This is a genomic window from Streptomyces venezuelae (assembly GCF_008642315.1).
GTDB lineage: Bacteria > Actinomycetota > Actinomycetes > Streptomycetales > Streptomycetaceae > Streptomyces > Streptomyces venezuelae_D.
This window is the reverse complement of record NZ_CP029192.1, coordinates 109,816-167,486: the sequence shown is the minus strand read 5'-3', so window position 1 is coordinate 167,486 and position 57,671 is coordinate 109,816. Positions and strand designations below refer to the sequence as shown.

38 protein-coding genes and 2 pseudogenes (1 of these 40 running past the window's edge) are annotated in these 57,671 nt (G+C 72.8%); 35 read left to right on the top strand and 5 right to left on the bottom strand.

Annotated features, from left to right (window positions below):
• Positions 1–79 precede the first annotated feature (79 nt).
• From DEJ48_RS00740 to DEJ48_RS00660, 17 genes and pseudogenes are all read left to right on the top strand, one after another.
• Positions 80–1,651 (top strand): acyl-CoA carboxylase subunit beta, encoded by a 1,572-nt coding sequence (locus tag DEJ48_RS00740; protein ID WP_411757409.1) that lies wholly within the window; start codon positions 80–82, stop codon positions 1,649–1,651.
• Between the two features lie 1,011 nt (positions 1,652–2,662).
• Positions 2,663–3,490: pseudogene (locus DEJ48_RS00735) on the top strand (AfsR/SARP family transcriptional regulator); the annotation flags it as partial.
• A gap of 1,371 nt (positions 3,491–4,861) precedes the next feature.
• Complete coding sequence (locus DEJ48_RS00730) at positions 4,862–5,683, top strand: AfsR/SARP family transcriptional regulator (protein WP_150213483.1); 822 nt, start codon at positions 4,862–4,864, stop codon at positions 5,681–5,683.
• A gap of 1,689 nt (positions 5,684–7,372) precedes the next feature.
• Entirely contained in the window at positions 7,373–8,329 is a 957-nt protein-coding gene (locus DEJ48_RS00725) for an aromatase/cyclase (RefSeq protein WP_150213481.1), read from the top strand.
• 2,367 nt (positions 8,330–10,696) lie between these two features.
• The gene (locus DEJ48_RS00715; protein ID WP_150213477.1) at positions 10,697–11,761 is read left to right on the top strand and encodes a type III polyketide synthase; all 1,065 of its coding nucleotides are present in this window, start codon (positions 10,697–10,699) and stop codon (positions 11,759–11,761) included.
• Between the two features lie 341 nt (positions 11,762–12,102).
• Positions 12,103–12,642: a cupin domain-containing protein gene (locus tag DEJ48_RS00710; RefSeq protein ID WP_150213475.1), complete on the top strand. Its 540-nt coding sequence runs from the start codon at positions 12,103–12,105 to the stop codon at positions 12,640–12,642.
• 4 nt (positions 12,643–12,646) lie between these two features.
• Positions 12,647–13,792: a DegT/DnrJ/EryC1/StrS family aminotransferase gene (locus tag DEJ48_RS00705; protein ID WP_150213473.1), complete on the top strand. Its 1,146-nt coding sequence runs from the start codon at positions 12,647–12,649 to the stop codon at positions 13,790–13,792.
• 143 nt (positions 13,793–13,935) lie between these two features.
• Positions 13,936–14,559 carry an NAD(P)H:quinone oxidoreductase gene (gene wrbA, locus DEJ48_RS00700; protein ID WP_150213471.1) on the top strand — a complete coding sequence of 208 codons (624 nt, stop codon included), beginning with the start codon at positions 13,936–13,938 and terminating at the stop codon, positions 14,557–14,559.
• A gap of 478 nt (positions 14,560–15,037) precedes the next feature.
• A complete protein-coding gene (gene metK, locus DEJ48_RS00695) occupies positions 15,038–16,252 on the top strand; it encodes a methionine adenosyltransferase (protein ID WP_150213470.1) in 1,215 nt (404 codons plus the stop codon).
• 247 nt (positions 16,253–16,499) lie between these two features.
• A complete protein-coding gene (locus DEJ48_RS00690) occupies positions 16,500–17,483 on the top strand; it encodes a carbohydrate kinase family protein (protein ID WP_150213468.1) in 984 nt (327 codons plus the stop codon).
• A 292-nt stretch (positions 17,484–17,775) separates the two neighbouring features.
• A complete protein-coding gene (gene metF / locus DEJ48_RS00685) occupies positions 17,776–18,714 on the top strand; it encodes a methylenetetrahydrofolate reductase [NAD(P)H] (RefSeq protein WP_150213466.1) in 939 nt (312 codons plus the stop codon).
• A gap of 29 nt (positions 18,715–18,743) precedes the next feature.
• Complete coding sequence (locus DEJ48_RS39550) at positions 18,744–18,884, top strand: hypothetical protein (protein ID WP_190537109.1); 141 nt, start codon at positions 18,744–18,746, stop codon at positions 18,882–18,884.
• Between the two features lie 1,079 nt (positions 18,885–19,963).
• Entirely contained in the window at positions 19,964–20,971 is a 1,008-nt protein-coding gene (gene mvk / locus DEJ48_RS00680) for a mevalonate kinase (RefSeq protein ID WP_223831818.1), read from the top strand.
• A gap of 150 nt (positions 20,972–21,121) precedes the next feature.
• The gene (locus tag DEJ48_RS00675) at positions 21,122–22,303 is read left to right on the top strand and encodes a hydroxymethylglutaryl-CoA synthase (RefSeq protein WP_150213463.1); all 1,182 of its coding nucleotides are present in this window, start codon (positions 21,122–21,124) and stop codon (positions 22,301–22,303) included.
• Between the two features lie 371 nt (positions 22,304–22,674).
• The gene (locus DEJ48_RS00670) at positions 22,675–23,652 is read left to right on the top strand and encodes a 3-oxoacyl-ACP synthase III family protein (protein WP_150213461.1); all 978 of its coding nucleotides are present in this window, start codon (positions 22,675–22,677) and stop codon (positions 23,650–23,652) included.
• Between the two features lie 340 nt (positions 23,653–23,992).
• Positions 23,993–25,951 (top strand): annotated as a pseudogene (locus DEJ48_RS00665) (FAD/NAD(P)-binding protein); the annotation flags it as partial.
• Positions 25,952–26,609: 658 nt separating this feature from the next.
• The gene (locus tag DEJ48_RS00660; RefSeq protein ID WP_150213459.1) at positions 26,610–28,043 is read left to right on the top strand and encodes a lyase family protein; all 1,434 of its coding nucleotides are present in this window, start codon (positions 26,610–26,612) and stop codon (positions 28,041–28,043) included.
• Between the two features lie 187 nt (positions 28,044–28,230).
• Here DEJ48_RS00660 and DEJ48_RS00655 read toward each other — a convergent pair whose 3' ends face one another.
• Positions 28,231–28,413 carry a hypothetical protein gene (locus tag DEJ48_RS00655; RefSeq protein WP_150213443.1) on the bottom strand — a complete coding sequence of 61 codons (183 nt, stop codon included), beginning with the start codon at positions 28,411–28,413 and terminating at the stop codon, positions 28,231–28,233.
• Positions 28,410–28,826: a hypothetical protein gene (locus DEJ48_RS00650; RefSeq protein WP_223831817.1), complete on the bottom strand. Its 417-nt coding sequence runs from the start codon at positions 28,824–28,826 to the stop codon at positions 28,410–28,412. Before DEJ48_RS00650 ends, DEJ48_RS00655 begins: the two co-directional genes overlap by 4 nt.
• Before the next feature lie 793 nt (positions 28,827–29,619).
• Between DEJ48_RS00650 and DEJ48_RS00645 the strand changes: the two genes are divergently transcribed.
• The 9 genes from DEJ48_RS00645 (at position 29,620) to DEJ48_RS00605 (ending at position 41,955) form a co-directional block, all read left to right on the top strand.
• Entirely contained in the window at positions 29,620–30,696 is a 1,077-nt protein-coding gene (locus DEJ48_RS00645) for a polyprenyl synthetase family protein (RefSeq protein WP_150213439.1), read from the top strand.
• A gap of 1,335 nt (positions 30,697–32,031) precedes the next feature.
• Positions 32,032–33,729, top strand: a complete 1,698-nt coding sequence (locus DEJ48_RS00640; protein ID WP_150213437.1) for a cytochrome b — start codon at positions 32,032–32,034, stop codon at positions 33,727–33,729.
• 817 nt (positions 33,730–34,546) lie between these two features.
• Positions 34,547–35,035: a PhzA/PhzB family protein gene (locus DEJ48_RS00635; RefSeq protein WP_150213435.1), complete on the top strand. Its 489-nt coding sequence runs from the start codon at positions 34,547–34,549 to the stop codon at positions 35,033–35,035.
• Positions 35,036–35,067: 32 nt separating this feature from the next.
• A complete protein-coding gene (locus DEJ48_RS00630; RefSeq protein ID WP_150213434.1) occupies positions 35,068–36,243 on the top strand; it encodes a 3-deoxy-7-phosphoheptulonate synthase in 1,176 nt (391 codons plus the stop codon).
• A 118-nt stretch (positions 36,244–36,361) separates the two neighbouring features.
• Entirely contained in the window at positions 36,362–36,985 is a 624-nt protein-coding gene (locus DEJ48_RS00625) for an isochorismatase family protein (RefSeq protein ID WP_150213431.1), read from the top strand.
• The gene (locus DEJ48_RS00620; protein ID WP_150213429.1) at positions 36,982–38,925 is read left to right on the top strand and encodes an anthranilate synthase family protein; all 1,944 of its coding nucleotides are present in this window, start codon (positions 36,982–36,984) and stop codon (positions 38,923–38,925) included. The genes DEJ48_RS00625 and DEJ48_RS00620 overlap by 4 nt, the downstream gene beginning before the upstream one ends.
• Before the next feature lie 108 nt (positions 38,926–39,033).
• Entirely contained in the window at positions 39,034–39,726 is a 693-nt protein-coding gene (phzG, locus tag DEJ48_RS00615) for a phenazine biosynthesis FMN-dependent oxidase PhzG (RefSeq protein ID WP_150213427.1), read from the top strand.
• A 106-nt stretch (positions 39,727–39,832) separates the two neighbouring features.
• The gene (locus DEJ48_RS00610; protein ID WP_150213425.1) at positions 39,833–40,339 is read left to right on the top strand and encodes a PhzA/PhzB family protein; all 507 of its coding nucleotides are present in this window, start codon (positions 39,833–39,835) and stop codon (positions 40,337–40,339) included.
• A 494-nt stretch (positions 40,340–40,833) separates the two neighbouring features.
• Complete coding sequence (locus tag DEJ48_RS00605) at positions 40,834–41,955, top strand: polyprenyl synthetase family protein (protein ID WP_150213424.1); 1,122 nt, start codon at positions 40,834–40,836, stop codon at positions 41,953–41,955.
• 126 nt (positions 41,956–42,081) lie between these two features.
• Here DEJ48_RS00605 and DEJ48_RS00600 read toward each other — a convergent pair whose 3' ends face one another.
• A complete protein-coding gene (locus DEJ48_RS00600) occupies positions 42,082–43,569 on the bottom strand; it encodes a multicopper oxidase family protein (protein ID WP_150213422.1) in 1,488 nt (495 codons plus the stop codon).
• A 359-nt stretch (positions 43,570–43,928) separates the two neighbouring features.
• Entirely contained in the window at positions 43,929–44,984 is a 1,056-nt protein-coding gene (locus tag DEJ48_RS00595) for a methyltransferase (protein WP_150213420.1), read from the bottom strand.
• Between the two features lie 262 nt (positions 44,985–45,246).
• On the opposite strand from DEJ48_RS00595, the gene DEJ48_RS00590 reads away from it, so the two are divergent.
• From DEJ48_RS00590 to DEJ48_RS00550, 9 genes are all read left to right on the top strand, one after another.
• Positions 45,247–46,128, top strand: a complete 882-nt coding sequence (locus DEJ48_RS00590; RefSeq protein ID WP_150213418.1) for an aromatic prenyltransferase — start codon at positions 45,247–45,249, stop codon at positions 46,126–46,128.
• A gap of 820 nt (positions 46,129–46,948) precedes the next feature.
• Positions 46,949–48,550 carry a prenyltransferase/squalene oxidase repeat-containing protein gene (locus tag DEJ48_RS00585; protein WP_150213416.1) on the top strand — a complete coding sequence of 534 codons (1,602 nt, stop codon included), beginning with the start codon at positions 46,949–46,951 and terminating at the stop codon, positions 48,548–48,550.
• A 96-nt stretch (positions 48,551–48,646) separates the two neighbouring features.
• On the top strand, positions 48,647–49,099 hold the full coding sequence (locus DEJ48_RS00580) for a hypothetical protein (protein ID WP_150213414.1): 453 nt from the start codon (positions 48,647–48,649) through the stop codon (positions 49,097–49,099).
• A 161-nt stretch (positions 49,100–49,260) separates the two neighbouring features.
• Positions 49,261–50,205, top strand: coding sequence for an RNA polymerase sigma factor SigJ (gene sigJ, locus DEJ48_RS00575; RefSeq protein ID WP_150213412.1), 945 nt, complete (start codon positions 49,261–49,263; stop codon positions 50,203–50,205).
• Positions 50,206–50,349: 144 nt separating this feature from the next.
• The gene (locus DEJ48_RS00570; RefSeq protein WP_150213410.1) at positions 50,350–51,267 is read left to right on the top strand and encodes an aromatic prenyltransferase; all 918 of its coding nucleotides are present in this window, start codon (positions 50,350–50,352) and stop codon (positions 51,265–51,267) included.
• Between the two features lie 100 nt (positions 51,268–51,367).
• The gene (locus DEJ48_RS00565) at positions 51,368–52,888 is read left to right on the top strand and encodes an MFS transporter (protein WP_150213408.1); all 1,521 of its coding nucleotides are present in this window, start codon (positions 51,368–51,370) and stop codon (positions 52,886–52,888) included.
• 167 nt (positions 52,889–53,055) lie between these two features.
• A complete protein-coding gene (locus tag DEJ48_RS00560) occupies positions 53,056–53,442 on the top strand; it encodes a nuclear transport factor 2 family protein (protein WP_150213406.1) in 387 nt (128 codons plus the stop codon).
• A gap of 558 nt (positions 53,443–54,000) precedes the next feature.
• The gene (locus tag DEJ48_RS00555; RefSeq protein WP_150213404.1) at positions 54,001–55,587 is read left to right on the top strand and encodes a class I adenylate-forming enzyme family protein; all 1,587 of its coding nucleotides are present in this window, start codon (positions 54,001–54,003) and stop codon (positions 55,585–55,587) included.
• 87 nt (positions 55,588–55,674) lie between these two features.
• Positions 55,675–56,745 carry an acetylserotonin O-methyltransferase gene (locus tag DEJ48_RS00550; protein ID WP_223831816.1) on the top strand — a complete coding sequence of 357 codons (1,071 nt, stop codon included), beginning with the start codon at positions 55,675–55,677 and terminating at the stop codon, positions 56,743–56,745.
• 63 nt (positions 56,746–56,808) lie between these two features.
• On the opposite strand, the gene sigJ (DEJ48_RS00545) is transcribed toward DEJ48_RS00550, so the two are convergent.
• A protein-coding gene (sigJ, locus tag DEJ48_RS00545; RefSeq protein ID WP_150213402.1) for an RNA polymerase sigma factor SigJ crosses the window boundary here: on the bottom strand, positions 56,809–57,671 show its 3' portion. It continues 67 nt past the right edge of the window; only the last 863 of its 930 coding nucleotides appear in the window; the start codon falls outside the window, past its right edge; the stop codon is at positions 56,809–56,811.

Genomic DNA, 57,671 nt, shown 5'->3' with positions numbered 1-57,671 from the left:
ATCTGGCAAAGGGCTAGGTCTGGTTGGTGGTTGGGTCCGTTGGTCGGTTGGTCGGTTGGTCGGAAAGGGGATGGTGGCGGTGGTGGAGTCTTCCGTGGTGGGTGAGGCGCAGGGTCGGGTGGCCGAGTTGGCTGCGATCCGAGTGCGAGCGTTGGCGGGGCCGGGGGAGCAGGCGACCGAGGCGCAGCATGCCCGAGGGAAGCTGACGGCACGTGAGCGGATCGGGCTGCTCCTGGACGACGGCTCGTTCCGGGAGGTTGAGCAGTTGCGGCGGCATCGAGCTGCCGGGTTTGGGCTGGAGGCCAAGCGCCCGTATACGGATGGGGTGGTCACCGGATGGGGGACGGTAGAGGGACGTACCGTCTTCGTTTATGCGCATGATTTCCGGATCTTCGGGGGTGCGCTGGGTGAGGCGCATGCCGCGAAGATCCATAAGGTGATGGACATGGCGCTGGCGGCGGGCGCTCCGTTGGTGTCGCTCAATGACGGGGCCGGTGCGCGGATCCAGGAGGGAGTGACGGCGCTTGCCGGTTACGGCGGCATCTTCCAGCGCAATACGCGGGCCTCGGGTGTGATCCCGCAGATCTCGGTGATGCTGGGCCCGTGTGCGGGCGGCGCGGCTTACAGTCCGGCGCTGACGGATTTCGTGTTCATGGTCCGGGACACCTCGCAGATGTTCATCACCGGCCCGGATGTGGTCAAGGCGGTGACGGGGGAGGAGGTCACCCACAACGGTCTGGGCGGTGCGGACGTGCACGCCGAGACGTCGGGGGTGTGCCACTTCGCGTACGACGACGAGGAGACCTGTCTGGCCGAGGTGCGCTACCTGCTGTCGATGCTGCCCTCCAACAACCGTCAGGGCCCGCCGTCCTTGCCGTGTGCGGATCCGGCCGGCCGGTCCACCGCGGGTCTGCTGGAGGTGGTGCCCGCTGACGGCAGCCGGCCCTATGACATGCGCCGGGTGGTGGAGGAACTCGTCGACGACGGTGAGTTCCTGGAGGTGCACGAGCACTGGGCGCGCAACATCATCTGCGCTCTGGCCCGGCTGGACGGCCAAGTGGTGGGTGTGGTCGCCAATCAGCCGCAGGTGCTGGCGGGGGTTCTGGACATCGAGGCCTCGGAGAAGGCCGCGCGCTTCGTGCAGATGTGCGACGCCTTCAACATCCCGATCCTCACCCTGCTCGACGTGCCCGGCTTCCTGCCGGGCGTCGACCAGGAGCACGGTGGCATCATCCGCCACGGCGCCAAGCTCCTGTACGCGTACTGCAACGCCACTGTGCCCCGCATCTCGCTGGTGCTGCGCAAGGCGTACGGCGGCGCGTACATCGTGATGGACAGCCAGTCGATCGGCGCCGACCTCACCTACGCCTGGCCCACCAATGAGATCGCCGTGATGGGCGCGGACGGCGCCGCCAACGTCATCTTCCGCAAGCAGATCGCCGCCGCCCAGGACCCCGAGGCGACACGGGCCCGCCTGGCCAAGGAGTACCAGGCCGAGCTGATGCACCCCTACTATGCCGCCGAGCGCGGTCTGGTCGACGACGTCATTGATCCGGCCGAGACCCGCGAGGTCCTCATCCGGTCGCTGGCCATGCTGCGCACCAAGCACGCGGACCTGCCCTCCCGCAAACACGGCAACCCTCCGCAGTAACCCGTACCTTGCCCTCGCGTCGCGTTCGTGGCCCCGGCGGCCGGACGTCACCGCTCGCGGGCCGTTCCGCCGCCCCGGGGTGAACGTACTCCTCCGGGGAGGGTGCGAGCGCCGAGCCATCCGCAGGTTGTTGTGCCCCCCCGGTTGGTCAAGCCGCGCGCCACTCTCAGACCGGTTGCGTCTCCTCGGGGAGAACGTCCCCTGGAGGGGGCGAGTGCCATGTTGCCCCGGGGGTGTTGCGCCCCCGGGGAGCACTCTCTTGGGGCCTGCCGGGTTGGTACACAGTCTGGGGCGAACGTCGTGCGGGGTACCGGTCGTTGCGCCGCTCTCCTGCGGCGAACGTCAACGCTGCCGACTTGTTGGGCCGTCCGCCCTCGGGTGAGCTTCCCCGCGGAGGGCGGGTGTCGCGCCGCTGCCAGTCGGGCGATCCTCTGGTCGAGCACCGCGCTATGTATGGGCTGTTGTGTCGCCCCCTCCGGACCGAACGCCACCATTCCCTGATCGTCCCTGATCGTTGTGCTGCCCCCGGTGAACGCCCTCCTGGGAGATGTCGCCGCTGTCCAGGGATCGTTGCGCTCCGCTGGGCTGGATGCGCGTCGTCCTCCGGCTGTTGAGTCGCCCGTGGGTCGAGCGCCGCCTCTTCACGGCCTTTGCGCTCTGGCCGGAGGAGGGGCGGATGCCGTACTCCCCCCCGAGGGCTGCAGGTCTCCCTCCTTGCGGCCCTGGGCTCCGCCCCCTCTGAGGTCCCGTTATTACACCGCCCCGTGACCACCCCCTGGGGCCTGGAGCCTGGCCTGTTTGGGTTCTTCCTGGCCTGTTTGGGTTCTTGAGGTGTGCTTGAGGGTGGGTGGGGGTGGGTGGGGGGTGTGGTTGAGGGTGGGTGGAAACCAGCTGCGCGGTTTTGTATTGACAGGGGTGGGGGGACCGGTTTGAATCTGGGTGCGGTTTCGGGGTTCGGCTGGGGGCGTGGTAGGTGCGTTCCGGGGGCCGGTGGTGGTGTGGGGGGGCGTTGTGGAGATTGAGGTGTTGGGCGCGCTGGCGGTGCGGGTGGGTGGGTGTTCGGTGGTGCCGTCGGCTCCTAAGCCGCGGCAGGTGTTGGCGTTGTTGGCGTTGCATGTGGACCGGATGGTGCCGGTGTCGGTGTTGGCGCGGGAGTTGTGGGGGGTGGCTCCGCCGCGGAGTGCGCGGACGACGTTGCAGACGTATGTGTTGCAGTTGCGGGAGTTGATCGGGGCGGCGTTGGAGCGGGGGGGTGTGGGGGGTGGGCGTCGGGGTGCCAAGGAGGTGTTGGTGACGATGCCGGGTGGGTATCGGTTGTGTGGTGGTGGGGGTGGTAGTGATGTGCGGGTTTTTGAGGAGTTGGCGGGGGCTGGTTATCGGGCGATGGATGTAGGGGATTGTGCGGGGGCGGCGGAGCGGCTGGGTCGGGCGCTGGCGTTGTGGTCGGGTACGGCTTTTGCGGATGTGCAGGCGGGTCCGCAGTTGCAGATGGAGATCAAGCGGCTGGATGAGAGCCGGTTGTGTGCGTTGGACCGGCGGATCGAGGCGGATCTGCGGCTGGGTCGTCATCGGGAGTTGCTGGCGGAGTTGACGGTGCTGGTCAATGGTTATCGTGCGCATGAGAGTCTGCATGCGCAGTACATGCTTGCGTTGCATCGTTCGGGCCGGCGGGGGGAGGCGTTGGATGCCTATCAGCGGTTGCGGGCCACGCTGGTGGGGGAGTTGGGTCTGGAGCCCTCGGCGCGGTTGCGGCGTCTGCAGCGTTTGATCCTGACCGCGGGCCACGACCTTGCCGCTCCCGTCCCCGTCCCGCCTGTTGCCGCTGCCGGCGGCCCTGCCCTGCCCCCGTTCCGCCCGCCGCCGCTCCGCCTGGTGTTCCCGCCGGCGCCCCTGCTTCTGTCCCGCCCGCTGCCTCCGTGCCGTCTGGTGTTCCCGTGGGTGCGGCCGCTTCCGGTGTGCGGGGGGTGTCTGCTGCTCCTTCCCCCTCTGCCGCTCCGGTGGCCCCGCGGCGCCCGCGGCTGAGGCGGCGTCTGCCGCTGCGGCGGTTCCCGCGGCGTCTGCTGCTGCGGGGGTTTCCGCGGTGTCTGCTGTCGCGGGGGTTTCTGTGGTGTCGGCTGCTGCGGCCGTTTCCGTGGTGGCTGCTGCTGAGGCTGTGTCTGCTGCCCCGTCGGGTCTCGTGGTGGCTGGCGCTCCTGCCGCGTCTGCTGCTCCGGCCGCTTCCGTGGTGGCTGCTGCTGAGGTTGCGTCTGCTGCTCCGGCCGCTTCCGCGGTGTCGGCCGCTGCGGGGGTTCCGGCGGTTTCCGCGGTGCCTGCGGCTGCGGTCGTGTCGGCTGTTCCGGCCGCCGTTTCGGCGGCTTGTGCTGCTTCGGCCGTTGCCGTTCCGGCGGTGTCTGCTGCTGCGGTGGCTCCGGTTGTGCCGGTGGCGTCGGCTGTTTGTGGTGTTCCTGGTGTTCCGGCTGTTCCGGCTGTTTGTGGTGTTCCGGTTGTTCCGGTGCGGTGGGTGTCCACCGGCTAGTGTCCCGCCCGGTGGGCGGGCTGGGCCTCCGGTGTGGCCCGGGGTGTTGTCCGGGCCGGGGTCCGGGGTGGGGTTTCGGTGTCTGTTTCTGTTTCTCCTTCCGTGTACTTGCCCGTCTGCTGTGAGTTCCGTGAAGGGGCGGGCGGGGTGTGCCGGTGGAGGCGTGTGCCGCCCCCGGGCCGGCCGCGCCGTGCTCGAGTGCACCACTTCGTATCACCGCGTCGTACGACCGCGTACTACTACGTACCACCGCTTCGTACTGCTACGTACCACTGCTTCGTACTTCTACGTACCACCGTGTACTGCTATGTACCACTGTGTGCTGCTAGGTGTCGTCTGTGTGTGAGTGTCGGCCGGTGTGTCCCACCGTCGTGGTCGTGTACCGCAGTTGGGCACTGTTTTGGACGTGTGGATCCAAGGGAGCGTGAGGGGGGGGCTGTGGGGGTGTGCGGCAACGTTTCCTTGCCGGCCGTGCGGATTTCATCCCGGGCCAGGTGTTCCTGGCCGGTGCCGCCTACCGTGCAACACGCCTCTGTGCAGTTGTCTTTGACGTCGTGTCAGCCCGGTGCGGGTGCGGGTTCGTGTGTGGGGGGTTTGTTGCGGCGAGAGGAGGGTGCGCTGGGTTGGTGAGGGAGGACGTCCGCGGCGACGGAATGCAGTCAAGACAAGAACTCGACGAAGTACGGAGATAACCCATGAAGATTCAGGTTCTGGGTCCGTTGAGCGCCGAGGTCAACGGGGGATCGATTGTTCCGACGGCACGCAAGCCGCGGCAGATCTTGTCCCTTTTTGCCCTCTATCCCGGGCAGGTCATGTCCGTGCCCACGCTCATGGAGGAGCTGTGGGGCACTGAACCGCCTCAGAGTGCGCTGACCACCCTGCAGACCTACATTCTCCAGTTGCGCCGGCATCTGGGTACTGCGCTGGGGCCGGACAGGCCCGGCACGGCTAAGGAGGTCCTGGCCACCCGGCACGGCGGGTATCTGATGCAGATACCGGCCGAGGGGGTGGACGTGCATGAGTACGACCGGCTGGCGGCCGAGGGCCGTGCGGCTTTCGAGGACGGTGATGACGGCCGGGCCGCTGATCACTTCCGCCGGGCGCTGGCGCTGTGGCGCGGGCCGGCGCTGGTGGATGTGCGGGTGGGTCCCATCCTGGAGATCGAGGTCATGCGTCTGGAGGAGTCGCGGCTGGGCACGGTGGAGCGGCGTATCGATGCCGACCTGCGGCTGGGCCGGCACTCCGGGCTGATTGCCGAGCTCACCGAGCTGACCGCCCGTTATCCCCAGCATGAGGGGCTGCACTCGCAGGCGATGGTGGCGCTCTACCGGTCCGGGCGGCAGGCCTCGGCGCTGGAGATCTACCGCAAGCTGCGGATCCGCATGATCGAGGGACTGGGGGTGGAGCCCTCTCCGCAGGTGCAGCGGCTGCATCAGGCGATGCTGGCCGTCGATCCGCAGCTGGATGTCACCGCCGGGCCCCGGCGCACCTCCACCTTCGATCTCTACGCCGCCTGACCCACCCCCTGCCCCGCCCCCGCACGGCAGTGTCGTGCGGGGGCGGGGCAGGGCAGGGGCGGTGCGGGGCGGGGGAGCGGCGGCAACCGCACTGCACCGCACTGGGCCGCACTGCACCGCACTGCACTGGGCCGCACTGCACTGGGCCGCTCTGCGCTGTGGTGCGAACGGGGCGGGGGCGGTGCACGTATCCGTCCCCGCCCCGGCCGGCTTGTGCCCCGGCTCGGTCTGCTCCGGAGCGGCCCGGCCCGCCCGGTGCGGCCTGTTCCGGGGCCGCCGGTCCTGCCCGGTGCGGGTCGCTCCGGTGTTGTGGGACCGGTCCTGCCTGGTGCGGCCTGCTCCGGTGTTGTGGGACCGGTCCTGCCTGGTGCGGCCTGCTCCGGTGTTGTGGGACCGGTCCTGCCTGGTGCGGTCTGCTTTGGTGCTGCCCATCCGACCCGGGCCCGGCCAGTTTTGGCGCGCCCTGTTCCGGGGCGGCCGGTCCTGCCCGGTGCGGGTTGCTCCGGCGTGGCTGGTCCTGCCCGGTGCGGGTTGCTCCGGCGTGGCTGGTCCTGCTTGGTGTGGCCTGCTCCCGTGTTGGCTGGTCCGGCTTGGTGCGGTCGGGCCGGGGTGGGCTCGGTCTCGTTCCTGGTGTGGGCGGTTCTGCCTGGGCGCGGCCGGTCGCTCTGGTGCGGTCTGCGTCGGGACGGCCAAACCTGCCTGATGGGGCCTGCTTCGGGGTGCCGGTGCGGCCGGTCGCTCCGGTGCGGGTTGCTCCGGTGTGGCTGGTCCTGCCTGGTGTGGTCTGCTCCCGTGTCGGCCGGTCCGGCTTGGTGCGGTCGGGCCGGGGTGGGCCCGGTCTCGTTCCTGGTGGTCAGTTCTGCGGGGGCACGGCCGGTCCTCCGGTGCGGTCTGTGTCGGGGCGGCCGCTCTTGCGTGATGCGTGCTGGTCCGGGGCTGCTCGGTGCGGTCTGTGTCGGGGCGGCCGGTCGTGTGTGATGCGTGCTGGTCCGGGGCGGCCGGCACCTGCGGTGTGGTCTGTGCCGGGAGGAGCGGGCCTGCCTGATGCGGGTTGTTCCGGTGCCCCATCCCATCCCATCCCGTCCCGTCCCGTCCCGTCCCGTTTCGGCGTGCCGGTCCGGCTCCGTCCCCGGCGTGTTTTGGTGTGGCCTGCGCCGGGGCGGCCGGCTTGTTTGGTGGTCTGCTCCGGTTGGGTCGGTGCTGCCCGGGGCGGGCCGGGCCGGGGCGGGTCCGGCCTGCTTCGGTGCGGTCAGTGCCCCTCTGCCCTGGCCGGTTCTGCTGCGCACGCCCGGTCCCGGCTGCTCTTGTCCCGGCGTGGCCCGGCCTGGTCCGGCTCGGCGCGGGCGCTCTGGTCCGGTCCGGTGCCGCGTGGTGCGTGATGGTCCCCGGGGGTGTGGTGCAGTGCGGGGCGGTTCCGGGTGGTGCGGTGCGGTGTCGGGTGGTGCGGGGCGGGGTGGTGCCGCGTGGTGCGGGGCGGTGGCGGGTGTCGGGTGGGTGGGGGGGTGTGGTTTCGCGGGGTGTGGGGTGGGGGTGGTGGGCCGAGGTGGACTCGAGCCGGGTGCGGGCGGGTGTCGAGCGGGCCGGGGCAGTGTGGAGTGGACCGCCACCGGCCGTATGCCGGGACCGCTGTCCCGCGCCGAACACGTGTGGGGCCGGGGGAGTCCGCGCGGGAGGAGACAGGGGACCGCGGTGACCGGGGAGCGCATCCAGCAGCTGGCGCACGCGGTCGAGGTGGCCGCGCCCGCGCACGTCGTCTACGCGTTGATCGCCGATCCGGAACGGTGGCCGCTGTTTTTGCCGCGGATCCTGCACGCCCAGCGTCTGGACTTCGACGGTGTCCGTGAACGGCTGCGGATGTGGGCGCTGGCCGAGGGGCAGGTCACCGCTTGGACCTGCGTACGGGTGCAGGACCTGTCCCGCCGGCGGATCGCCTTCCGTCAGGACCAGCCGATGGAGGCGGCCGCCTCGATGGCCGGGGTGTGGCAGGTGGAGGAACGGGCGCCGGGCCGCTGCCGGCTGACCCTCACCCACGAGTTCAGCGCCGCGCGCGGACGGCTCCAGGACGAGGCCTGGCTGGGCGAAGTCGTCACCGCCAACAGCCACTCCGCGCTGCGCAGCCTGCGGTTGCTGGCCGAACAGGGGCCCCGCCTGGACCGGCTGGCGCTCTCCTTCGCCGAGTCCATCCGCCTCAAAGGGCCCGCCGAACTCGTCTACCACTTCCTCTACGACGTCTGCGCCTGGCCCGGCCGGCTCGCCCATGTGCGCCGGGCCGTGCTGGAAGAGCCCCGCCCGGGCATCCAGAAGGTCGCCCTGGACCTGGCCGCGGCCGACGGCAGCACTCCCACCGTGGCCGGTTTCCGTATCTGTTTCCCGCACGCCGGACGCATCGTGCACAAGGCGACCGTGCCCCGCCCGTTGCTCGCCGCGCACTGCGGCGAGTGGTCGGTGCTGCCCGATGAGAGCGGCGTCACCGTGCTGTGCCAGCACCACGCCCTGTTGCGCGAGGACACCATCGAGCAGGTCCTGGGCCCCGGCGCGGACCTGGCCCGGGCCCACCGCGAGGTCCGCGCCGCCCTCACCCGCGAAACCCGCCAGATCCTGCGCCTGGCCCGCCACCACGCCGAATCCTCCATCCGCACCCTGTAACCCCCCGGCAGGCGGGACAGGCCCCCGACAGCTCACGCCACCCCCCCGGGGGGGGGCAGGCCCGCCCGGACCCGGCCCGCCCCCCACGCACGCCGCTGCGGCCCCCAGCCACCGCAAAGAACACACCCCCACCGCCTCCCCACCGGTACCCGGCCCGGGCGACAACCTCTCCCCGTTACGCCTGCGCCCGGGAGCGGGGGAGCCGCCCGCGGGCCAGGGGGCAGCCACCCGCCCGGAAACGGCACCACACCCCACGACGGCAGGGGCTGAGGCCCGGGCGGGCGGGTGAGGACGGCGACAGCCCGCCCCCCCCGGGACAAGACCGGTTGCCTCCCCGGCCGCCAGCCCCCCCCGGCCGGAGCGGGGGCGGGCGAGACCCACCGGGCCCGGGCGGAGTTCCTCTCCGAGGGCGACAGGACCGGGGCCGTCTCCCGGGGGGGCAGCCGCCCCTGCGGGGCAGGAGTGCCCGCACGGCGCGGGAGGAGGAAGGAGTGCGGGCGGGATGCTCCACTGCCGGGCAGGCCGAAGACCACTGTCTGCCTGCCGGGCAAGGACGCGGCGCCCGAACCGCATGGGTGCACCCGAACCCGGTCCCCGAACCGCACCCGGCCCCGAACCGCACGGGTGCACGCCAACGGCCCCCGGCCCGCAGCCAGGACCACGCCCCCCACACACACACACGCACCCGAAGGCCCCACGTGGGCAACGCCCCTTGCCCGTAACGCCGCCGGCTCCTTGCTGCCAACGCCTCATGCCGGGTGCGGACTTGTGCCGGCAACGCCCTGTTCCGGCACCGCCTGCTGCCCGTAACGCCTCGCATCGGCGCCCGCTCCACGCCGGGCCCCGTGTCGCCGACGCGCCATGCCGGGTACTGCCTCGCGTCGGCCCTACGGCGTGCCGGCGCTGCCCCACGCCGGTACGCCCCCTGCCCGTCGCACCTCCCGCCGGCAGTGCCCCGCCCTCGTGCCGGGGACTGCGCGGGCCGGCCGTCGCCTGCACCCGGGGCGGGTGGCCGTAGCGCGCGGCCGGGAGCAGGGGCCGCGCGATCCGGGTTGCGGACGCCGCCCGGGCGGGCCGGGCGCGGCCTTCGCCCGGAGCGGCCGGGGACGCGGCCGGGGACGCGGCCGGGGGCGCGGCCGGGGATGCGGCCGGGGGCGCGGCCGGGGATGCGGCCGGGGGAGGGGGTGGCGGGCCGCATGTCCCCTGCGGTGCGGGCCAGTTGGGCGGGCGTGGGTGTGCCGCCCCGCGCGGCCGCCCGGCCCCCTCGGGGCGCCTTCCGGTGCCCGCTCCGGGCCGGTGTATCCGGCCTGCGGATTCACATCCGGGCCCTGCGCGGCGTGCCCGCCGCCCGGGAGCCCCCGCCACCGGCGCCGTGACCTACGTCACTTTCAGGGGCTCTTGGTGCGGGGACGGAATCCGTGTCACTATTTCCGCACGACTTCCCTGCCCAAATCCGTTACCACGGCGGCAGGTTGAGCATCACATCCCGCCACCCCTCCAGGGCTAAGCCGATTTCACGTCTTTGCGGCTCGCCTTTTTCCCACGGTAATTTCCGCGCCCGCAGGCGGTGATGTCGGCGGCCCGGCAGGCCACGCCGGGGGCATTTTTCCCGGCGCCGGCGCTCGGTGCACCCCCTGTCCACGGCAACTGAGTGGACAAGGTGCCGTCGGCCCTGGCCCAGCGCACGCCAGGGGCGGGGTGCGCGGTCGGGTGCGGGAGCCGTCGGGGCCGGTCGGTTTGCGGGCGGGCGGCGTGCGCCGGCCGGGGGAGGGGGCCCAGGCGTGAGCGGCCCCACCGCGTCCACGCGCCCGGCGAGTTGCCCGCGACGCGCCCGCCCGCACGGCGGTGCGGCGCGGTGCGGCGTCGTGCGCCCGCACGGCCGCCACCCTGCTCTGATTCCTCCGGCGCGTCTGTGCCCGCCACTGTTTCCGCGTCCGCTTGCCCCCCCCTTGCGCCCGCCACTGTTTCCGCATCCGCTTGCCCCCCCCTTGCGCCCGCCACTGTTTCCGCGTCCGCTTGCCCTCCTTGCGCCCGTCCTCCGCCCTCGCCCATCCGCCCGGTCAGTCCGGGCCGGCCGCTTGCCGGCCGACCTCATCCGGGCCGGGCCGGGCCGGGCGTGCAGGCAGTTGGGCGGGAGGGCCAAGGAGGAGGCGGGGGGCCCGCCGTTCATTTCGTGCCGCCTTCCCCGGCGCCCGCACCCCCTGGTTCCGCGCCCCGGCGCGGACCCGGCGCGGGCCCGGCGAAGGCGGCACGGCAGGCGATGTCACCGCTGTTCTTGCCGCCGCCCGCCCGGGCGGCGCCGCCGGGAGTGCGCGAGCGCTTCAGTCACGTGCAGAAGGCAGACTCTAGAGAAAGTGGATTCCCGATATGCCCAGGCTATGCAAGCCGTCGGTGCGTGTGCCGGAGAACGTCATCACGGCCGAAGAGACGCTGGAATTCGCCGAGCGGGTCCACGCCGGGAAGCCGCAGCTTCCCCTGGCCCTGCGGCTGATCCGCAACACGGGGGTGCTGAAGCGGCATATCGTCCAGCCCATCGAGCAGACCCTCAAACACCCGGGCCTGACCGAACGCAACCGCATCTACGAGGCCGAGTCGAAAAAGCGCACCCCCGAGGTCGTCGAGGAAGCCCTGGCCAACGCCGAGGTCGACGCCCGCGACATCGACGCGATCATCTACGTGTCGTGCACCGGGTTCCTCATGCCCTCGCTGACGGCCTGGCTCATCAACAAGATGGGCTTTCGCTCCGACACCCGCCAGATCCCCATCGCCCAGCTGGGCTGCGCGGCCGGCGGCGCCGCCATCAACCGGGCCCACGACTTCTGCCTGGCCCACCCCGGCAGCAACGTCCTGATCGTCTCCTGCGAGCTGTGCTCGCTGTGCTACCAGCCCGACATGGACGACATCGGCTCCCTGCTGTCCGACGGACTGTTCGGCGACGCGGTCGCGGCCGCCGTGGTCCGCGGCCGCGGCGGCACCGGCATCGAACTGGAGAGCAACTCCTCCTACCTCATCCCCCACACCGAGGACTGGATCTCCTACTCGGTGCGCGACACCGGCTTCCACTTCCAGCTGGACCGCCGGGTGCCGGGCACCATGGAGCCGCTCGCCCCGGTGCTGCGCGAGTTCGCCGCCGGCCACCGGTGGGACGCCTCCAACCTCGACTTCTACATCATCCACGCCGGCGGCCCGCGCATCCTCAACGACCTGGCCAAGTTCCTGGACGTGGACCGCAAGGTCTTCCGCCACAGCTGGTCGACGCTGACCGAGTACGGCAACATCGCCAGCGCCGTCGTCCTGGACGCCGCCCTGCGCCTGTTCGAAGAGGACACCCCGATGCCGGACGCCACCGGCCTGATCGCCGGCTTCGGCCCCGGCATCACCGCCGAGATGGCCCTGGGCCGCTGGAACAGCGACAGCCCGCCCGCCGGCTGACCCGCCCGCCGCACCCGCCTGCCGGCCGATCCGTCACCGCCGGCCGGCTGCCCCAGGGGCCTGCCTTCCGGCCCGCCACCGCGCCTGACGGCCGGCCCGTCACCGCGCCCGGGCCGGGTCGCCTGACGGCCGACCGGTCACCACGTCCGGGCCGGGCACCACCACGCCCGGCGTGTCCGGGCCGGGCATCCCCGCGCCACCTTCCGGCACCACGCCCCCGGGCACCACCGCACCCCGGCACCACCGCACCCCGGCACCACCACACCCCCGCACCCCGCGCCCCCGCACCGTTCCGGGCCGCGCACGCGAGAGGTCCCGTCCGAAAGAAGGAAACCCGACACATGACTGCCCTGATCCTCCCGCCCGGTGGGGGACGCAAGCTGATCACACCGGCGCAGGAAGTGACCTTCAAGGCGACCCAGGCGCAGGGCTCGGCCATCTCCATCTTCGAGGTGGTCGTGCCGCCCGGCTTCGATGTCGGCGCCCACGTCCACCACGAGTCCCAGGAGTTCTTCTACGTCCTGGAGGGCGAGCTGGACCTGCTGTGCTTCGAGCCCACCGAACGCACCGGGGACACCTGGCACCACTGGCAGTCCGCCACCGGCGAACGCGTCATCCGCGCCGCCGAGGGCGGCTGCATGTTCGTGCCGCCCGGCACCCCGCACGCCTTCCGCAACGCCACCGACAAACCGGTGCGGATGCTCTTCCAGAGCTATCCCTCGCCCGACCACGAGCACTACTTCGAAGAGATCGCCGAGATCTGGGCACGCGGCACCACCGTCGATGCGGCCGCCGTCGAAGACATGCGCAAGCGCTACGACGTCCAGGAACTCACCCCCTTGCGCTACCAGCCGCCCGCCACCGCGGACAACGGGAAGTGAGCACATGACCCACCCCCACCCCATCCCCCTGGTCCACGCCAGCCTGGGCGAGCAGGAACTGGCCGCCGTCGCCGAGGTGTTCGCCTCCGGCTGGCCCGCCGGCCAGGGCCCCAAGGGCAAAGCCCTGGAAGCCCAGCTCTCCCGGCGCTACGACGCCCACGCCGTCGCGGTCAGCAACTGCGGCGCCGCCCTGCACCTGGCCCTGCTCGCCCTCGGCGTCCGGCCCGGCGACGAAGTCATCGTCGCCGACTACACCTTCCCCGCCCCCGCCCACGCGGTGCGCTACCTCGACGCGGTGCCCGTCTTCGCCGACGTACGCCCCGACACCCACACCATCGACCCCCAGGCGGCCGCCGACCTGATCGGCCCCAAGACCGTCGGCATCATCGCCGTGGACACCGTGGGCCTGCCCGCCGACTACCGCGAACTGCAGGCCCTGGCCGACCGGCACGGCCTCTTCCTCATCGAGGACGCCGCCTGCGCGGTCGGCGCCACCTACCAGGGCCGCCAGGCCGGCGCCCTGGCCGAGGTCGCCTGCCTGTCCTTCCACGGCCGCAAGGGCGCCACCAGCGGCGAGGGCGGCGCCCTGGTGGCCACCGATGCCGCCGTGGCCGCCGACGCCCGGCTGCGCTCCTCCTTCGGCATCGGCAGCATCTTCGACCAGTCCAAGGTCGTGGGCCTGCCCGTCCCCGAATTCACCGAGGTCGGCTACAACTTCAAACTCTCCGACATCGCCGCCGCGATCCTGCAGGTGCAGATCGGCCGGATCGAGGAACTCCTGGCCCGCCGCGCCGCGGTCGCCGCCCACTACCAGCGCCTCCTGGCCGACGAGGACCTGCTGACCCTGCCCCAGGTCCCCGACGACCGCACCCACGCCTGGCAGTCCTACCTGGTCCGCCTGGACGACCGCATCGACCGCGCCGCCCTCGCCGCCGACCTGCGCGGCCAGGGCATCGGCTGCGGCCACGGCACCTGGGCCACCCACCTGCAGCCGGTCTTCGAGACCAAGCAGACCTGCCCCGTCTCCGCCGACCTCTTCCACCGCCACCTGGCCATCCCCATGCACGCCGAACTCACCACCGGCCAGGTCGAACGCGTCGTGGCCGCCCTGCGCACCGCCCTGCGCACCCACCGCACCACCACCGCATGAACGCCCGGCCGCCCACCCCGCAGCCCTGAACCGCGCCCGCACCACGCCGCTGACCCCCGCCCCCCCGCCCCGGCCCCCGGGCCGTTCCGGGCGGGCCGCCGGGCCCGCCCCACCCACCCCCGCACACACGAAGGAACCCAGTCATGACAACCGTGAACGTGGCGATCGTTTATTACAGTGCGATGGGCAATGTGCATGCGTTGGCGCATGCGGCGGCGGAGGGGGCGGAGAAGGCGGGGGCGCGGGTGCGGGTGCGGCGGGTGGCCGAGACGGCGCCGGCGGCGGCGGTGGCGGCCAATGCGGCCTGGGAGCGCTACCGGGCCGAGCATGCGGAGGTTCCTGAGCCGGTGCATGAGGATCTGGTGTGGGCGGATGCGGTGTTGTGGGGGACGCCGACGCGGTTCGGTAATCCGTCCAGTCAGTTGCGGGCGTTCATCGAGACGACGGGTCCGTTGTGGGCGCAGGGGAAGTTGGCGGGGAAGGTGTATTCGGCGTTCACGTCGAGCAGTACGCTGCACGGGGGTCAGGAGTCGACGATTTTGGCGCTGGCCAACACGTTCTATCACTGGGGCGGGGTGATCGTGCCGCCCGGCTACACCGATCCGGTGCAGTTCCAGACCGGCAACCCGTATGGCACCTCGCATGTGGCGGGGGCGCCGGGCAATCAGGTGGCGCCCAGTGAGGTGACGTTGCAGGCCGCCGCCTACCAGGCCCGGCGCGTGACCGACGTCGCCGCCGCCCTCAAAGCGGGACGCGCCGCCGCCTGACCCCACCAGCCCGCCGGCCCCCGCCGCGCCCCGTCGCACCCTGACCGGGACGCCTCCGCCGTCCCGGCAAAACGCGCCGGCGAAAGCAGGACACACCGCCCGCGTCCACCCGCCCGCCGGGCCGGCCCCAACCGGCCCGGCACCAGCCGCGGTTGCCCTCTCCCACCGGCCCTCGGCTGCCGGCCGACGGGCCTCGGGCGTCGGCTGGTGGGCGGGTCCGTCCCCGGCAGCACAACGGCCTTCGGGGCATCGTCCCCTTTCTACGACGACACAGCCCCGCGCAATGTGAGGCCGCCGCCCACTACCCCCCCCCGGGCTGAGCGAAGAGGCCGCCGAGAACCCCACGGCCCCACAACCCCACGGCCCCAAGCTCCAAAGCCCCGAAGCTCCAAAGTTCCAAGGCCCCACCACCACAACCCCGCCCCGCCGCCCCTCGCCCCCTGCGCCGCACATCCACCCGCCACCGCCCTGGAGTGTCATGTCCCGCCGCCTGTTCACCTCGGAATCCGTGACCGAGGGCCACCCCGACAAGATCGCCGACCAGATCAGCGACACCATCCTGGACGCCCTGCTGCGCCAGGACCCCGCCTCGCGTGTCGCCGTCGAGACACTGATCACCACCGGCCAGGTGCACATCGCGGGCGAGGTGACCACCGCCGCGTACGCCGATGTCGCCACCCTGGTGCGGGAGAAGATCCTCGAGATCGGCTACGACTCGTCGGCCAAGGGCTTCGACGGCGCCTCCTGCGGCGTCTCGGTGTCCATCGGCGCGCAGTCGCCCGACATCGCCCAGGGCGTGGACACCGCCTACGAACACCGCGTGCAGGGCGTCCAGGGCGACGCGCTGGATGTGCAGGGCGCCGGCGACCAGGGCCTGATGTTCGGCTACGCGACCGCCGAGACCCCCACCCTGATGCCGCTGCCCATCGAGCTGGCCCACCGTCTCTCGCACCGCCTGAGCGCGGTCCGCAAGGACGGCACCGTCCCCTACCTGCGCCCCGACGGCAAGACCCAGGTCACCATCGAGTACCGGGGCAGCCGCCCGGCCCGCCTGGACACCCTCGTGGTCTCCTCCCAGCACGCTGCCGACATCGACCTTACGGCGCAGCTCGCGCCCGACCTGCGCACCCACGTCATCGAGCCCGTCCTGGCCCGGCTCGCCGAGGACGGCATCAAGCTGGACACCGACGACCACCGCCTGTTCGTCAACCCCACCGGCCGCTTCGAGATCGGCGGCCCGATGGGCGACGCGGGCCTGACCGGCCGCAAGATCATCGTCGACACCTACGGCGGCATGGCCCGCCACGGCGGCGGCGCCTTCTCCGGCAAGGACCCCTCCAAGGTGGACCGCAGCGCCGCCTACGCGATGCGCTGGGTCGCCAAGAACGTCGTCGCGGCCGGCCTGGCCACCCGCTGCGAGGTCCAGGTCGCCTACGCCATCGGCAAGGCCGAACCGGTCGGCCTGTTCATCGAGACCTTCGAGACCGCCACCGTCCCCCAGGAGCGGATCGAGCGGGCCGTCGCCGAGGTCTTCGACCTGCGCCCGGCCGCCCTCATCCGCGACCTGGACCTGCTGCGCCCCATCTACGCCCAGACCGCCGCCTACGGCCACTTCGGCCGCGAGCTGCCCGACTTCACCTGGGAGCGCACCGACCGCGCCGAGGCCCTGCGCAAGGCGGCGGACGCGGGCTGACCGCCCCCGCCCCCGCACCGCCCCGCACCGCACCGTCCGGCCCGGGCGCGCGGCACGGGCGGGGGCGGCCCTGCGCCGGGCACCGCCCCCGCCGCGCGCCCGGAACACACCAACCCCGCACCGCCCCCGCACCGTTCCTGTGCCGTCGTTGCGCCGCGCCCGGCTGCCCGCGCTGCCCGCGCCGTCTTCTGCTGGGTTCTTCCCGCCCCGCCCCCGCCTCCCGCGCTGGTCCAAGGAGTGCTTTCTTGTGCGTATCGCCGTGACCGGGTCGATAGCGACCGACCATCTGATGGTGTTCCCCGGCCGCTTCGCCGAGCAGCTGATCAAGGAGCAGCTGGAGCGGGTCTCCCTGTCCTTCCTCGCCGACCGCCTGGAGGTCCGCCGCGGCGGCGTCGGCGCCAACATCGCCTTCGGCCTGGGCCTGCTGGAGCTGGACCCGGTCCTCATCGGCGCCGCGGGCCTGGACTTCGCCGAGTACGGCACCTGGCTGCGCGAACACGGCGTGGACACCACCGCCGTCCAGGTCAGTGACACCCTGCACACCGCCCGCTTCGTGTGCACCACCGACCAGGACCAGAACCAGATCGCCACCTTCTACGCCGGCGCCATGGCCGAGGCCGCCCGCATCGACCTGGCCGCGGTCACCGCCCGCACCGGGCCGCCCGCCCTGGTCCTGATCGGCGCCGACGACCCCGAGGCGATGCTGCGCCACACCGCCACCGCCCACCGCCTGGGCCTGCCGGTGGCCGCCGACCCCTCCCAGCAACTGGCCCGCCTGGACCGCGAGCAGGCCCGCCGGTTGGTGGACGGCGCCCGCTGGCTGTTCACCAACGAGTACGAGGCCGCCCTGCTGCAGGAGCGCACCGGCTGGAGCCGGCCGCAGCTCCTGGACCGCGTCGGCACCTGGATCACCACCCTGGGCGCGGGCGGCGCCGCCCTCACCCGCGCCGGCGCGCAGCGGCTGCACGTGGCGGCCGTGCCCACCGACAACATCACCGACCCCACCGGGGCGGGCGACGCCTTCCGCGCGGGGTTTTTGGCCGCCACCGCCTGGCAGCTGCCGCACGAACGGGCCGCCCAGCTCGGCTGCGCGCTGGCCACCACCGTCCTGGAATCGGTCGGCACCCAGGAGTACAAGCTCATCCCCGCCGAGCTGATCAACCGCATCGACCAGACCTACGGCCGCGGCGCGGCCCGCGCCATCGAGACCCGGCTCGCCCCGGCCCCCTGACCCTCAACCCGCCGGCCCCCAGCCGTCAGCCGCCGGCCGCCGGGCCCGGCCCCGGGGCCAACCTCCTGCCGCCGCCCCGGGGCAACGCTTTGACGCCGCCCCGGGCAACGCCCGGACCTCGGCGTCCGCCGGCACCCCGCTCACCCGCACCGGACGGGCTCCCCGCACCGGACGGGCTCCCCGCACCGGGCGGACCCACCCCGCACCGGGCGGACGCATCCGGCACCGGGCGGCCCGACCCGTAAACGCCCGCCAGGCCCGCCCTGTCCACGCCGAACGCCGGAGGCCGGCAGTGACCGCACTGCGCGACATCGTCGAAGAAGACGCACCGTCCTTCTCCTTCGAGTTCTTCCCGCCCAAGACCGACGCCGCGGCCCGCACCCTGTGGCACACCATCCGCCGGGTCGAGACCCTGGCCCCGGCCTTCGTCTCGGTCACCTACGGGGCCGGCGGCTCCTCCCGGGACCGCACCGTGGAGGTGACCAAACGCATCGCGGCCGAGACGACCCTGCGCCCCGTCGCGCACCTGACCGCGGTCGGCCACTCGGTGGCCGAACTGCGGCACATCATCGGCCAGTACGCCGACGCCGGGGTCCGCGACGTCCTGGCCGTGCGCGGCGATCCGCCCGGGGACCCGGGCGCGCCCTGGATCCCGCACCCCGACGGCTTCACCCACGCCCACCAACTGGTGCGCCTGGTCAAGGAGTCGGGGGCCTTCAGTGTCGGCGTGGCGGCCTTTCCCGAACGCCACCCGCGCTCGGCGGACTGGGACAGCGACATCCGCCACTTCGTCGCCAAGTGCCGGGCGGGCGCCGACTACGCCATCACCCAGATGTTCTTCCACGTCGAGGACTACCTGCGGCTGCGCGACAAGGTGGCCGCCGCGGGCTGCACCACCCCGATCATCCCGGAGATCATGCCGGCCACCGACGTGCGCCAGATCGGCCGCTTCGCCGCCCTGAGCGGCGCCGCGTTCCCCGAACACCTGGCCCACCGCCTGGAAGCCGCCCGCCACGACCCGGCCCAGGGCCACCGCATCGGGGTCGAGTACGCCACCGCCATGGCCCAGCGCCTGCTGGCCGAGGGCGCCCCCGGCCTGCACTACATCACCCTCAACCGCTCCACGGCGACGCTGGAGATCCACCGCAACCTCCACACCCCCACCACCCCCGCCAGCCCTGCCGTCCCCGGCACCATCGGCGAGCCCCACGGCCTCGCCGCACCCCGCTGAGGCACGAACACCCCGACGAGGAGGACCCGATGCACGACACCGAGGAAGAGGAAGCCAGGTGGCCTTGGGACGTGCCGGTGCTCGCCCCGCCCCGCCCGCCCCCGCTGCGCCTGGCCGGCATCGACGAGGACGACACCTGGGAACCCCACCTGGTACGCGGCATCGACTGACCCGCACCCCACACCCCGCACCCCGCATCCCACCCCGCGTGCGCTGGCCGTGCCGGCCGGCCACCCCTCTGCCCTGCCGCTTCGCGCCGGGGGAGCGGGGCCCGGCCCCTGAACCGGAGCGGCAGACAACGCATCGCTCCGCAGGGCGAGTTGGGGCGTGCCGGCCCGCATCCGGCCGACCGTGAACCCCTCTACGGGCCGGGGGCGGGGAGCGGGGTCCGTCTCCCCGTGCCGGCCCGGCAGGCAGCGCGGCGCCCCCTCGGCCCAGGCCGGAGCGCGCAGGCCCGCGCCCGGCACCCCGCCCCGCCCCCGCCGGGCCGGCCGCACGGAGGCGGGGCCCACGAGGGGGGCAGGCGGCCGACATGCCGCTCCCCGGCCCCGGCTGAGCCGCCACTGGCCCGCCACGGCCCGTCCCGCCCCCGCCCTGCTGCCCTCACGGGCCGGGGTGTGAGGACCACCCCGGAATCCTCAAGTCCCCCCGCCCCGGCGCCGGTTGAGCCGCCCGCACGCCCCCACCCCCCCTACCACGATGTGAGCCACGCCACTTCCTGATGCCCTAGGCGTCAGGGCGAAGCCCGTGTCACTATTCCGGTGCGTCCCCCCTGCCCGAAAGCCGCCGCGCGGCAAGGCAGTAACCGGCGCAGGGGAGTGGGCACCGTATCCGCCGCCGCTCCGCACGAAGGGCGGAGGGCCAAGGCCCCGCCCCACCTCCTGTGGCGCGAGCCGCTCCAGTCTGCCGGCGCCCCCCAAACGCGCACCCCGCACCACCGCGCCGGGACCGCGCCCCCCGCACCCGCACCACCGTGCCGGGCCGGGCCGGCGCCCCCGATTCCTCGAACCGCCGCAGGCGCGCGTGCCGTTGCGCGGCCCCGTATTTCCGTATTCCGTATGCGGTGTCCCGGGCCCTTCGGTCCCCTACCCGTACCCGTACCCGTACCCGTACCCCGCGGCCCCGCACCCGGGCCCCGCCCGTGCTCGAAGGACGCGGTGAACCACGCATCCGATGTCCTGCTTCATTCCTTCCTCACAGTCTGGATGACGCGATCTCCATGCAGAAAAGACAAAGGGAGCTGAGTGCGTTGACGCCACCGGCCTCAGCACAGCGGGCATCGCGCCGTGGCCGGGCCCGCTCGGTCGGGGTGGGCCGCGCCCACGCCAAGGCCATCCTGCTGGGGGAGCACGCGGTGGTCTACGGTGCCCCGGCCCTCGCACTGCCCGTGCCGCAGCTGCCGGTCACCGCCAGCGCCGGCTGGTCCGAGCGCGCCCCGGACGACACCGGCGATGTGTCCCTGACCATGACGGGCTCCCCGACACGGCCGGTGGGCACCCAGGCCACCGACTGGCTGCGGCGGCTGACCGCCGAGTTCCGCACGCGCACCGGCATCGCCGCCGACGTGCACCTGGACGTCATCCTGGACTGCGCGGTGCCGCCCGGCCGCGGCCTGGGCTCCAGCGCGGCGTGCGCCCAGGCGGTGGTCCTCGCCCTGGCCGACCTCTTCGACCACGACGTCACCGAGCAGGCCGCCTTCGAACTGGTGCAGACCGCGGAGAACGTCACCCACGGCCGGGCCAGCGGCGTGGACGCGCGGGCCGTGGGCGCCGCCGCGCCCCTGCTCTTCCAGGAGGGCCGGGCCACAGAACTGCCCCTGGGCTGCGAAGGCTTGTTCATCATCGCCGACAGCGGCGAAGTGGGCCGCACCAAGGACGCCGTCGCCCTGCTGCGCGCCGGCTTCGAGCGCCACGCCGGGGCCCGGGAACACTTCGTGCGCCGGGCCACCGAGCTGACCGACGAGGCCCGACTGGCCCTGGCCGACGGCAAACCGCAGGAACTGGGCCACCGCCTGACGGAGTATCACGAACTGCTGCGGGCCGCCGGGCTGAGCACCCAGCGCATCGACACGCTGGTCCAGGCGGCCCAGACGGCCGGCAGCCTCGGAGCGAAGATCACCGGCGGCGGGATGGGCGGCTGCATGATCGCGCTGACCGAGGCCGAACAGGCCAGCGCCGTCACCCGGCAGCTGCACGAGGCCGGCGCCGTCCAGACCTGGGTCGTCCCGCTCCGGGCACGCGCCGGCCACAGCCGGTGACGTGAACCGGTGATGTGAACCGGTGACCTGAAACCCGCCCCCCCCGGGGAGGAGGGGCGGGCCGGCGCGGGCGCAGGTGCGTCCAGCGCGGCCACACAACGACACGACAACGCGACAACGCGACGAAAACTAGGGGTGGGTGGAGAGGGCATGGCCAGTGGTCCGGGCAAAGGCATAGGCATTCATGATCTGTCGTTCGCGACGACCGAGTTCGTGCTGTCGCACGCGGCGCTGGCCGCGTACAACGGCACCGAGATCGGCAAGTACCACCTGGGCATCGGCCAGGAATCGATGAGCGTGCCCGCGGCCGACGAGGACATCGTCACGCTGGCCGCGGCCGCCGCGGCGCCGGTCATCGCCCGGCACGGCAGCGAGAACATCCGCACCGTGGTCTTCGCCACCGAGTCCTCGATCGACCAGGCCAAGGCCGCCGGGGTGTATGTGCATTCCCTGCTCGGGCTGCCCTCCGCGGCCCGGGTGGTCGAGCTCAAGCAGGCCTGCTACGGGGCCACCGCCGGACTGCAGTTCGCCCTGGGCCTGGTGGCGCGCGACCCCTCCCAGCAGGTCCTGGTCATCGCCAGCGACGTGTCCAAGTACGAGCTGGACAGCCCCGGCGAGGCCACCCAGGGCGCCGCGGCGGTCGCGATGCTGGTCGGCGCGGACCCCGCCCTGGTGCGCATCGAGGGCCCCTCGGGGCTGTTCACCGCGGACGTGATGGACTTCTGGCGGCCCAACTACCGTACCGAGGCGCTGGTGGACGGCCAGGAGTCGATCCACGCGTACCTGCAGGCGGTGGAGGGCTGCTGGAAGGACTACAGCGGCCAGGGCGGGCACGCGCTGGAGGAGTTCGCGGCCTTCTGCTACCACCAGCCCTTCACCAAGATGGCCTACAAGGCCCACCGGCATCTGCTGGAGTACTGCGGCCACGACAGCGGCAAGGACGCCATCGAGGCGGCGCTGGGCCACACCACCGCCTACAACCGGGTGATCGGCAACAGCTACACCGCCTCGGTCTACCTGGCGCTGGCCGCGCTGCTGGACCAGGCCGAGGACCTCAGCGGCCGGCCCGTCGGCTTCCTCAGCTACGGATCGGGCAGCGTCGCGGAGTTCTTCGCGGGCCAGGTCGTGCCGGGCTACCGGGCGCAGCTGCGCACGGCCGAGCACCGGGCGGTGATCGAACGGCGCCGGCCGCTGGACTACGCGGACTACCGCGAGCTGCACGAACGGTCCTTCCCCACCGACGGCGGCGGCTACCCCACCCCGGTGCAGACCAGCGGCGACTTCCGGCTGGCGGCCCTGCACGGCCACAAGCGGATCTACCAGCGCCGCTGACGCCCCGTCACGGCCCAAGGGGGGTGGGGGTGGAGGCCGGCGGACACCTCGCCGCCCCCAGCCTCACTCGCCCCGGTGCATCGCGTTACGCGCGGGCCGTGCCCCTCGCCCGGTGCATCGCGCTACGTGCGGGCCCACGCCCCCTGTCCGGCGCGGCCTGCGCAGCACACCGGCCACCACCCCTGCCCGGCGCGCCGCGGACGCGCCGGCCATCACCGCCACCACCGCTATCACCTATCACCGCTATCACCGCTATCACCGCGGTCCGGCGTACCACGGCCGGGCGTGGCCGGCCGTCCGGTCCGGTCGCAGGCAGATCCACGAGCGGCGCTGACGCCCCCCGTGCGAACGCAGCTGAAAGGAGCAGGCGCATGAGCGGCATCGCCGTCCTGGGCACGGGTGCCTATGTGCCCGAACGGATAGTCACCAGCGACGAGGTCGGAGCACCGGCCGGCGTCGACGGGGACTGGATCATACGGAAGACCAAGATCAGGGAGCGGCGCTGGGCCGCCCCCGGCCAGGCCACCTCGGACCTGGCGGTGGCCGCCGGGCGGCGTGCGCTGGCCGCGGCCGGCCTCACCCCGGGCGATCTGACGCTGATCGTGGTGGCCACCTCCACCCCGGACCGGCCGCAGCCGCCCACCGCGGCCTACGTGCAGCAGCAGCTGGGCGCGGTGGGCGCGGCCGCCTTCGACGTGAACGCGGTCTGCTCGGGCAGCGTGTTCGCGCTGTCCGTCGCGCAGAGCATGCTGGCCCAGCAGGGCGGCCGGGCCCTGGTGATCGGCGCGGACGTCTACTCGCGGATCCTCGACCCCGCCGACCGCCGCACCGTGGTCCTGTTCGGGGACGGCGCCGGCGCCCTGGTGCTGGGCAGCGACAGCCCGGGCCCGCGGGTGCGGCACGTGGCCCTGCACTCCTTCGGGGACCTGTCGGGCCTGATCGAGGTGCCCGCCGGCGGCAGCCGCCGGCCCGCCGACCCGGCCGCCCTGGAGGCGGGCCTGCAGTACTTCACGATGCAGGGCCGCGAGGTGCGCCGCTTCGTGGTGGAGCAACTGCCCCAGCTGACCAAGGAGTTCCTGCACGAGGCGGGCGTGGCCGCCGAGGACATCGCGCACTTCGTGCCGCACCAGGCCAACGGCGTCATGCTCGACACCGGCCTGGAGGACCTGGTGCTGCCCAACGCCACCACCCACCTGACGCTGGAGCACTACGGCAACACCGGATCGGCCTCCGTGCCGATCACCCTGGACGCGGCCGTGGGCCGCGGAGCCTTCCGGCCCGGAGACCTGGTACTCCTGGCCGGCTTCGGAGGCGGCATGTCCGCAGGGTTCGCCCTGCTGGAATGGTGAACGGCTACCGCCCGCCCCGGGACAGCGGATGAGGGCCGGCACCGCACGTACGCGCAGCGCCGCGCCCGGCCGCACCACCGCGGCCGGGCGCACCGCGCGCCGATACACCCCTGCCGCACGTCCCCTGTACCCGCCCCGGTGCGCCCTGGCGCGCAACGGGCCGGGTCCGCCGCCCGGTTGAGGTTGCTCCCGGGCCGGCGGGACGTGCGCCGGAGCGCCGTCGGGGCCTGCCCGCGACGGTGCTCGCCGGCCGGACGCACCAGGGCACACCGCGCACCGCGGTCGTGGCCCTCGGCGTGCGGTCGCCGCCCCGTTGCGTGACCCAGCAGAGACGGTAGACATGACAGCACCACAGAAACAGAACACGGTGTGCGTGATCGGCGCCGGCCCGCGCGGCCTGTCCGTCCTGGAGCGGCTGTGCGCCAACGCGCGCCGCCGCTCCCCGCACGTTCCTCTGCGCATCCACCTGGTCGACCCCTATCCGCCCGGGCCCGGCAAGGTGTGGCGCACCGACCAGTCGCCCCACCTGCTCATGAACACCGTGGCCGGACAGATCTCCCTGTTCACCGACGCCAGCGTGGAACTGCACGGCCCGCTGGAGCCGGGGCCGAGCCTGTACGAGTGGGCCCGGCAGCTGGCCGCCGGCCGCATCCGCGGCCAGTACCCGGCGCCCGTCCTGGCCCAGGCCCGCGCCCTGGGCCCCGACACCTATCCCACCCGCGCGTTCTACGGCCACTACCTGCACTGGGCCTACCGGCGCGTCGTGGAGGCCGCGCCGGCCCATGTGCACATCACCACCCACCGCACCCTGGCCCTGACCCTGGACGACGACGACCCCAACCCCGCCACCGCCACCGGCCCTACCCCCGCCACCGGCCCCGCCACTGCTGACGTGCCGCGTCAGCGCGTGCTGCTGGCCGACGGCACCCGCCTGCACGCCCTGGACGCGGTGATCCTGTGCCAGGGCCACTTGCCGGCCCACGCCACCGGGCCCGAACGGGACTTCGCCGCCCGGGCCGCCCGGCTGGGCCTGCGCCACATCGCGCCGGCCAACCCCGCCGACGTCGACCTGGACGTCCTGGACCCGGGCGCCACGGTGCTGCTGCGCGGCCTGGGCCTGAACTTCTTCGACTACCTGGCCCAGCTCACCGCCGGCCGCGGCGGCACCTTCGCCCGCGCCGGCAGCCGGCTGGTCTACCACCCCAGCGGGAAGGAGCCCCGCCTCTACGCGGGCTCCCGGCGCGGCATCCCCTACCAGGCCCGCGGCGAGAACGAGAAGGGCCCGCACGGCCGCCACGAGCCGCTGCTGCTCACCCCCGCACGCATCGCCGACCTGCGCCGCCTGCACCACCGCGACGGCCTGGACTTCGCCCGCGAGGTGTGGCCGCTGATCGCCCGGGAGGCCGAGACCGTCTACTACACGACGCTGCTCACCTCCCGCGGCGACGGTGCCCGGGCGGCCCGGCTCCGGCGCGACTACCTGGCCGCCGGCGCACGCCGAGAGCAGACCGACGCGGTCCTGGAGGCCTATGGCATCGGCGACAAGGACCGCTGGGACTGGGACCTGCTCGCCCGGCCCTACCGCGACCGGGAGTTCACCGGCCCGCACGACTTCACCGGCTGGCTCCTGGACCACCTGCGCCAGGACGTGGCCGAGGCCCGCGCCGGCAATGTCACCGGCCCCCTCAAGGCGGCCCTGGACGTCCTGCGGGACCTGCGCAACGAGATCCGCCTGATCGTCGACCACGGCGGCCTGCACGGCGACTCCCACCGCGCCGACCTGGACGGCTGGTACACCCCGCTCAACGCGCACCTGTCCATCGGCCCGCCGGCCCGCCGCGTCGAGGAGATGGTCGCGCTGATCGAGGCCGGCGTGCTGCGGGTCATCGGGCCGGGCCTGCAGGTGAGCGCGGACGCCCACGGCTACACCGTCGCCTCCCCGCAGGTGCCGCACTCCGCGGTGCGGGTGGGAGCCCTGGTCGAGGCCCGCCTGCCCGCGATCACGCTGCGCCGCACCGGCGACCCGCTGCTGCGCGACCTGCTGGAGCGCGGCCAGTGCAGTGCCTACCGCATCCGCACCCGCTCCGGCGAGAGCGTGCAGACCGACGGGCTGGCCGTCACCCGCCGCCCCTTCCACCTGATCGACGCGGCCGGCCGCGCCCACCCGCGGCGCTTCGCCTTCGGGGTGCCCACCGAGTCGGTGCACTGGGTGACCGCCGCCGGCATCCGCCCCGGCGTCAACTCGGTCACCCTCACCGACGCCGACGCCATAGCCCGCGCCGCCTGGTCCTGCACCCCAACCACCCCCGACACCGGGCCTGTGACCGCCCCCGGCACCGGGCCTGTGAGCGGTCCCGATACCGGGCCTGTGACCGCCCCCGATACCGGGCCTGTGAGCGGTCCCGATACCGGGCCTGTGACCGCCCCCGATACCGGGCCTGTGAGCGGTCCCGATACCGGGCCTGTGACCGGCCCCGACACCGGGCCTGTGAGCGGTCCTGACGCCGGGTCTGGGACCGGTGTTGGTACCGGGTCTGAGACCGGCCCCGCGACCGGGCTCGATACCGGCTCTGCGACCGGGGCCGGGACCAGCCCCGCGGCTGCGTCCGCGACCGGGCCGGAAACCAGCCCCGACACCGGCCCCGCCACCAGGTCCGAAACCAGCCCCGCGACCACCCCTGCGGCCGGGCCCGCGACCGGGCCGGAAACCAGCCCCGACACCGGCCCCGCCACCAGGTCCGAAACCAGCCCGGAAACCGGGCCCGCGACCACCCCTGCGGCCGGGCCCGCGACCAGCTCCGCGACCGCCCCCGCGGCCGGACCCGACCCCGCCCCGGGGCCAATCCAAGGCCCCGCCCCCGGACCGACCCCAGAGCCCGCCCCCGCACCGACCCCGGACCCCGCCCCCGCGCAGAACGCGAGGCCCGGCACCGCTGCCCCCGGACAAGGAGCCCCCCATGCCCGATGACTTCCCGCCCGGTGCGGCCGGGTGCGGTGGGGAGGCGGTGGAGAGCGGGCTGCTCGCGCCGGTCTGGGCGGACACCCCCGTGGCGGCCGCGGTCGGCGACGGGGCCTGGCTGCAGGCCATGCTGGACGCCGAGGCGGCGCTGAGCCGGGCCCAGGCCCGGCTCGGCACGGTGCCCCGGGCGGCCGCCCGGGTGATCAGCCGGGCGGCCCGGGCCGAGCACCTGGACCTGCGGGCGCTGGCCCGCCAGGCCCGCCAGTCCGCCAACCCGGTGGTGGCACTGGTCCAGGAGTTCACTGCCGTGGTGGCCGCGCAGGACGCCGACGCGGCCCGCTACGTCCACCGCGGCTCCACCAGCCAGGACATCCTCGACACGGCGATGATGCTGGTGGCCGCCCGCGCGCTGCGGCTGATCCGCGCCGACCTGGACGCCGCCGCCCGGGCGCTGGCCGACCTGGCCCGCACCCACCAGGGCACCCTCATGGCCGGCCGCACCCTGGCCCTGCACGCCGTGCCCACCACCTTCGGGCTCAAAGCGGCGGGCTGGCGCCACCTGGTGCTGGACGCGGCGGACAAACTGCGCGCCCTCGACCCGGGCCCCGTCCAGCTCGGCGGGGCCGCCGGCACCCTGGCCGGCTACCTCCAGCACGCCCAGGACGCCGAACCCGCCGCCTACGTCACCGGCCTCACCCGCACCTTCGCCGCCGAACTCGGCCTGGCGGCCCCGCTGCTGCCCTGGCACGTGCTGCGCACCCCGGTCGCGGACCTGGCCCAGGCCACCGCGTTCACCTGCACCGCCCTGGGCAAGATCTCCGTCGACGTGCTGGCGCTGACCCGCACCGAGACCGGCGAGGTGCACGAACCGGCACCCGCCGGCCGGGGCGCCTCCTCGGCGATGCCGCACAAACGCAACCCCGTCCTGGCCACCGCGGTGCGCTCGGCCGCCCTGCAGGCCCCCCAGCTCGCCGCCACCGTGCTGGGCTGCATGCTCAGCGAGGACGAACGCTCGGCCGGCGCCTGGCACGCCGAGTGGGAACCGCTGCGCGCCCTGCTGCGGCTGGCCGGGGGAGCGGCCCACCAGACGGCGGAACTCGTCTCCCGCCTGACGGTCGACCCCGCCCGCATGCGCGCCAACACCGCGCTGACCGGCGGCCAGATCGTCTCCGAACGGATCGCCGCCGCCCTGACCCCGCTGCTGGGCAAGGCCGCCGCACGGCAGCTGCTGAACGAGGCCTCCGCCCGGGCGGCACGCACCGGCACCCCCCTGGCCGCCCTGCTGCGCGCGGACGAGCGGGCCGCCGCCGCCCTGAAAGAGGCGGAGGCCGGCTGCGGGGACCTGTTCGCCCCCGAGGCCTACACCGGAGCGGCCGGCCCGCTCACCGAACGGGCCCTGGCACGCCCCCAGCCCGCCGCCCCCGACCGGTGAACCCCCAAACCCCGCCGGCCCCGTCGCCCCCGCCGCCCTCGCCCCCGCCGGGCAGGAGCGGGGCGGGGACGGGGGTGGGGGCGGCGGGGCCGGGATGCGGCACAGGCACCGGATGCGGCACCGGATGCGGGTCCGGGAGGCGGCACCGGATGCGATACCGGGGCGGGCGTCGGATGCGGGGCCGGGTTCAGCGCCGGCGCTGCAGGGCGATCACCGTGAGTTCCTCGATGTCGAACTCCGAGCGGCCCGGAGTTCCATAACGCGTTATCTTTCCCCGGCTCACCCACTTGCGGATGGTCGCCTCGGACACCCCCGCGGCCAGCGCGGCCACGTTCGTGGGAACGAGCCGGTGACGTGGTGGCCTGTTCATGCGGCGTCCTTTCGCTGTCGGTTCATGAGATGCCCTACGGCAAGCAGTTCACGCATTTCCCAGGCATGCCCCGCCGAGCAGCCAAGACCGCTCTTTCCGGCACGTTCCTGCTGCCGCGGCGACGTGCTGATCTTTCCCGGGCAGCCGACCACGACGCACGCGACGAGGACCGCATTGTGCTCACCGGGCTCCGGGTCGATGGCCCGCAGCAATTCCAGGTGCAGACCCTCGATCTCATCGGCGAATTCCGCGGCGGGCGGCCGGCCGGTCAGCCACTGGAGATGGTGCAGCAAGAAACCCGTCAGGGCCGGCACGGAACGGCCGGGAACCGCCGGGCCGAGTTTCTCCGCGACGAAACAGGACCACGATTCCAGGACCGCCAGACTGTTGTTCCTGGCATCCAGCGCGGACATGTTCAGATGGTCCCGCTTGCGGCTGCCCGACACCTTTGTCGGGTTCCGCCGCCGGGAGGCCGACAGAACGTGGTACAGCCCCTCCTGGTGGAGACCGGGAAGCGTGCGCAGGTTACGTTCCAGCTGCCCCAGGCACGGGACACAGAGCACGGACCCGGCGGCGGCACGGACTTCCTGGGCATGGTTCCTGGGGCATGAGTGGAACTCCATCGAATGAAATCTCCTTCATGAGCTGGCGCGCGCCCCGCAACCGGCCGGGCACGCAAAACACCGTGCCGATTGCCGCGGTAATGCAGAACAGGAAGGCCCATGGGGCAGGGGAGTGGGGCCGGATCCCCCGGTGCAGAGCCACTGGAGAAAGCCGTGGGGCAGGAAAAGCCCTTCACGGTCCCGTCAGGAAATCCCGGAAAAGGAATGTGATTTCGGCCCGCCGCGTGCAGGCCATGGCGTGTTCAGTGAATACGGCTGCCATGCGCGTACTGTCCCCCCGCTGTTGCGCAGATCCCCCGGTCCTGCCGAGCTGCGGCCAGGGGTGCACTTGGGAGAGTTCCACGACCGGTCGGGGGTGTCAACGTGCCTCCGGCCGGGGAGAGAGCGTTAAACCAGGGCGTGTAAATTTTTCTTTTCGTAATCTAACGCCCCTAAAGGGGAATTCTAGATTCCTCTTTTCTGAAGGAGAACTCTAGTCTTCTTCCAGTTCCCGCGTGACCGGGCAGCGTACGCCTTGTGAATACCCGCGGCGCGTGCCGTGTGCCGGCGCCGCACGCGCCCCGTAACAACCAAGGAGATAGACATGGTTAACGAAAAGACCCTCGAGGCCGAATCGGGCAGCCAGGAATTGTCCGCCGCCGCGCGCCGCACCACCGAGGAACTGCTGCAGAAAATGGAGCGGCGGCTGAGCTCGTTCCTGGCGTCCGAGCGCCGGGTGTGGGGGGCCGCGGACGAGCGGGCGGGCGGCGCGGTCGACGCGGTCGCCGGCCTGGTCGCGGCCGGCGGCAAGCGCATCCGGCCCGCGTTCTGCATCACCGGCTACCTCGCCGCCGGCGGCGACCCGGGCAACCCCGGCATCGTGGCGGCCGCCGCCGCCGTGGAGATGCTGCACGCCTCCGGCCTCATCCACGACGACATCATCGACGCCTCCAGCCACCGGCGCGGCCTGCCCACCGTGCACGCCAAGCACTCCGCGCTGCACGAGAGCCGGGCCTGGCAGGGCGAGTCACGCCGGTTCGGTGAGGGCGTGGCCCTGCTGGTGGGGGATCTGGCCCTGGTCTACTCCGACCAGCTGATGTCCCAGGCGCCGCCCTCGGTCATCCCGGTGTGGAGCAAGCTGCGCTCGGAGGTGATGATCGGCCAGTACATGGACATGACCGCGGCCGCCGAGTTCTCCGTCGACCCCGACCTCTCCCGCTGGATCGCCCTGATCAAGTCCGGCCACTACACCATCCACCGGCCCCTGGTGGTGGGGGCGAGCGCGGCCGGCCGCGCCGATCTGGCCCCCGCCTTCGAGAAGTACGGCGAGGCGGTGGGCGAGGCCTTCCAGCTCCGCGACGACCTGCTGGACGCCTTCGGGGACTCCGCGGACACCGGCAAGCCCGCCGGCCTCGACTTCAGCCAGCACAAGATGACACTGCTGCTGGGCTGGGCGATGCAGCGCGACGAACGCATCCACCAGCTGATCACCGAGCCCGGCCACACCCCCGACGAGGTCCGCCGGCGCCTGGTGGACACCGGGGTGCTCGACGACGTCGAGAAGCACATCAGCGCCCTGGTCGAGCAGGGCTGCCGGGCCATCGACGACGTGCCCATCGACCCGGTCTGGCGCAGCGAACTGACCCGCATGGCCAACCGCGTCGCCTACCGCACCGCCTGACCCGCCCCCGCCCGCGCCGCGCCGGCCCCCGGCCTCCGGGTGCCCGCACCGGCCGGCCGCCGCCCCGACACCGGCCCCGGCACCGACGCCGGCACCGACACGGCCCACGACGGCCGGGTACCCACCGAAACGCCCGGCGGGCGGGGCGCCGGCCCGGTGAATCCTGTACGGCGGGTGCCGGGCCGGTGCGGGCCGCGTCCCTGCGCGCCCGGGGCCAGGGTCCGGCGACCGGGCCGCGGCGCACGACGCGTATCGGCCGGGCGCCGGGCCGGTAGGGGAGGGCGGCGCGAGCCCCCTTGGGTCCTGAGGGCGTGGCGCCGGGCCGGCGCCCCCTGAGTGTGGTGCGCGCCCGCTGCGGGCAACGGCCGGGCACGCCCGGGGATTTGGGCCCGCCCCGCCCGCCGAAGCACGCAGCGGGCGGGGCCCGCCGCTCATGCCCGCACCCGGCCCCCCCCGGCCAGGGCCGGCTCCCCCCTCGTCGAGGGCAGCCCCTCACGCCGTGCGTCGCCGACGGCCCCCCGCCCACCGGCCACACCGGCCACGCCGGGCTGCGGCGCACCGGCGGCGCCCTGCACCACCCCCTGCTGCGCGACGTCATCGAGGCCGCCCTCCCGGCCCCACCACCTCGGCCACCGCACCGCCGGGCACCACCCACGCTCCGCCCGCTGCTCGGCGCGGCAGCTGGCCCGCTCCCGGTCCGCCCGCTGCCCGGCGCGGCAGCTGGCCCGCTCCCGGTCCGCCCGCTGCCCGGCGCACCACCCATGTCCCGCCCCCGGCCCGCCCGGCGCACCACCCATGTCCCGCCCCCGGCCCGCCCGGCGCACCACCCATGTCCCGCCCCCGGCCCGCCCGGCGCACCACCCATGTCCCGCCCCCGGCCCGCCCGGCGCACCACCCATGTCCCGCCCCCGGCCCGCCCGGCGCACCACCCACGGCCCGCCCCCGGGTTCCCCCCGGCCGCCCGCCGCAGCAGCCGTCCCCGTCGCCGCGGCAGGGAGCCGGGCGCGGGCACGCACCGGCCGCGGCATAGGCTCCCCGGCGTGACAACGGCGCGGCAACTACCCTACGTAGACGCCGACTTGGGCACCCGTAGGTGCGCGCAGACGGTCCGCCGTGTGGACCGTGCGGGCGCCAACCGGCTCGAGAACCGGTGGAGTTGCGCCAGGACTCCACCTCGAGCGCGGTTGTCCGCCCGCGACCGGGCTCGATAGCGTTCGATCCGCTCCGGGGCACCAGCCCGTTCGCGCCGCTGCAGGCCGCCCCCACCACCGGCCGGTCACCGCACGGCGAGGGCGTGCCCGAGACGGCCGAGCGGCAACGGGAGGGCGCGCGGGCATGAGCATCACCGACAAGGCGCCACGGCGCGGACAGGCCCCCGCCGGCGAGCGCATCGCCGACTACGTCGACGCACGCCTGGGCCTGTACAAGGGACGCACCTTGATGCGCAAGGTCTTCCCCGAGCACTGGTCCTTCATGTTCGGCGAGATCGCGCTCTACAGCTTCATCATCCTGATCCTCACCGGCCTCTACCTGACCCTGTTCTTCAACCCGAGCATGCACCACACCGTCTACGACGGCCCGCACGTCCCGCTGCAGGGCGTGCAGATGTCCGAGGCCTACGCCTCCACCCTCAGGATCAGCTTCGAGGTGCGCGGCGGCCTCTTCATCCGCCAGCTGCACCACTGGGCGGCCCTGACCATGATCGCCGCGACCATGGCGCACACCCTGCGGCACTTTTTGACCGGCTCCTTCCGCAAGCCGCGCGAGCTCAACTGGCTGATCGGCGTGGCCCTGCTGGTCCTGGTCACCCTGGAAGGCTTCCTGGGCTACTCACTGCCCGACGACCTCCTCTCGGGCACCGGCCTGCGCATCGCCGAGGGCGTCACGCTCGCCATCCCGCTGGTCGGCACCTACGCCACGTTCTTCCTCTTCGGCGGCGAGTTCCCCAGCACCGACGTCATCCCCCGCTTCTACAGCCTGCACATCCTGCTGCTGCCGGGCCTCATGCTGGCCCTGGTCTCGATCCACCTGATCCTGGTCGTCCACCACAAGCACACCCAGTTCCGCGGCCCGGGCCGCACCCAGCACAACGTCGTCGGCCAGCCGCTCATGCCGCACTACGCGGCCAAGGCCGGCGGCTTCTTCTTCCTGGTCTCCGGTGTCCTGGCCCTGATGGCGGGCGTCGCCCAGATCAACGCCGTCTGGGTGTACGGGCCCTACCGGCCCGACCAGATCTCCCAGGGCTCCCAGCCCGACTGGTACATGGGCTTTTTGGAAGGCGCCCTGCGCGCGTTCCCCGCCTGGGAGTTCGCGGTGGCCGGCCACACCGTCAACATGGGCGTGCTGATCCCGGCCGTCGTCCTGCCCACCCTCCTGATCGCCGTCGCCGCCCTGTGGCCGTTCATCGAGGCCTGGATCACCGGGGACAAAGGCGAGCACCACCTGCTGGACCGGCCCCGCGAGCAGCCCGCCCGCACCGCCTTCGTCTGCTCGCTGGCCGCCTTCTACCTGGTGCTGTTCTTCGGCGGCTCCAACGACATCCTGGCCGAGCGGTTCCACCTGTCCATGAACGCCATCACCTGGGCCGTGCGCATCGGGGTCTTCGTCATCCCCGCCCTGACCTACGTCATCACCCGGCGGATCTGCATCGGCCTGCAACTGCGCGACCGCGACAAGCTCCTGCACGGCCGGGAGACCGGCCGGATCAAGCGGCTGCCGCACGGCGAGTTCACCGAGGTCCACGAGCGCCTCGACCGCGCGCAGGAGTACCTGCTGCTCTCCCGGGACGTCCCCGCCGCGCTGCCGGCCCCCGCCCGCACGGACCGCGACGGCATCCCCAACCCCCGCTCCCGCACCCAGACGGTGCGCCACCGCCTCAGCCGCTGGCTGGCCGGCGGCCAGATCCCCCCACCCACCCCGCAGGAGATGCAAGAAGCCCTGCACCACCTCGATCCCGCCCCGGGCGGGCACCCGCCCCCCGCCCCGCCCGCCCCCGCCCAAGCACACACCGGGCCGGACCGGCAACAGCCCTAGGGCCTGTGTCGGAAGTCCCGCCTGCCCCGCGGCGCCCGCCCTCCGGGCGGACGACGGGACGTCCGACACAGGCCCTAGCGGGCCCACCGACCCGCCGCCCGGCACGCCCCACCCGCGCCGGGCGGCGCACCAGCAGCGGCGCGGCAGGAGAGCGGCAGGAGAGCGGCAGGCATCGAGGCCGGGCCGGGCGGGGCGGGGCGGGGCGGGGGAGGGGAGAGGGGGCTGGACGAGGGCGCCCGCCGGACAGCCCGATCCCCGCCGCGCCCCGGCGCCGCGCCCCGACACCGCGCCCCGGCGCCGCTCCCCAACACCGCGCCCCGCGCCGCCAGTTGGCGCCCCCACCCCCGCCCCGGCCGTGACCCACGTCACCTTGGAGGGCCCTTGGTGCGGGGCGCGGGCCGTGTCACTATTTCTGCAAGCCTCCCCTGCCCGAAAGCCGTGCCCCCTCCTCGCGGAGCGCGGGGCCCCTCGGCCGCAGGGTGAGCCACCTCCCCGCCGCACCCCGCCGCCCGGCCCCCGCCTGCCCGCGCGCCCGGCCCGGCCGCGGCCTGCGGCCCCGTAAATCCGAGTACCGAATACCGAATTCCGAATAACCGCGCCCCGCCCGGCGGATGCATGGCAAAGAGTGAATGCCACAAGGCAAAAACCGTGTCATGTCCGGGGCGGGGCGCCCCCATCGTATTGCTTTTGCCCCGCCGTACCGGGCAAGATCGAACGAGGCCTACGGGGGGCCTTTCGGCGCCTGCTGCGCATTCCCCCCCCATGTGCCGCCCATCCGCACGCGCCCAAAGCATGCTCAAAAAACAGGGGGACACCCATGTCTGATTCCGTACCGGCCGAGGGTTTTTCTGACGCCGCCGAACTGCGCCGCGCCAACCGCGCCACGGTCGAGCAGTACATGCACACCCGGGGCCAGGACCGGCTGCGCCGGCACGAACTGTTCACCGAGGACGGCCGCGGCGGCCTGTGGACCACCGACACCGGGTCCCCGGTGGAGACGGTGGGCCGGGACCGGCTCGCCGAGCACGCGGTGTGGTCGCTGGGCTGCTTCCCGGACTGGGAGTGGTACAACATCCAGATCTTCGAGACGCAGGACCCCAACCACATCTGGGTGGAATGCGACGGGCGCGGAAAGATCCGCTTCGGTGACTACCCGGAGGGCTACTACGAAAACCACTTCCTGCACTCCTTCGAACTGGAGAACGGGAAGATCAAGCGTAACCGCGAGTTCATGAACCCGTTCCAGCAGCTGCGCGCCCTCGGCATTCCGGTGCCCGAGATCAAGCGCACGGGAATACCCACCTGAAATTCGATACCACCGCTGGATCGGAGTACGTCATGAAAGACGTTATACGGGAGATTCGCATCCGCGGGGCACTACAACAACCCGAGTGGAGCGACCTGCCCCAGCTGAACCGCGTGGGCGAGGCCCTGGCCGCCCGCCCCGCCCTGGTCGAGGGCGACGACCTGGCCACGCTGCGCACCCTGCTGGGCAAGGTGGCGCTGGGCGAGGCGATGGTGCTGCAGTCCGGGGACTGCGCGGAGGACCCCCAGGAGTGCACCCGCCCCCACGTGGCCCGCAAGGCCGCCCTGCTGGAGATGCTGGCCGGCTCGCTCGGCCTGATCACCGGCCGGCCCGTGCTGCGCGTGGGCCGGATCGCGGGCCAGTTCGCCAAACCCCGCTCCAAGCCCACCGAACACGTCGACGGCGTCGAACTGCCCGTCTTCCGCGGGCACATGGTCAACGGGCCCGAGCCCGACGTGGAGAGCCGGCGCCCCGACCCGCTGCGCATCCTCACCGGCTACATGGCCGCCGGGGACATCATGGAACACCTGGGCTGGCGGGAGCGGGCCGCCAAACGCGCCGTGGTGCAGCCGCCGGTGTGGACCAGCCACGAGGCGCTGCTGCTGGACTACGAGACGCCCATGCTGCGCATGGACGACAAGGGCCGGATGTTCCTGGGCTCCACGCACTGGCCCTGGATCGGGGAGCGCACCCGGCAGGTGGAGGGCGCGCACGTGGCGCTGCTGTCCCAGGTCAGCAACCCGGTGGCCTGCAAGGTGGGCCCCTCCATGGAAGCGGCCGAACTGCTGGCCCTGTGCGAGCGGCTGGACCCCTGGCGCGACCCGGGACGCCTGACCTTGATCGCCCGGATGGGCGCGAACGCGGTCGCCGACCGGCTGCCGCCGCTGGTGGAGGCCGTCCGCGAGGCCGGCCACCCGGTCATCTGGCTGAGCGACCCGGTGCACGGCAACACCGTCACCGCCCCCGGCGGCTACAAGACCCGCCTGGTGGGGACCGTGCAGCGGGAGGTCACCGCCTTCGTGCAGGCGGTGACCGCCGCCGGCGGCACCGCCGGCGGCCTGCACCTGGAGGCCACCCCCGACGACGTCACCGAGTGCGCCGGCACCGAGGCCGACCTGGACCGGGTGGGCGAGCGCTACCTCTCGTGCTGCGACCCCCGCCTCAACCCCGCCCAGGCCCTGTCCGTGGTCTCGGCCTGGACCGCCTGACCCGGCCGCGGCCCGCCGCCCCGGCGCCCGACACCGCGCCGCCCGGCGCCCGCGCCGAGCCCCCGGCGCCGCCGCCCCCGCGCCCGCACGCGCCCCGCACCAAGCCGAGGACTGAGCCATGACCGGCATACCCGCCATCCAGCCCTACCCGCTGCCCGCCGACGGCGACCTGCCCGCACCCGCCGTGACCTGGACCGCCCGAGCCGACCGGTCGGTCCTGCTGGTCCACGACATGCAGCGCTACTTCCTCAAGCCCTTCCCCGACCCCCTGCGCCGCCAACTCATCGACAACGCCGCGCAGTTGCGCGACCGGTGCGCCGCCCTGGGCATCCCCGTCGCCTACACCGCCCAGCCCGGCGGCATGAGCGAGGAACAGCGCGGCCTGCTCAAGGACTTCTGGGGCCCGGGCATGCGGCCCGAGCCCGAGGACCGCCAGGTCGTGGACGCCCTCGCCCCGGCCGCGACGGACTGGCTGCTCACCAAGTGGCGCTACAGCGCCTTCTTCAACACCGACCTGCTGCAGCGGATGCGCGCCGCCGGCCGCGACCAGCTCATCCTGTGCGGCGTCTACGCCCACGTGGGCGTGCTGGCCACCGCCGTGGACGCCTTCACCCACGACATCCAGCCGTTCTTCGTCGCCGACGCCACCGCCGACTTCTCCCAGGACTACCACCGCTCGGCCCTCACCTACGCCGCCGAACGCTGCGCCCGGGTCACCACCGTCAAGGGGCTGTTCGCATGAGGCCACACCCCGCCCCCGGCGGCCCGGACGCGGCCGCCGACCTGCTCCATACGGCCCTGGAGGGCCACGCCGAGGCGTTCGCGCTGCTGCACCGGCCCGGCGCGACGGGCCCCGACACCATCGAGGTCCTCACCGGTGCCGTCTCGCACCCCGCCACCCTGGCCGACATCCCGCTGCCCGACACCGCGGCCACCCGGCCCGGCGGCCACCACGAGACGCTGGTCATCGTCCCCTACCGGCAGCTGGCCGAACGCGGCTTCGCCTGCGCCGACGACGGCACCCCGCTGGTGGCCATGACCGTCACCGGCCAGCAGCAGATCCCCCTGGCCCGGGCCCTGGCCCAGATCACCGACGTGCCCACCACCCTGGCCGGCGGCGGCTTCGACGTGGACGACACCGCCTACGAGGACGTGGTGCGCCGCATCACCAAGGAGATGATCGGCACCGGGGAGGGCGCGAACTTCGTCATCAAGCGCACCTTCGTCGCCGACATCACCGCCTACGGGCCGGCCAGCGCCCCGGCCCTCTTCCGCCGGCTGCTGGAGCGCGAGTCCGGCGCGCACTGGACGTTTTTGATCCACACCGGCAGCCGCGTCCTGGTCGGCGCCTCGCCCGAGCGCCACATCAGCCTCCAGGACGGCCTGGCGGTGATGAACCCGATCAGCGGCACCTACCGCTACCCGCCCTCGGGCTCCACCCTCTCCGGCGTCCTGGAGTTCCTCGGCGACCGCAAGGAGACCGACGAGCTGTACATGGTGCTGGACGAGGAACTGAAGATGATGGCCCGCATCTGCGAGGGCGGCGGCCGCGTGGTGGGCCCCTACCTCAAGGAAATGGCCAAGGTCGCGCACACCGAGTACTTCATCGAGGGACGCAGCGACCGCGACGTGCGCGACATCCTGCGCGAGACGATGTTCGCGCCCACCGTCACCGGCAGCCCGCTGGAGAGCGCCTGCCGCATCATCCAGCAGTACGAGCCCGGCGGCCGCGGCTACTACAGCGGCGCCGCCGCCCTGATCGGCCGCGACGGCGCGGGACGGCGCGTGATGGACTCCGCGATCCTGATCCGCACCGCCGACATCAGCCCGCAAGGACGCCTGGCCATCGGCGTCGGCGCGACCATCGTGCGCCACTCCGAGCCCGCCTCGGAGGCCGCCGAGACCCGCGCCAAGGCGGCCGGACTGGTCGCCGCCCTCAACGGCGACACCACGCAACGCTTCGCCGACCACCCCAGCGTGCGCCGGGCCCTGGAACTGCGTAACGACTCCATCGCCGGGTTCTGGCTCTCCGACACCTCCGCCCGCGCCGCCGCCCGGCCCGAACTGGCCGGGCGCCGGGTGCTGGTGGTGGACGCCGAGGACACCTTCACCTCGATGATCGACCAGCAACTGCGCTCCCTGGGCCTGCACGTGACGGTGCGCCGCTACGACGAGGACTACACCTTCACCGGCCACGACCTGGTCGTGATGGGACCGGGCCCGGGCGACCCGCAGGAGGTGGCCCACCCCAAGATGCGCCACCTGCACACCGCCATCGCCACCCTGCTGCGCGAACAGCGGCCCTTCCTGGCCGTCTGCCTCAGCCACCAGGTCCTGGGACTCCAGCTGGGCCTGCCGCTGCGCCGCCGCAGCGTGCCCAACCAGGGCGTGCAAAAGGAGATCGGCCTGTTCGGCGCCACCGAACACGTCGGCTTCTACAACACCTTCGCCCTGCTCAGCGAGCACGACGAGTTCACCGCCGCCGCAACTGCCGTACCGGGCGGGGGCACCATCCGGGTCAGCCGGGAGGCGGCCACCGGCGAGGTGCACGCCCTGGCCGGGCCGGGCTTCGCCTCCCTGCAGTTCCACCCCGAGTCCGTCCTGACCCGGCAGGGACCCCGCATCGTGGGCACCGCCCTGGCCGGCCTGCTGGCCCCGGCCCGCACCCCCGACCCGGCCTGAGAGCCCGCAGAGCCCCCACCCAACCGCCGGGCCGGCGCCCACCCCCGCGCGCCGGCCCGGCCCCGCCCCGCCCGCCCGGACGCCCCGCCACCAGACAAGGACCACCACATGCCCGACCTGACCCCGCCCCGCCCCGCCCCGGCGCCCGGCGACAGCCCGGCGCGGCGCTCGGAGACCCTGACCGCCACCCTCGACGTCGACTTCCCCGAGTTCCGCACCCCGCCGGCCGAGCCGATGGGACTGCTGGCCGCCTGGCTCAAGACCGCCACCGAGCAGGGCGTGCGCGAACCGCGCGCCCTGGCCCTGGCCACCGCCGACGAGCAGGGCCGGCCCTCCTCGCGGATCCTGGCCGTCAACCAGGTCACCGACACCGGCATCGTGTTCATCACCCACGCCGGCAGCCGCAAGGGCCGCGAACTGGCCGCCAACCCCTACGCCTCCGGCGTCCTGTACTGGCGCGAGACCAGCCAGCAGATCACGCTGTCCGGCCCGGTGCGCCGGCTGCCGCGGGAGCAGGCCGAACAACTGTGGGCGGCCCGCGCGGTGTTCACCCACGCCATGACCAGCGTCTCCCAGCAGAGCCAGCCGGTCCGCGACCTGGAGCACTTCGAGGAGATCCGCGCCGAGGCGCTGCGCCTTGGCACCCCGGCCCGCCCGCTGCCCTGCCCGGACACCTTCGTGGGCCTGTGCCTGGAGCCCGACGCGGTGGAGTTCTGGGCCAACGGCACCGACCGGCTCCACGAGCGCCTGCGCTACGAGCGCACCGACAGCGGCTGGAGCACCACCCGCCTGCAGCCCTGACACCCCACCACCCCCGGCCGCCCCGGCCGCCCGCCGCCCCGGCCGCCCGCCGCCCGGCGGCGCGCCGGGGCGCTCCCGCTTCTCGCCGAGCCACCCGGAGACGCCCATGACCTCGCCCCAGACCGCCCACAGCGCCCCCGCCACCCCGGTGTTCACCAGCCACCTCGAGCTGCGCGCCCGCAACCGGCGGGCGGTGGAGCAGTACATGGAGACCGGCCCCCAGGCCCGGCTGCGCCGCTACACCCTCTACACCGAGGACGGCACCGCGGCCCTGTTCAACACCGACATCGGCCGGCCCATCGTGGTCCAGGGCCGCGCCAAGCTGCAAAAGCACGGCGAGCTGTCGCTGAAGGTGCTGCCCGACTGGCAGTGGTTCGACGTGCAGATCTACGAGACCCAGGACCCGGCGCTCATCTGGGTGGAGTGCGACGGCGAGGGCACCATCCGCTTCCCCGGCTATCCCGAGGGCACCTACCGCAACCACTTCATCCACGGCTTCACCCTGGACGACGGACGCATCGCCGCCAGCCGCGAATACACCAACCCCATCGAGCACATGCGGGCCCTGAGCATCCAGACCCCGCACATCCAGCGGGACTGGATCCCCTCCTGACCCGCCCCGGCCCACCGGCGCGCCCGGTGCACGGCCGGGAAGAAAACCGGGGCCGCCGGCCTGACGGCCGGCGGCCCCGCGGGGGAATCAAGGCACCCTGAGCCGGGGCCCGCCGCTGCGGGCGGGGGAGCCGGACAGTACGCACGGGCCCGGCTCAGGGGCCGTCTGGCGGGCGCCCGTGGGACATCGCACCGCATGCGCGGCATATCAGCCCGGGGCGGCCCGCGGCGCGGGCGGGCCTGGTGATCCGCGAATCGAGATCACGTCCACGACATTCTCCTGGCATAGGGGTGAGCGACTTCGGAGCCGAAGTCCCAGGCGACCGGGCGCCGCGGGCGGGCTGCCGGGGGACGGGGCCCGCACCGCGTCGCGGTCTCTGCCCTATACGACGAAACAGACCGCCGAAATGTGAGGTGACGCGCGTCACCCCGCATTTTCACCACGGGCCCGCCCTGTTCACCACGGGTCCGCCCATACCCACAGATAGGGACAGCATGACCAGTACCCGACCCCGTCCCGGGGCCGCCCCCCGCACCGACGGCCTCGACGGCGTCGGTGCCGCCGGTGCCTTCGACGGCGCGCTGCGGGAGTTCTTCGCCGCCCGCCGGGCCGAGGCCGCGGCCATCAGCCCGGCCTACACGGCCACGGTCGCCGAGCTGGAGAGCTACGTGCTGCGCGGCGGCAAACGCATCCGGCCCACCTTCGCCCGCCTGGGCTGGCTCGGCGCCGGCGGCAACGGCGAAGGACCCAGCGCCTGGGCCGTCCTGCGCACCTGCGCCGCCCTGGAACTGCTGCACGCCTCGGCCCTCATCCACGACGACGTCATCGACGCCGCCCCCACCCGCCGCGGCGCCGCCGCCGCGCACGTCATGTTCGCCGACCACCACCGCGCCCGCTGCTGGTCGGGGGAGGCCGACCTGTTCGGCACCGGCGCCGCGATCCTCATCGGCGACCTCGCCCAGGCCTGGGCGGATGACATGATCCGCACCTCCGGGCTGCCCGCCACCGCCCAGGAGCGGATCGCCCCCATCTGGTCGGCGCTGCGCACCGAGGTCCTGTGCGGCCAGCTGCTCGACCTGACCGCCGAGGCCTCCGCCGCCGAGGACATCGACACCCCGCTGCTGGTCAACCACTACAAGACCGCCTCCTACACGGTCGAACGCCCGCTGCACATCGGCGCCGCGATCGCCGGCGCGGACAGCGAACTCATCGCCGCCTACCGCGCCTTCGGCCTCGACATCGGCATCGCCTTCCAGCTGCGCGACGACCTGCTGGGCGTCTTCGGCACCCCGCAGGAGACCGGCAAGCCCTCCGGCGGCGACCTGATCCAGGGCAAGCGCACCGTGCTGTTCGCCCTCGCCCTGCGCTACGCCGACGACCGCGACCCGGACGCCGCGAAGTTCCTCCGCACGAAGATCGGCACGGACGTCACCGCCGACGAACTGGACACGATGCGCGCCATCATCACCGACGTCGGCGCCGTCGCCCACGTCGAACGCGACATCACCGCCCGCACCGAACGGGCCCTTGCCGCGCTGGAGACCAGCCGCACCGGCGCCGAGGCCAAGGACCAGCTGCGCGCCCTGGCCATCAGCGCCACCCAGCGCACCTCCTGACCCCACCGCCCCGGTGCGCGGTGCGCCCGCACAGCCCGACGGCCCCGGATGTCCCGGGGCCGTCATTTTTTTTGCCCGGACCCGGCCGGGCCCCCGCACGATCGAGGGGCCGGGCCGGGGTGCCGGTCAGCGGCGGACGCTCCGGGCCCGGGTGACACGGAAGTTCGCCATCATGCCCATCGCCGCGTGGTCGAACATGTGGCAGTGGTACACGTACGTGCCCTCGTAGCCGGTGAACGTCGCCTGCAGCTTGACCGTCTCCCCGGGCATCACGGACACGGTGTCCTTCAGCCCGCTCTCCGGCCCGGAGGTGACCGGCTTGCCGCCCCGCTCCAGCACCCGGAACTGCACCAGGTGCATGTGGAAGTTGTGCGGCACGCGGGTGTTGGCGTTGCGCACCGACCAGATCTCCGTGGCCCCGTACTCGACCTCGGTGTCGATCCGGTCCATGTCGTAGGTCTTGCCGTTGATGGAGGAGTCCATCGTCGCCCCGCTCTCGTCCGTGTACAGCTCGAAGCTGCGGTTGACGGTGGCGGTGCCCAGCGGGGGCAGCGTGCGCAGGGTGGCCGGCACCCGGCTGGCGTCGGCGGCCGGAGCACCCACCCGGAACTGCAGGACCCGCCCGATCTGCTCGGCGGGATCGTCGGGGTAGCGCGCCGCGGTGTTCTCCAGGACCAGCGTGGTGCCCTCGGCGTACCGCGAGAAGTCCACGACCAGGTCGGCGCGTTCACCGGGCGACAGCGCCACCGAGGTCGCCTCCACCGGCTTCTCCAGCAGCCCGCCGTCCCCGCCGATCTGCTGGAACGCCGAGCCGTCGGCCAGCTTGAGCGTGTAGAAGCGCATGTTGGACATGTTGAACAGGCGCAGACGGTACTTGCGGGCGGCGACCTGGAAGTAGGGCCAGGCCCGGCCGTTGGCCAGCAGCACGCGGCGCTTGCGGTCGCCCATCGCGTACACGAGCTGACCGGTGTCGTCCAGGCGCGCGTCGCTCAGCCCGATCGGCACGTCGTAGGCCCCCGAGGGCAGGCTCAGCTTCTGCTCCTCGGTGTCGGTGAGCAGGTAGAAGCCGCTCAGCCCGCGGTAGACGGTCTCCGCCTCGTAGTGGTGGGCGTGGTCGTGCAGCCACAGATTCGCGTGCGGCTGGCTGTTGGGGTACGTGTAGGTCTTGGTGCCGCCGCCGGCCGCGATCAGGTCCATGGGCGAGCCGTCGCTGCTCTGGGGCACGTGCGCGCCGTGCAGGTGGACCGAGGCGGGCACGGGCAGCTGGTTGGTCTGCTGGACCACGACGCGCCGCCCGGAGACCGCCTTGATCACGGGGCCGGGGAAGCTGCCGTTGAAGGTCCGCACCCGGCTGGTGTAGCCGGGCACGAGCTGGACGTCGACCTCCTTCATGGTCATCTTGTAGTAGGTGGTGGTGCTGGACACCGCGCTGGGCTGCAGCACCTTGGGCACCGGCATCGGCTGGGTGAACTGCGCGATGCCGGTGGGGTCCAGGTCGCCGGCCGGCTCGGTTGCGGGTGCGGCGTCGGCCAGGGCGGGCACCAGCAGGCCCGCGCTGCCCAGGGTGCCGGTGAGAGCGGCGCCCGTCTTGAGGACGGTTCTGCGCTGGATCATGTTGTGTCTCCCCCGAGGAGTGCGGTGGTGGGGCGGGCACGCACGGGTGTGCGGCCCGCCGGGCATGCGGCAAACGGCATGCGGCATGCGGTGGGGCGGGTCATGGGGTGGTCGGGTGCCCGGCAGCCCGGCAGACAGGTCGGCGGGCGGGTGCGGCGGGCAGCCCCGCGGGGCCGCGCGGCCAGGGCGGCGCGGCCAGGGCGGCGCGGCCGGGCTGCCCCCTGCCCGGCGGCGCCGGGCCCGGTCACAGGGCGCGGGCCGGGCGGCAGGGGCGGGCCCCGGGCGCCTGCGGTGCCCGGGGCACGGTGGGACGAGGGCCCTGCCCGGCCGGCGGGCGGGCCGGACAGGCAGGGGGCGGCTCAGGCCCCGGCGGCCGGCACCGCCTCGACCACGGAGGCGTGCGGGGAGGGGTCCAGGAAGCGGGTGACCTCGAAGCCCGCGGCGGTGAGCAGCTCCTCGTACTCCGCGCGGGTGCGGTTGCGGCCGTTGAGGACCGTCATCATCATCAGGTCCACCGTCTTGCCGGGGTGGGGCTCGTTGCCCGCCGGGATCATGGGGTTGGCGACCAGGAGCCGCCCGTGCGCGGGCATCGCCTCGCGGCAGGTGCGCAGGATGTTCACGCACTGCTCGTCCGGCCAGCTGGCCAGCACCTGCTTGAGGAAGTACACGTCGGCGCCGGCGGGCACGGAGACGAAGAAGTCCCCGGCCTGCGTGTCCCAGCGCCCGGCCAGGTCCGGGGTGTCCAGGACGTGCCCGGCCACCACGTTCTCCAGGTCGAACAGGGTGCCCGTCAGCTGCGGGTTGCGCCGCAGGATGGAGCGCAGCAGCCCGCCCTGCCCGCCGCCCACGTCCACCAGCGTCTTGGCGGCGGAGAAGTCGCAGGCCTCGGCGATGTCGTCGCTCAGCGCCTCGGAGACCGTGGCCATCGCGGTGTTGAAGGCCTGTCCGAAGTCCGGGTTGCCGGCCACGTACTTGTAGAAGGACGTGCCGTACTGGCCCTCGAAGGCGGTGGTGCCGGTGCGCACCGCCTCGTGCAGACGGCCCGCCGGCTCCCAGAACGGCGCCTCGCCGCACACCGTGATGTACGCGCGCAGCGAGCGCTCGGAGTCCGTGCGCAGCGGCTGCGCACGCGGGGTGAGGTGGAAGCGGCCCTCCTCGTCCTCGCGGAAGACCTCCTTGGTGGCCAGGTAGCGCAGGATCCGGTACAGGAAGGGCGCGTTGACCCCCACCGCCGCGGCGAGCTCCTCCGCGGTGCGGGGCCCGTCCACCAGGTGGTCGGCGACGCCGAAGCGCGCGGCGCTGCTCAGCGCCGCCGAGTACATGTAGGCCAGGGAGAGTTCGAGCAGCTCTCCTGTCGCTTCAGCGCTGTCGGATGCCTGCGGGTCGGATGCGGCCGCGGACTGGGTGACTGCCATCGACAAGGTCCTTCTCTCATCTGTCCGAATCCCAGGGGGGCGCACGCAGGCGTGCACGGACCTGGCGGGTAGATATCCAGCCTCCATACGGTCCGTCGGATTCCGCTCGAGAGACGCAGGAGTGCGTCCCCACGGGCAGTTCAGCGCTTCTTGACCGGGCGTCGAGGCGAGGCAACGATATTGAGCCAAGAACGGTGCCGGACCGCGCACCGTCGGGGGGCGCGACAAACGGACTGTTTCGCGCCGCATACCGGGGGGTCAAATGTCCAAAAAAGCCAATATTGAGGGTCTGTACACGGCGCTGGAGGAGGCGGCCGGGCTGTTAGACACGGCCTGCTCCCGCGAGCGGATGTGGCCTGTCCTGACCGCCTTCCAGGACGTGATCGGCGCCGTCGTCTTCAACACGGTGGCCGGCGACAGCCTCTCCTTCGACTTCACCACACCGCTGAGCGACGGCGACCCCTACGAAAGGGCCCTGGCCCACGGCCTGGTCGAGGAGATCGACCACCCCGTGCGCGCCCTCTTCGCCGACCTGCGGGCGCACATGCCCCTGCAGGGCTACGGCGTCGACTACGCGGTCACCGGGATCTTCAACAAGGCCTACGCGCTCTTCCCGATGAACCGGCGCCAGGAACTGGCCTCGCTGGCCGACATCGCCTCCATGCCGCCGGGCCTGGCCGAGCACATGGGCACGTTCGCCGCGCACGGCCTGGACGGCAAGATCTCCGCGATCGCGGTCGACTACGCGAGCCGCACCTGGAACGTGTACTTCAACGGGCTGTCCGCCCAGCACGTGGAGCGCGGCGCGCTGCGGGCACTGCTCGCCGACTTCGGCATGCCCGACCCCAGCGAGGAACTGCTGGCCTTCGCCGAGGGCTCGGCGGCGCTGTATCCCACCTTCGGCTGGGACTCCGCCAAGATCGACCGGGTCAGCTTCTCCCGGCGCACCACCGACCCGGTGCAACTGCCCGCCCACGTCGAGCCGAGCCTGGACAAGCTCGCCAGGAACGCGCCCTACACCTACGACGGCGAACGGATCATGGTGTACGCCGGGGTGCTCGCCCCCGACCGCGAGTACTACAAGCTCGCCACCTACCACCACCTGGCCTCCGCCGCCCTGGACCGGGTCCGCTCCCGCAACTGACCCACCCGGACGGCCCGCCCGCACCCCGCCCCCGCAACCGGCCCCCGAACCAGCGGGGTTGGCGCCGGGGGCGGGGCGCCCGGCTCTGAGGGCCCCGGGCCGGGGGAGCGGCACCCAGGCCCCCCGGGGTGGGCGCCGGGCCGGGCTCGGGGCCCAGGGCTGTGAACGGCCCCCGACGGCAATGCAGTTGGCGCGGTGAGACGGCTAATCGCGACCGTGTCAGGGGGGTTGGCGCGGTGAGGCTGCGAACCGCCTCCGTGGTCGGGGTGTTGGGACGGCGAGACTGTGAACCGCCTCCGTGGTCGGGGTGTTGGGGCGGCGAGACTGTGAACGGCCCCCCGTGGCGGGGGCGTTGAGGCCGCGGCGGCATGCGGCGCACCCCCGCCGGAGAGGGCTGGGGCGGCAACTGGGCGCCTGGGTGCGGGAGTCGGTGGTGGGGGCGGGGTGCGGCCGGGGCCGCATCCCGCCGTCGGCTTTCCGGCGCTCTTGTCCCCGGACAGCTCGCCGTGTCACACTGTCTGCACGCTTTCCCTGCCCAAATCCCGCCGAGCGGTGGTTGAGGTTCCCCTCCCGCCGAGCTCGGCGTTTTTTTGTCTCCGCGACCCGCACGGACCCGCACGCAGGCCCGCCCGCAGCCGGGCGGCCGACGCGTAGGGCCGGCGCGTCCGCGCCGGGCCCCGCCACGCACACCTCCCTCACCGCCGCGCGCTCGCACCGCCCTTCCGGGCCCTTCCGGCACGGGCGGCCGGACCCCTTCGACGTCCGGGCCCCGCCCCCCTTCTTTCTTCGCTTCGCTGTGCATCCGAAAGGAAAACTGAGCATGAGTGATCGTCTGGTTGACTCCGTCGCCGGCTCCGCCCCCCGTCCCGCCACCGCCGGCGGCACCGGGCAGCGGTCCGGGGCCGAGGCGATGCGCAACCGGGTGGCACGCCACCTGGCCGTGCAGGTGGACGGCGAGGGCGCCCTCAAGGACCGCTGCTCGGGCCGGATCATCGAATCCGCGCTGCTGCTGCTCCTGCTGCGCAAGGAGCGCGCCCTGCCCCGCGCACAGAAGGAACTCCAGGAATACCTCCAGCGCGCCGAGCCCAAGGGCGCCCTGGAAGCGGTGGTCGTGGACGCCCTCCTTGGCCGGCCCTGCGACACCAGCGCCGTCCTCAAGGGCCAGGGCAAGTCCCGGCACGGCACCGGCGCCCGCAAGCGCCTGCTGCTGGACACCATCCTGGGCCTGTGCGGCCTGCTGCCGGACGGCGCCCGCCCCGACCCGCGTGACATCGGCCCCCGCCCGCAGGCGGTCTGGACGGAACTGACCCTGTGCGCGGCCACCATCCTGCACGCGCACGCCGGCTGGGGCTCGGCACCGAGCACGGCCGCCAAGGACGCCACCTACCAGCAGGAACTGCTCGAGCACCAGAACCTGCTCGTACGCCGGCTGGCCGCCTTCCCCACCCGCCGCGTGTGGGAGGGCAACGCCCTGGCCCACCTCGTGGCCCTGCACGCCCTGCACACCTACCGGCCCGGCTGCGCCCTGATGCGCGACGGCATCGACGCCCTGGTCCAGCTGCGCGGCCCGGACGGCGGCGTGCCCTTCATCGACGGCCAGGAGGTCTTCGTGACCGCCCTGGCCGGCGTGGCCCTGGCCGACGCCCCCGGCCACGCCCGCCTGGCGGCCCGGATGGGCGAGTACATCGCCTCCCACCAGCAGGCCGACGGCGGCTGGGGCTACAACGAGACCACCACCCAGACCGACGTGGACGACACCGCCCGCTGCGTGGAGTTCCTGCGCCTGCTGGACGCGGGACGCTTCCGCCACGGCATCCAGGGCGGCGAGGCCTACCTGCGCGCCCGGGCCAACGAGGAGGGCGGCTTCCCCACCTACCTGCGCGGCCACCCCTGGGACCTGGACATGACCGCGGGCGCCGTCATCGCCCTGCCCTGGGACAACCACGCGCACCTGCTGGCCCCCGCCGTCGAGGTGCTCATCGGCGCCCAGGACGCCGACGGCAGCTTCGACCCCAGCTGGACCCTGAGCCTGCCCAGCGTCATCCTGCGCGTCCTGGACGCCCTGGCCCACATCCCCGCCGCCGAGGAAGACCTGCGCCAGCGCGCCGCCGAGTGCACGGCCAAGGCCCTCGGCTACCTGGCCAAGTCCCAGAACAGCGACGGCGGATGGGGCCACACCCCGGACAAGGACAGCGACGTGCTCTCCACCGCCCAGGCCCTGGCCACCCTGGTCCGGCACGCCCCGGGCACCGACCTGAGCGAACCGCTGGCCTACCTGGAGAGCCAGCAGCACGCCGACGGCGGCTTCACCTCGGTGCCCGACCAGGTCGGCCCGCGCCCGCTGCCCTTCGACTTCCCCGTCCTGGCCGACGTGCACACCCTGACGGCCCTCAACCGCGTGGTCGCCGAGACGACCGCCTGAGGCGACCTCACAAACCCGGGCGCCGCATCGTCAGTCAACTGTGATGACCGGCCAGGCATTCGATGGCCGAAATAACGGAAAGAAATGGGGATTTCGATGCACGACACCTCTTCCAAGGGTGCGCCCTCCCAGGCCGGGGCGGTCACGACGGCCCAGGCGGTGGACGGTCCCGGCTTGGTGACACTGCTGCGGGTCGTGGCCGCCATAGGCTGCCTGGAGACCCTGGTCCAGGGCCTGCTGGCCGGCATGCTGCTCAACGGCGACGTCGACTCGATCGACCCGCACGGCGTCAACGCCTACATCTTCGAGCTCGTGGTGCTCCTCCAGGTCGTGGCCGCCGTCCTGCTGTGGCGCCGCAACCGCTGGCTGACCTGGCCGCTCAAGGCGACCATCGGCCTTTTGCTGTTCACCTTCACCCAGACCTTCCTGGGCCTGGAGAGCTCCCTGGCCGCCCACGTCACCCTGGGCGTGGCCCTGTGCGCGATGGAGACGGCCCTGGTCCTGCGCGCCTTCACCCTGCGCGCCAACAGCGCCACCACACCCGCCTGACCCGCCGCCACACCAGGGCAGGCGCCGGCACGCTCGTCGCGGCCACGGCAGCACCACCGCCGTGGCCGCTGCCGCCCCGCACGGGACCCCAGCTCACAGCCGACCGCGCTGTCTCGTCGTACCCAGTGACGACCCAAGCGAGGCGAGGAGAGCACGCCACTATGACCAGCCGATCCCCCCGGGACGACGACGGGCTCGACCAGAGCCTGGACACGATCATGAAAGAGCGGCGTCATCTGATCAATCTCGCCTACCGGCTCCTGGGCTCGCTGGCCGACGCCGAGGACGTGGTGCAGGAGACCTACGTGCGCTGGTACGCCATGACGCCCGCCCAGCAGCAGGCGATCGCCGCCCCCGGTGGCTGGCTGACCAAGGTCGCCGGCCGGATCTGCCTGGACCTGCTCGGCTCGGCCCGCATGCGCCGCGAGAGCTACGTGGGCGAATGGATCCCCGAACCCGTGCCCGACCGCATGGAATGGGCCACCGTCCGCCCCACGGACACCGCGGCCGACCCCGCCGACCGGATCACCCTGGACGAGTCGATCAGCATGGCCTTCCTGGTCGTCCTGGAATCCCTCACCCCCGCCGAACGCGTCGCGTTCATCCTGCATGACGTCTTCCGCTACCCCTTCGGCGACGTCGCCGACATCGTGGGGCGCACCCCGGCCGCCTGCCGCCAGCTGGCCTCCTCCGCGCGCCGCCGCATACGCGACGCGCAGGCCCCCACCCGGCCCACCAGCCGGCAGATCGCCGTCATCCGCAACTTCAAGCAGGCCTGGGAGGCCAAGGACATCGGCGCCCTCATCGGCTTCCTGGATCCCGCGGCCGTCTCGGTCGCCGACACCGGCGGCCTCGTCGAGGCCGGGGCCCGCTCCATGGAAGGCGCCGAGCAGATCGCCCACGGGCTGGTCGCCCTCGTGAGCAGGCTGCCCGACCTGACCATCCTGGAGCGGATGGTCAACGGCAGGCCCGGCCTCGTGGTCCAGCAGGACGGCGTCACCGTGAGTGTTCTGGCACTCGAGGCCACCGACGATCACATCACCCACATCTGGGCCATGCGCAACCCCGAAAAACTGCGGCCCTGGCGCGTGGGCGTTCAGGACTGACCCGCACGGCCACAAGAGGGCGCGCCCGCAGCGAATTTCCTGCGCGGGCGCGCCGCGGTTTCGGAACCACACGCACTCCCCACCCCGAACCGCTTTCCCTACCACCCGGTCCGCCCAAGGACCGTACGCACCCGCGGAGGACGCATGTCCGAGACCAGCGAATTGACCGAGCTCTACTCGGCCATCGAAGAATCGGCCCGACTTTTCGACGTGCCGTACTCGCACGACACGGTGAGCCCGATCCTGACCGCATACCAGGACGCAATACCGAACTCGTCGATCGCATTCAGGATGGGCACCGGAAAGCGCTATTCGAACGACGTCGACTGGCGTTTCACGGTGCCCCCCGGCGACGTCAGCCCCTACGACGTCGCCCTGTCGCACGGCCTGATCGAGAGCACCGGCCACCCCGTCTTCTCCCTGCTCCCGCAGGTCGCCGAACGGCACGACGTCAACTTCTACGGCGTCGACTTCGGCGTCGCCGGCGGCCTCAAGAAGATGTACGTGGCCTTCCCTGCCGACGGATGGCTGCGCCTGTCCACCCTGCTCGACCTGCCCTCCATGCCGCCCAGCGTGGCCGACAACCTCGACTTCTTCACCCGCCACGGCATGGCCGGCCAGCAGATCCCCACGCTCTCCATCGACTACCGCCACCGCACGGTGAACCTGTACTTCAACGGCCTGCCCACCGACAAGGACAGCGTCCGCTCGATCTTCCAGGACCTGCAACTGCCCCAGCCCAGCGAGCAGTTGACCACGCTGAGCGAGCGGGCCATCGGCGCCTACGCCACCCTGGGCTGGGAGTCCTCCAAGATCGAGCGGTTCTCCTTCTCCATCGTGGCCGAGAACCCCGCGGACCTGCCCGTCCCGATGGAACCGGAGATCGAGAAGTTCCTCACCGGCATCCGCCACCGCGCCGCCGACGACAAGTTCTTCTACTACGCCGCCGCGTCGTCGACCGGCGAGGAGATCTACAAGATCCAGTCCTACTACCGGTTCAAGCCCTGGCTGAACCCGATGCTGGAGTCCGAGTCCGCGGCGCCCGACAGCCGGGACGACTGACGGCCGACCTCCCGATGACGTGCCGCGACCTCACAAACCCGGCCGCTGCGTCGTCGTAGGGATGAAGCCTGAGAGTTCGCACCGGAACGAGGAGAAGATCATGGCAACACAGAGCGCAGCTTCCACGGCTGGGCCGGGCTCTGGGAAGGCCGCGGACCCCAAACGGTGGCTCATCCTCGCCGCCGTCTGTTGTGCCTACCTCATGATCGGCCTTGACCTGGCCGTAATGAACGTCGCCCTTCCCGACGCGCAGCAAGACCTCGGTTTCTCCGACGGCGACCGCCAGTGGATCGTCACCGCCTACGCGCTGCCCATGGGAAGCCTGCTGCTGTTCTGCGGACGGCTGACCGACGTGATGGGCCGCAAGCAGGCCGTCCTCGTCGCGCTGATCGGCTTCGCGGTCGCCTCCGCCATCGGCGGCGCCGCGAACAGCTTCGGCCTGCTGGTGGCGGCCCGCGCCCTGCAGGGCGTCTTCGCCGCGCTGCTGTCGCCTGCCTGCATGTCCGTGGTGGCCACCACCTTCACCAGCCCGAAGGAGCGCGGAAAGGCCTTCGGCGCGGTCGGCGGCGTCATGGCCATCGGCGGCAGCATGGGCCTGATCATCGGAGGCGCGCTGACCTCCAGCCTCGACTGGCGCTGGTGCATGTACATCAACCTGTTCTTCGCCGCCGCCGCGTTCATCGGCAGCGCGACCCTGCTGACCAAGCAGCCCCGCCAGGGCGCCCAGATGGACGTCCCGGGCATGGTGGCCGCATCCGCCGGTCTGTTCTGCCTGGTCTACGGCTTCTCCAACGCCGAGGACGGCTGGAGCGGCGCCTCCACGTGGGGATTCCTCGCAGCCGGCGCCATCCTGCTGGCCGTCTTCTGGGCCTGGCAGATGCGCGCCCGTAACCCGCTGCTGCCGCCCCGGGTGGTCGCCGACCGCAACCGCGGCGCCGCCTACCTCACCACGCTGTTCGTCGGCGCCGGCTTCTTCAGCCTCCTGCTGTTCCTGGTCTTCTACATGCAGACCATCCTGGGCTACTCGGCGGTCAAGACCGGCTCCGCCATGCTGCCGATGGTCGTGAGCACCATCATGGTGACCGCCGTCGCCGGCGCACGCCTGGTGCCCAAGGTCGGCCCCCGGCCCATGATTCCCACCGGCCTGGTGATCAGCGCGATCGGCCTGGCCTGGCTGTACTTCATCGAGGTCGACTCCAGCTACGTGTCGGCGCTGCTCGGCCCGCTCCTGGTGATCGGTGTCGGCATGGGCCTGATCTACTCCGCCGCAGCCAACACCGGCACCTCCGGGGTGGAACCGCGGGACGCCGGTGTCGCCTCGGCCGCCGTCAACGTCGGGCAGCAGCTCGGCGGCGCCGTCGGCACCGCCCTGTTCAGCACGATCGCCACCAACACGACCACCAACTGGATCGCCGACCACGTCCAGGGCCGGCCCACGGTGGGCCAAATCCACCAGGCAGCCCTCGAGGGCTACGCGGTGGTGTTCCTGTGGGCCGCGTTCGCCCTGGTCTTCGGAGCCGTGGTGACCGCCCTGATGCTGCGCAGCGGTCCGCTGCCCAGCCCCGAGGAGCCCGCTGAGGCGAAGGAGGCGGCCGAGCCGCTGGCAGCAGACCGCGTCTGAGACACCCCGCCCCCCAAACCCACGGTTCCCGGGGGGCGTTGGCCCGGAACAAGAAGGGCGGCCCCGTGAATAGGGGCCGCCTTTCTATTTCCGCATCCCGGCCCGATGCCCACTTATTCAGGCAGGGCTCCAGTGTCCATTGAGACGGCCGTGCCAATGTCTTTGCCATGAGTAACCACAAAGAAACTCTCAAGCAGTACGCCGAATACCTGCAGCGCGGCGAGCGCGAGAAGCTTCTGTCCCTGGTGACCGATGACTTCGTTTTTGAGAAGAAGGGGCAGGCCCCGCTCCAGGGCAAGCAGGTGCTCCTTGCCATGATTGACAACAGGGACGGCATCATGCACAAGGATGCCGGTTCGCAGGTGCCGACCCACAAGATCGAGCGCATCCTCGAAGAGGGCGACACGCTCTCGGTGAGCGGCACCATTCACGTTCCCCAGCCCGACGGCGGCCAGCTGGAGCTTCTCTTCTCCGACTACGTCATCTTCCGGGGCGACCTGGTCAGCCGCATCGAGACCTACCTCGTCCCCGCCGCGCCCCAGCCCCAGGGCTGACACCGCACCGGCCCGCCGCGCACAGCTGCTCCGGGGCGGCTGTGCGCGTCCGCCACCCGGCCAGGGGCGCGGACCCGCCTTCCGCTGCCGCAGCTTGTCGAGACCGCGCACCGGCCGGGTGCGGGTGATGCGGTCGCCGGTGGCGCGAGTTCCAGGACGCTCACGGTGAGATCGTCCTCCTGGACCACGAGGCCGGCTCGTCCGTTGACCACCGGGGGCGGGCCCTCATGGGCCGGCGTCTCCTCTTCTCACATCCGCTGACACGGCGGCGAGTTGCCGGCGGCCGCAGCCGTCGCCCCGCCCGGCAGCCTTGCCCCCGGGTTCCTGTCCGGGCCCGCCCGCCGCGCCGGCGCCGTCCGTGAACCGGCACATTTCGCGCCCGCCGTCCCCGAGCCCGCCGGGGTGGCCGGGCGCCCCCTTGTTTCGGCATCCCCGCTGCTGTGGACCTGAACTCCCCGAAGGCCGAGCGATTGCCGAAGAGTTTCCCGCGTGGCGACGCCGCAGGCTCCGCCCGGCGCGTCGCCGATCTCGCCCGCATGCCCAAAAGGAGACAGTCCTATGAAGGGCTCAATAGCCTACCGATCGATCCTCAAGCGCGGTCTGCACATCGGTCTGCTGCCGGAGATGGCGGCGGCGGTGAACGCCTCGACGCCGATCACGCTGGACCACGACCTGGATGTGCTGCCGGAGGCGGGCCGTCGCCTGACAGTACGTCAGTACGCGGACCTGGTCGATGACCTGGCGGGCCGGCTGTGGGCGGCCGGGGTGCGTCCGGGGGAGCACGTGGTGCTCTACAAGCGGGCCAACGCCGACCACTGGATGCTGGCCGCGGCGGTGTCGCGGATCGGGGCGGTGGTGGTGAACCTGTCGCCGGCGCTGGACGCGGCGACGGTCGCGGTGCTGATGGAGCGGCTGGGCCGGCCGAGCCTGCTGACCGACACGGGCAAGCTGGACGTGCTCGCACACGTGGCGCTGGGGGAGCTGACCGAGCGGGTCATCGTGGTGGCCGGCGAGCGCGAGGGCGCGCTCTCCCTGGCCGGGCTGGCGGGCTCGCCGCGGGTGCGGCCGGTGCTGCGGCCGCTGGACGAGGCGGCGGTTATCACCCACACGTCGGGGACCACCGGCATCCCCAAGCTGGTGGTGCACACACCGCGCACCCAGGGCCAGCGGCTGATCCCGCAGTGGCGGCTGCTGTCGCTGATGCGCAAGAAGGAGACGGTGGCCATCCACGTCCCCTTCGTGCACTCCCGCATGGTCGCGGCGATGTCGCTGGCACTGCTCAAGGAGTTCCCCGTCCTGCTGATGCGCGAGGCCGACCCGGCCGCCGTCGCCGAGCAGCTCTTGGAGCACCGCCCCGTCCTCATCGAGGCCCTGCCCAACTCCCTGATGGAATGGGAGGGCCTGGCCGCCGACCCGCGGGCCCCCTTCGGGTCCGTGAAGGTCTTCAGCAGCACCTTCGACGCGATCCACCCCGGCACGATGAGCCGCCTGCTCAAGGCCTCCGACCGGCGCGGCGCCCTCTTCTTCCAGATCTACGGGCAGAGCGAGGTCGGCCCGGCCGTGGGCCGCGCCTACTTCCGCCACTCCGCGCACAAGGCCAACGGCCGCTGCGTGGGCTGGCCCATGCCCTGGGGTGCGGCCCGCGTCCGCGTGGTGAGCCGCGACGGACACACCCCCTCCCAGGACAACCCCGGCTCCATCGAGGTGGCCTGGGACGGCCTGGCCCCGGCCTACTTCGCCGAGCAGGACCGCTACGACACCAACCGGGACGGCCAGTGGTGGCGTACCGGGGACGTCGGCTACCGCACCCGCTTCGGCTGCCTGCACATGCTCGACCGGGAGGTCGACATGATCGCCGGGGTGCGCAGCTCCCTGGAGATCGAGGACGTGGTGCTGGGCCGGCTGCCCGAACTGAGCGAACTGGTCGTGGTGGCGGGCCCGGACGCCGAGCCCGTCCCGGTCATCTGCACCACCGACGACGCCCCCCTGGATCCACAGCGCTGGAAGGCGGCCGTGGCCCCCTTCCCGCAGCTGGCCGACCCCGTCCAGATCCCGCAGGCCGAACTGCCCCGCACCGCCACGCTCAAGGTCCAGCGGCTGGCCCTGGCCGACCGGTTCGCCAAGAAGCCCGCCGAGCGGGCCTGAGCCCGGCCGGTGAGCGCCCCGGCCGCCGACGCAGCCCCGAACCCGAACCCCCGACGCCGAACCCCCGACCCGAAAAGGACTCCCGCAATGACGTCAGACGCCACGCTCGCACGCTTCCGTGAATACATGGTGGGGCCCTCGCGGTTCATGACCCTGCTGTCCGTCTTCGAGCTCGGCATCATCGACCGGCTGCGCGAGCGGCCGGGCCTGAGCGCCGCCGAGCTCGGCCAGGCCGTCGGCGCCAAGCCCGACGCCGTGGAACAGCTGCTCTTCCTCATGGTCAAGGAGGGCTTCGTCGCCTACGACGAGGACAGCGCCGGATACTCCCTGGACGCGCTCGCCGAGGTCGCCGAGAGCGACCTCCAGCGCGCCCTGCGCTACATGAACCTGATCAAGGTCACGGCGCTGCGGCAGCTGTTCTACCTCACCCAGAGCGTGCAGAGCCGCACCATCGTGGGCCTCAAGGAGCTCTACGGCGCCGAAGGCACCCTGTACGACGCGGTGGCCGACCACCAGGACCTCAACGATGCCTGGCTGAAGCTGATGAACACCGTCACCGCCAACATCGACCCCTGGTTCTTCGCCAACGTCGAGGTGCCCGCCGGCGCCCGGGTGCTGGACCTGGCCGGCAACACCGGCCTGGGTGCGATCCACACCTTCAAGCACAAGGAGTCGCCCGGGCTGCGGGTGACCACCTTCGACCTGCCGGACAAGGAGGAGGAGGCGCTGGCGAACTTCCGCGACCACGGCCTGCAGGAGCACCTGTCGTTCATCGGCGGCAACGTCTTCGACGAGATCCCCCAGGGCTTCGACACCGTACTGATCAAGCACTTCCTGGACATGTTCGACAAGGACGACGTGCAGAAGATCCTGACCGGCGTCAACAAGTCGCTCGAGGTCGGCGGGACGGTCCACATCCTGGTGCCGGTCTACCCCGAGAACATCAAGGACACCGACAACTACAACGTCGACTTCTTCCCGGCCTTCTTCATCGGGGCGGCCATGGGCCAGGGCGGACCGCAGAAGCTGTCGGTGTACCAGAGCTGGCTGGAGGAGTGCGGCTTCAAGGTGACCAAGGCCATCACCAAGGACGCCTCCGAGATCCCGCGCGACGTCATCCCGGTACAGGCCATCCTGTCCGCGACGAAGATCGCATGACCGGCTGACCGGCTGACCGGGGTCACGCCGGAGGCCCACCGGGCCTCCGGCGCCCCGCGCCGGTCAACTCGCCCAGGGGCGCAGTTTCTCGGGGTTGCGCACGGCCCAGATGTGCTGGATGCGCCCGTCGACGATGTCGAAGGCGAGCACGGACACCACGGTGCCCTCGTGCTCGACGACCAGCCCCGGCTGGCCGTTGACGCTGCGTTCCAGGATCTTGGCGTCCGGGGTCCGCGCGGAGACGAACAGCAAGGACTGCGCGACCTCTTCGCCGCCGCCAAGGGGCTCGAGCGTGGTGCGCACCAGACCGCCGCCGTCGGAGACGACGGTGACGTCCGGGTCCAGCAGGCCGATCAGGGCCTTGATGTCCTGGCTCTCCCAGGCCTGCTTGAAGTCGCCGACCACCCCGGCGCGTTGGCCCCTGTCGGCCCCCTCGGAGCGGTGCGCGCCCACCCGGCGCCGCGCGGAGGCGGCCAGCTGACGGCAGGCCGCCGGAGTGCGCCCCACGATCTCGGCGATGTCCCCGAAGGGATAGCGGAAGACGTCGTGCAGGATGAACGCGACCCGCTCGGCCGGCGTCATCGCCTCCAGCACCACCAGGAAGGCCATGCCCACCGACTCGTCCAGGGTGACCCGGTCGGCCGGATCCCCGCTGGCCTCCGCGCGCCCGCCGCCCCACTCCGCCCGGTCGGGCAGCGGCTCGGGAAGCCACTCGCCCACGTACTTCTCCCGCCGCGCCCGCGCCGAGCCCAGCAGGTCCAGACAGATCCGGCTGGCGACCTTGGTCAGCCACCCGCCGGGGGAGACGATGGCCGCCTGCTGCTGCGCGGACATGGCATACCAGCGCACGTAGGTCTCCTGCACCACGTCCTCGGCATCGGCCAGCGACCCCAAAAAGCGGTAGGCGAGATTGATGAGCCGGGGCC

Bases quoted from the DNA above. Each gene is read 5' to 3' on its own strand.
- DEJ48_RS00730 (WP_150213483.1), top strand. From the start codon at position 4,862: ATGAAGATTCAGGTTCTGGGTCCGTTGAGCGCCGAGGTCAACGGGGGA.
- DEJ48_RS00715 (WP_150213477.1), top strand. From the start codon at position 10,697: ATGCCCAGGCTATGCAAGCCGTCGGTGCGTGTGCCGGAGAACGTCATC.
- DEJ48_RS00710 (WP_150213475.1), top strand. From the start codon at position 12,103: ATGACTGCCCTGATCCTCCCGCCCGGTGGGGGACGCAAGCTGATCACA.
- DEJ48_RS00705 (WP_150213473.1), top strand. From the start codon at position 12,647: ATGACCCACCCCCACCCCATCCCCCTGGTCCACGCCAGCCTGGGCGAG.
- wrbA (WP_150213471.1), top strand. From the start codon at position 13,936: ATGACAACCGTGAACGTGGCGATCGTTTATTACAGTGCGATGGGCAAT.
- metK (WP_150213470.1), top strand. From the start codon at position 15,038: ATGTCCCGCCGCCTGTTCACCTCGGAATCCGTGACCGAGGGCCACCCC.
- DEJ48_RS39550 (WP_190537109.1), top strand. From the start codon at position 18,744: ATGCACGACACCGAGGAAGAGGAAGCCAGGTGGCCTTGGGACGTGCCG.
- DEJ48_RS00675 (WP_150213463.1), top strand. From the start codon at position 21,122: ATGGCCAGTGGTCCGGGCAAAGGCATAGGCATTCATGATCTGTCGTTC.
- DEJ48_RS00670 (WP_150213461.1), top strand. From the start codon at position 22,675: ATGAGCGGCATCGCCGTCCTGGGCACGGGTGCCTATGTGCCCGAACGG.
- DEJ48_RS00660 (WP_150213459.1), top strand. From the start codon at position 26,610: ATGCCCGATGACTTCCCGCCCGGTGCGGCCGGGTGCGGTGGGGAGGCG.
- DEJ48_RS00655 (WP_150213443.1), bottom strand. From the start codon at position 28,413: ATGAACAGGCCACCACGTCACCGGCTCGTTCCCACGAACGTGGCCGCG.
- DEJ48_RS00650 (WP_223831817.1), bottom strand. From the start codon at position 28,826: ATGTCCGCGCTGGATGCCAGGAACAACAGTCTGGCGGTCCTGGAATCG.
- DEJ48_RS00645 (WP_150213439.1), top strand. From the start codon at position 29,620: ATGGTTAACGAAAAGACCCTCGAGGCCGAATCGGGCAGCCAGGAATTG.
- DEJ48_RS00640 (WP_150213437.1), top strand. From the start codon at position 32,032: ATGAGCATCACCGACAAGGCGCCACGGCGCGGACAGGCCCCCGCCGGC.
- DEJ48_RS00635 (WP_150213435.1), top strand. From the start codon at position 34,547: ATGTCTGATTCCGTACCGGCCGAGGGTTTTTCTGACGCCGCCGAACTG.
- DEJ48_RS00630 (WP_150213434.1), top strand. From the start codon at position 35,068: ATGAAAGACGTTATACGGGAGATTCGCATCCGCGGGGCACTACAACAA.
- DEJ48_RS00625 (WP_150213431.1), top strand. From the start codon at position 36,362: ATGACCGGCATACCCGCCATCCAGCCCTACCCGCTGCCCGCCGACGGC.
- DEJ48_RS00620 (WP_150213429.1), top strand. From the start codon at position 36,982: ATGAGGCCACACCCCGCCCCCGGCGGCCCGGACGCGGCCGCCGACCTG.
- phzG (WP_150213427.1), top strand. From the start codon at position 39,034: ATGCCCGACCTGACCCCGCCCCGCCCCGCCCCGGCGCCCGGCGACAGC.
- DEJ48_RS00610 (WP_150213425.1), top strand. From the start codon at position 39,833: ATGACCTCGCCCCAGACCGCCCACAGCGCCCCCGCCACCCCGGTGTTC.
- DEJ48_RS00605 (WP_150213424.1), top strand. From the start codon at position 40,834: ATGACCAGTACCCGACCCCGTCCCGGGGCCGCCCCCCGCACCGACGGC.
- DEJ48_RS00600 (WP_150213422.1), bottom strand. From the start codon at position 43,569: ATGATCCAGCGCAGAACCGTCCTCAAGACGGGCGCCGCTCTCACCGGC.
- DEJ48_RS00595 (WP_150213420.1), bottom strand. From the start codon at position 44,984: ATGGCAGTCACCCAGTCCGCGGCCGCATCCGACCCGCAGGCATCCGAC.
- DEJ48_RS00590 (WP_150213418.1), top strand. From the start codon at position 45,247: ATGTCCAAAAAAGCCAATATTGAGGGTCTGTACACGGCGCTGGAGGAG.
- DEJ48_RS00585 (WP_150213416.1), top strand. From the start codon at position 46,949: ATGAGTGATCGTCTGGTTGACTCCGTCGCCGGCTCCGCCCCCCGTCCC.
- DEJ48_RS00580 (WP_150213414.1), top strand. From the start codon at position 48,647: ATGCACGACACCTCTTCCAAGGGTGCGCCCTCCCAGGCCGGGGCGGTC.
- sigJ (WP_150213412.1), top strand. From the start codon at position 49,261: ATGACCAGCCGATCCCCCCGGGACGACGACGGGCTCGACCAGAGCCTG.
- DEJ48_RS00570 (WP_150213410.1), top strand. From the start codon at position 50,350: ATGTCCGAGACCAGCGAATTGACCGAGCTCTACTCGGCCATCGAAGAA.
- DEJ48_RS00565 (WP_150213408.1), top strand. From the start codon at position 51,368: ATGGCAACACAGAGCGCAGCTTCCACGGCTGGGCCGGGCTCTGGGAAG.
- DEJ48_RS00560 (WP_150213406.1), top strand. From the start codon at position 53,056: ATGAGTAACCACAAAGAAACTCTCAAGCAGTACGCCGAATACCTGCAG.
- DEJ48_RS00555 (WP_150213404.1), top strand. From the start codon at position 54,001: ATGAAGGGCTCAATAGCCTACCGATCGATCCTCAAGCGCGGTCTGCAC.
- DEJ48_RS00550 (WP_223831816.1), top strand. From the start codon at position 55,675: ATGACGTCAGACGCCACGCTCGCACGCTTCCGTGAATACATGGTGGGG.